Origin of the sequence: Streptomyces sp. NPDC001599, assembly GCF_042893535.1 — a bacterium.
GTDB lineage: Bacteria > Actinomycetota > Actinomycetes > Streptomycetales > Streptomycetaceae > Streptomyces.
This window is the reverse complement of record NZ_JBIAVA010000002.1, coordinates 806913-862666: the sequence shown is the minus strand read 5'-3', so window position 1 is coordinate 862666 and position 55754 is coordinate 806913. Positions and strand designations below refer to the sequence as shown.

Sequence of the window (55754 nt, the reverse complement as noted above, 5' to 3'; positions counted from 1 at the left end):
GACGTGATGAGCGACGAGCAGCGCAAGGAGCTGGCCACCGCCCTGCGCGGCGGCCAGACCGAGCGCGAGGTGCCCTTCGCCAAGCCGGGCAGCCTGACCCGGGTGTACGCGGTGGCGTCCGGCAAGGGCGGCGTCGGCAAGTCCTCGGTGACGGTGAACCTGGCCGCCTCGATGGCGGCCGACGGCCTGAAGGTCGGTGTCGTGGACGCCGACATCTACGGCCACTCCGTGCCGCGCATGCTGGGCGCCGACGGGCGTCCCACCCAGGTCGAGAACATGATCATGCCGCCTTCGGCCCACGGCGTGAAGGTCATCTCGATCGGCATGTTCACCCCGGGCAACGCGCCGGTGGTCTGGCGCGGCCCGATGCTGCACCGTGCGCTCCAGCAGTTCCTGGCGGACGTGTACTGGGGCGACCTGGACGTCCTGCTGCTCGACCTGCCGCCCGGCACCGGTGACATCGCGATCTCGGTGGCGCAGCTGGTGCCGAACGCCGAGATCCTGGTCGTGACGACCCCTCAGCAGGCCGCCGCCGAGGTGGCGGAGCGGGCCGGCGCCATCGCCGTGCAGACCCACCAGAAGATCGTCGGCGTCGTCGAGAACATGTCGGGGCTGCCCTGCCCGCACTGCGGCGAGATGGTCGACGTCTTCGGCACCGGCGGCGGGCAGGCGGTCGCCGACGGCCTGACCCGTACGACGGGTGCTTCGGTGCCGGTCCTCGGGTCCATCCCGATCGACGTCCGGCTGCGGGAGGGCGGCGACGAGGGCAAGCCCGTCGTCCTGTCCGACCCGGACTCCCCGGCGGGCGCGGCGCTGCGCTCGATCGCGGGCAAGCTCGGCGGCCGTCAGCGCGGCCTCGCGGGGCTGTCGCTGGGGATCACGCCGAAGAACAAGTTCTGACGTCCTTTACGGGACGGGGGTAAGGCAAGCAGGGGCGCTGTCCACCGGGACGGCGCCCCTTCGTCGTACGCGCGGCCGGCTAGGCGTAGGCGGCGATGTCCTTGACCACGGCGAAGGCCAGCCCGTACGCGCTCATGCCCCGCCCGTACGCGCCGAGGTGCACGCCCTGCTCGGTCGAACCGGCCAGCACCCAGCCGAACTCGGACTCCCGGTAGTGGAAGGGCGTCGGCACGCCGTCCACCGGCAGGGACAGCGTCGTCCAGTCCTCGCCGTCGAGGTCGTCCGCGAGGACCCACGCGGTCTCCGTCTGCTGTTCCAGCCAGTCGTCGCGCAGCGAGTGGTCCATCTGGCCGGGCCAGGTGAAGGACAGCAGCCCCACACCGGCGAGCCAGGCCGCCGAGGACACCGAGGTGGCCTCCAGCAGGCCGGTGCCGTCGGCGCTGCGCCGGTCGGGGTTGGCCGCGACGGTCACGACGACCGCGAACTTCTCCTTGGCGTCCTGTTCGTCGCCCGCCACGTGCTCGTTGCGCACCGACGGTTCGTCGCCGTGCCCGATCGAGCCGTGCTCCACGGCCCCGTCGGCCGCCGTACCGATCTGCATCAGCCAGCGCCGCCCCGTGAAGGCCTCGTCGAGGCCGTACCACGGGAAGGGCGCACGCAGGTAGCCGTCGACCGTACGCCGGCCGGAGGGGGACTGTGGTCCGCCCTCCGCGGCCGGCGTCTGCGCGACTGCCCGACTCGTCGTCTCCATGTGCCCGGACGCCTCCTCGCTCTCGTCGGACCGGAACGGCCCGCCCCCCTTCGGGCGCACTCGTCCGGTCCGCACAACAACTCGGGCAGCATAGCCACCCCGCTGGCGGCAGCCGGGAAATCGCCCGGCGCGTGAGCCGCGCGGGCGTCGCCTTCGGGGCCTGTGCGCCCCCGTCCGGAGTATGAGACACGTCACGTTCACGGCCCGCGGCCGGGCGCGTGGTGGGCCAGGGTCAGGTGGCGTCCATGTCGAAGGGCGGGCGGTCGTCGGCGGCGGGCTTGTCGGTCTTCCCGGGCTGCTCGGGCTTCTTCGACATGTCGACGCGGCCGCTGCCGGACGACGATCCGGAAGACGACCCCGAGGACGACGGCTCCGGGTCGCGGCCGTGGACCGCGTCGGTGACCTCGGCCATCTCCTTCTTCAGGTCGAAGCCGTTGCGGATCTCCTTGAGCCCCAGCTCGTCGTTGTCCAGCTGCTTGCGGATGAACGTCTTGGGGTTGAGGTCCTCGAACTCGAAGTCCTTGAACTCGGGGCCCAGCTCCTGACGGATGTCCTGCTTGGCGCTGTCCGAGAACTCCCGGATCTTCCGGATGGTGCGCGTCACGTCCTGGATGACCTTGGGGAGCTTGTCCGGACCGAAGACGAGCACGGCGAGGACGACGAGCGTCACCAGCTCTAGTGCGCCTATGTCATTGAACACCTGAAGCTCCTTGGGATGTCCGGGCCGCCACCACGGTACCCGCCGACCCCGTCCGACCGGTACCGTCCCGTGAGCCCCGAGTGGGTGTACGTGAGCGCTTTCCGAATTGTTTGCCTTCCTGGCGCCTTGTCGGGACCCTCCGGCGGTCAGTCGCCGCCGGAGGAGCCGAGCACCAGTGAGACCTTCGTCTCCTTGCCGTCGCGTTCCAGGGTCAGCTCCAGGCGGTCGCCGGGGCGGTGGGCGCGGGTCTTGACGATGAGTTCCTCGCCGGAGTGCACGCGCTGTCCGTCGACCGCGGTGATCACGTCCCCGGGCTTGATGCCCGCCTCGGCGCCGGGGCCGCCGGCGGTGACCGCGGGTCCGCCTTCGCTGCCCTTGGCACTCACGCGGGCGCCGTCACCCGTGTAGTTCATGTCGAGGGTGATGCCGATGACCGGGTGGGCGGCCTTGCCGGTGTTGATCAGTTCCTCGGCGACGCGCTTGCCCTGGTTGATGGGGATGGCGAAGCCGAGGCCTATGGATCCGGCCTGCCCGTCGTCCGACTCGGCGCTGCCGCTGTCGGCGGAGCGGATGGCGGAGTTGATGCCGATGACCCGGCCGCGCGCGTCCAGGAGGGGGCCGCCGGAGTTGCCGGGGTTGATGGGCGCGTCGGTCTGGAGGGCGTCGACGTACGAGATGTCGCTGCCGTCGCCCTCCTCGCCGCCCGCGGTGATGGGCCGCTCCTTGGCGCTGATGATGCCGGAGGTGACCGTGCCGGCCAGGTCGAAGGGGGCGCCGATGGCGACGACGGGGTCGCCGACCCGGGCGTTGTCGGAGTTGCCGAGGGGCAGGGGGGTGAGGCCGCTGACGCCCTTGACCTTCACCACGGCGAGGTCGTACCCGCTGTCCCGGCCGACGACCTCGGCCTCGGCGGTGTCGCCGCTGTTGAAGGTCACGGTGATCTCGCCGCCGGAACCGGCCGGCTCCACGACGTGGTTGTTGGTCAGGATGTGGCCGCGGTCGTCGAGTACGAACCCGGTGCCGGTGCCGGCCGCCTCGCTGCCGCTCACGTGCAGGGTCACCACGCTGGGCAGGGCCCGCGCGGCGATGCCCGCGACGCTGTCCGGGTCCCGCTCGGCCGGCTCGGGTCCGGCCTGGGGCAGCTCGACGGTGCCCACGCCGCCGTTCCGTTCCAGGTACGCGCCCACGCCGCCGCCGATGCCGCCGGAGACCAGGGCGATGAGCAGCGCCCCGCCGACGAGCGCCTTCGTGCGCGGCCCGCGCCGCCGCTTCGGCGCGCGGTCGGCCGCGTCGTGGTGCTGGGCGGAGGCGGCCCAGGGGTCGTAACGCCCCCACGGATCGGCGGCCGCTTCGGCGCCGGGCGGCGGGGCCGCCGGGCCGGCCCAGGGGTCGGGCGCCGTCGTCGGCGACGGGGCGGAGGGCGGGGCGGGCGCGGCCGGGGGCGGGGCCGCGTCGTGGGGCGCCCTGTCGTACGTCGGGGCGGCCGCCGCCGGATGCTGCTCCTGTGCCGTCCGCGGCACCGGAGGCGGGGCGTCCGCGAACGCGGGGTCGGGGACCGCGCCCGGAGGCGGGGACACCGCCGACGCGCTCGGGTGCGGCGCCTGGGCGTGCGGCGCCAGCGCCGTCCCCGTGCCGTGCGCCGGGGTGGCCGTGGGGTGCTGGACCGGCGGGGCGGGGGCCCAGGGGCCGGGCTCACCGTACGGCGGGGTGCTGTACGGGTCGGGTTCGTGCAGCGGCTTGGGCCGCCCGGCGTCGGACGTGCCGTCGGCGGCCGGAGCGGAGCCGGTCCCCACGGGGGAGCGTGACCCCGCGTCCGCCACCGGGGCGGCTTGCCGGTCCTCCTGCGGGGGCACACCGGCATCCGGCGGCTCGGGGACGTCCGTCGGTTCGGGGACGTCCGTCGGCTCGGCGGCATCGGCGCCTTGCTGCCCCGGCGAACCGGCGGCCGCCGACTCGGAGGCGTCGGCGCCCGGCTGCCGGTGTGCGTCCGGAGGCAGGTCCAGCTCGTAGTCGCCCGCTTCGGTCGCGCGGGGGGTCGCCGCCGGGCGGGCCAGCTCGAAGTCGCCCCCGTCGGTCGCCCGGTCGTCGGTGACCGTGCCCGTACCCGTACCCGTCGTGGGGGTCGGGCGGGGGCGTTCCAGTTCGAAGTCGCCGTCGGGTGCGTCCTCGGACGAGCGGGGACGACTCCACCACTTCGCCTTCGTGGGCTTCCCCTCGTTCATGTTCTCCCCTGCAGCTGGCCGCAGATCGTCGGCTCCTAGGTCCTGTCGTCACCTCCCCGTCCGTCAGCCCGAAGGGCGGGCCCGGCGGCGTCAGGTGCGTGCTCCCGGTGCAGCGAGAGTACGTGCACGGCGTCGCCGGGCAGACGGGAACGTGACGACAGGGCCCTGGGGCTCTGGCGCCACCCCGGATTCAATCAGGTTCGCGGACCGGCGCGCAGATCGCGTCAGCGAACCGGAGGGTAGGAGGCGGCCGGGGAAGCCGCCGGGTAGGGGGAGGGAGCGGGGCCGGGGGCGGCGAGCAGGCCGGGCGGCCTGACCTCGGGGGCCGCCGACCAGGAGCTCAGGGAGAGCGGCGGAACGGCTTCCAGCGGACGTATCAGCGGGGACATGGCGGCGGCACCGGCCGTCACCGGAGTGGTCAGCGCCCGGACCGCCTGCTGCCGTGCGTCACCCCCCGCGGGGGACGGCATCCCGGGCAGCAGCGGCGCCGAGGCCGTCGTGGACGCGACGGGGAGATCACCGAGCGCGCGCTGCCCCTGCCCGAGCAGCGGACCGCCCGTGCGGCGGCGCTGGCTCTCGGAACCGGTGGCCGCGGCGGAGCCCGGGGTGCGCAGCGGCGTCACATTGCTGCCGCTGCCCGAGCCGCGCGCCTCGGCGGTGGTGTCCGGTGTGCCGAGGGTGACGCCGCCCAGCGCGATCGCGGCCAGCGACACCGCTCCGGCGGCGGCGAAGGCGAACCGCAGGCCGCGCGAGGCCGAACGGTCGGACTCGTGTCTGCTCACCTCGTGGATGCGGAAGCCGCGCCCCGACGTGGCGGACGGCAGCACCGGGGCGTGCGACCCGGCGGGGACGTAGTCGAACTCGAACCGCTCGCCCCGCCTCGGGCCGAAGACGTCGGAGGCCGCGGACGCGCCGAAGCCTCCGGGAAGCCCGCTGAACGAGCCGCCGCCGTCGGAGTCACCGCCGCCGGGAAGCCCCTGGAGGCGGGCCAGGAAGCTCTCGGACGGGGCCGGCGGGGCCGCTTCCGCGAAGACGTTCTTCAAGCGGCGCTGGGCGTCGACCTCCGCCTTGCACTTCGGGCAGGTCGCCACGTGCGCCAGCACGCGCTCACGCGCGTCATGACCGAGCTCTCCGTCCACCAGGGCGGAGAGTCGGTCTCCCAGGTGCTGCTCTGCGAGGTGTCCCTCGGACTCAGGCCGTGACGCACTCACGCGCTCGTGCCCCCTCCTCCCAGTGCGGGCACACCGGCCGCGAACGAGCGACGGTCGGCCCGCGCCTTCGGGGACCGGTGTGCGAGGGCCTTGCGCAGCTGCGAACGGCCGCGGTGGATGCGGGAGCGCACGGTGCCCAGCTTGACGCCGAGGGTCGCGGCGATCTCCTCGTACGACAGCCCTTCGATGTCGCACAGGACGACGGCGGCGCGGAACTCGGGCGCGAGGGTGTCCAGCGCCTGCTGCACGTCCGCGTCGAAGTGGGCGTCGTGGAAGAGCTGCTGCGGGGTGGGCTCCCTGCTGGGCAGCCGCTCGGCCGCGTCGTCGCCCAGCGCGTCGAACCGGATGCGCTGCTTGCGGCGCACCATGTCCAGGAAGAGATTGGTCGTGATGCGGTGCAGCCAGCCCTCGAAGGTGCCCGGCGTGTAGGTCGACAGGGAGCGGAAGACACGGACGAAGACCTCTTGGGTGAGGTCCTCGGCGTCGTGCTGGTTGCCCGTGAGGCGGTAGGCGAGGCGGTAGACCCGGCCGCTGTGGGTGCTGACGATCTCCTCCCAGGTGGGCGGAGTCCACGCCTGCCCGTCCGCGTCGCTGGAGAAGGTCGCGGTCTGGGCGTGTCCCGCGGTGGGACCGTCGGCGTGGCTGTGGTCAGCAGCGGTGTCGTTCACGGATTTCGGCCTGCCTGCCGATCCGAGGAAGCGCCTCAGCACTCCACCCCGATCCGCGCGTGCGGCCGCACCTCCCCTGTCGGCTCTGGTGGTGTCCAGTGGAGCCTCTACCATAGCCACCTCGCCCGTTAGCTCCGGATAAGCGGTTTTACGAGAATTTGATCTGCGCCGGTACGGCTCGTCCCCGGCCCGCTCGATCGCCTCTTCGGCACCGCCTCTTTGCTTCCCCCTTTAAACGACTGGTCCCATCTGCGGGTTCCCGACGCCAACGGATACAGTCACGCCGAGGCAACGACGGGGACAGGAGAGGGTCATTACCGGCAACCGGCAGACGAGCTGGGCGTTCGCCGACGCCTATGTCGCCGAGGACGACGCGCTGCTCTGGGCACGCGACCGGGCCCGCGAGGCGGGCCTGCGCTCGGTGACCCCGGGCACGGGATCCGCCCTGGGGTTGCTCGCCGCCGCCGTGGACGCCAAGGCCGTCGCGGAGATCGGCACCGGCTGCGGCGTCTCCGGGATCCATCTGCTGTACGGCATGCGGCCGGACGGGGTACTGACCACCGTCGACCCGGAGCCGGAGCACCAGCAGTTCGCCCGCCAGGCCTTCCGGGCCGCGGGCTTCGCCAGCAACCGGGCCCGCTTCATTCCCGGGCGCGCCCTGGACGTGCTGCCCCGGCTCGCGGACGCCGGATACGACCTGGTCTTCTGCGACGGCGACCGTCTGGAGTACCTGGACTACCTCGCCGAATCGTTGCGCCTGCTGCGCCCGGGGGGTCTGGTCGCCTTCGAGGGCGTCTTCGGCGCCGGCCGCACGATCGACTCGGGACCGCAGCCCACCGAGGTGCTGCGGGTGCGGGAACTCCTGCGCGCGGTGCGGGAGAGCCAGGAACTGGTGCCGTCACTGCTCCCGGTGGGCGACGGACTGCTGTGCGCCGTCAAGCGCTGACCTCCGGCCCCGGCCGGAAGGAAAGGCCTCGAAGAGAACAATCACCCCGGCACCGCGAACGGTACCGGGGCGACTGAACGGGTATGGTCGCTCGCGCGTCAGCCGACGACCTTCTTGAGGGCGTCGCCGAGCGCGTCGGCCTCGTCGGGGGTCAGCTCGACGACGAGCCGCCCGCCGCCTTCGAGCGGAACGCGCATGACGATGCCCCGCCCCTCCTTGGTCACCTCGAGCGGGCCATCGCCCGTCCGCGGCTTCATGGCCGCCATGCTCGTTCCCCTTCCTGATACCAGCTCACCGTCACCGCCGACGGCCCGTGAGGGCACGCGCAGTCCGGCATGGACGCGCGACACCGGCATCGAACACATTGCTTCCCAGCCATTATCCCGCATCCCAGGACCCGATGACCAACATCGGTCGGCATCGCTTGGGCAACGCGCGCGATCAAAACCACTCAATTCGGCGATGTGACTGCGATACTGCGCGCCCTCACCCACTTCCACCGAATGGATACGGACCGGATTTCTTTGACGCAGGTCACACCTCATGAGCGATCCGTTCCCGGTGATCTCCGTCATGCTGTCTCCCGGACACATGCCACTGCATGCCACGACGCGGAGGGGATCTCCATGGCCGACACCGTGCTCTACGAAGTGAGCGACGGGCTCGCGACGATCACGCTGAACCGCCCCGAGGCGATGAACGCGCTGAACATCGAGACCAAGGTCGCCCTCCGGGACGCGGTGCGCTCCGCGGCGGCGGACGGCGCCGTACGGGCGGTGCTGCTGACCGCGGCCGGGGACCGGGCGTTCTGTGTCGGCCAGGACCTCAAGGAGCACATCGGGCTGCTGGCCGCCGACCGGGAGACGGGCTCGGGGCAGACGATGAGCACGGTGCGCGAGCACTACAACCCGATCGTCCGGGCACTCGCCGGCGCCGAGAAGCCGGTGGTCGCCGCCGTGAACGGCGTGGCGGCCGGAGCGGGGCTCGGTTTCGCGCTCGCCGCGGACTACCGGATCGTCGCGGACACGGCGGCGTTCAACACTTCCTTCGCGGGCGTGGCGCTCACCGCGGACTCCGGCATCTCCTGGACGCTGCCGCGCGTCGTCGGCCCCGGCCGCGCCGCCGACCTGCTGCTCTTCCCGCGCAGCATCCGCGCGCAGGAGGCGTACGAGCTGGGCATCGCGACCCGGGTCGTCCCCGCCGCCGATCTGCGCGCCGAGGCCGAGAAGACGGCGCGGGCGCTGGCCGAGGGGCCGACGGTGGCGTACGCGGCGCTGAAGGAGGCGATGGCGTACGGGCTGACGCACTCGCTGTCCGAGACGCTGGACAAGGAGGACGAGCTGCAGTCGCGGGCGGGCGCCTCGGAGGACCACGCGATCGCGGTGCGGGCGTTCGTCGAGAAGCAGAAGCCGAAGTACCTGGGCCGGTAGGCGGACGCCGGACGGCAGGCCGGGCCCCGTCGACAGGCCCCCGGTGACGGGCCACGGGCGGAAGGCAGCAGGGCAACAGGCGGCAGGCAGCAGGCGGCGCATGACAGTCGCCGGTGTCGGGCGACGGCCGACAGACACCGGCGACGGGCGGCCGGGCGACGGGCGGCCGGGCGACGGGCGGCCGGGCGACGGACGGCAGGCCGCCGACCACAGGTGACCGGCCGCCGACGACAAGCGGCCCGGCGACGGACAACAGGCGACCGACCACCGGTGGCCTGTCACCGGTGGCAGGCCGCCGTGGCTCATCGTCTGCGGGCCACGCACGCTGCCAGGTGGTCGTCGACCAGTCCGCACGCCTGCATCAGCGCGTACGCCGTCGTCGGGCCGACGAAGCGCAGGCCCCGCTTCTTCAGGGCCTTGGACAGCGCCGTGGACTCCGGGGTCACCGCCGGGACGTCGGTGAGGGTCTTCGGGGCCGGTCGTCCGGCCGGGTCCGGGGCGTGCGACCAGATCAGCTCGTCCAGGTCGCCGGGGGCCCACTCGGCCAGCACGCGCGCGTTGGCGAGGGTCGCGTCGATCTTGGCTCGGTTGCGGATGATGCCGGTGTCGGCGAGCAGGCGCTCGCGGTCGGTGTCGGTGAAGGCCGCGACCTTGGCGATCTCGAAGCCGGCGAAGGCGCTGCGGAAGCCGGTGCGCCGGCGCAGGATCGTGATCCAGGACAGACCGGACTGGAAGGCCTCCAGGCTGAGCCGCTCGTACAGCGCGTCGTCCCCGTGGACCGGGCGGCCCCACTCTTCGTCGTGGTACGTGACGTAGTCCGCGGTGGACAGCGCCCAGGGACAGCGCGGCGCGCCGTCCGGGCCCGCGACGGCCTCCCCGGCGCTCACTGCTGCTCCTCGCGGTCCGGCTTGTCCATGACGACGTGGCGGTGGGCCGCCGCGGCCCGGGCGCCCGCCAGCGCGGACTCCAGGTCGGCGATCCGGGCCTCGCGCTCGGCCAGCTCGGCGCCGAGGCGGCCGAGGGCGTCGTCCACGTCGGCCATGCGGTAGCCGCGGACCACGAGCGGGAAGCGCAGCCGCTCCACGTCCCCGCGGCCCACCGGACGGTCCGGGGGCAGCGCGTCCCTCACCCGCTCGGGTGCGGCGTCGGGCAGCGGCCCACTCTCGCCGCCGCCCACCACGGCGAGCGTCACCGCGGCCACGACGACGGCCAGCGCGATGACGAGGAACAGGAACATGACCATCGCTGGGCCCCCATGGTCGGGTCGGCGTCGGTTGTGCCGGAGTCGGTTGTGTCGGGTCCGATCGTGCCATGCGAGTCTGACAGCCGGGGCCGCGGTGGTCGAAGGGCCGCCCGCCCGGGGTCGAGAGCGGCACGAGAGAACGGTGTGGACGAGGAGATGTCACAGGGGATGCTCAGGCTGGGCAGGCGCGAATTCGCGGCGCACGAGCCGGTGATCATGGCGATCGTGAACCGGACCCCGGACTCCTTCTACGACCGGGGGGCGACCTTCGGCGACGAGCCCGCCCTCGCGCGCGTGGAGCAGGCGGTGGCCGAGGGCGCCGCGATCATCGACGTCGGCGGGGTGAAGGCCGGCCCGGGGGACGAGGTGTCTGCCGCGGAGGAGGCGCGGCGGACGGTGGGGTTCGTCGCGGAGGTCCGGCGGCGGTACCCGGACGTCGTGATCAGCGTGGACACCTGGCGGCACGAGGTCGGCGAGGCCGTGTGCGAGGCCGGGGCGGACCTGCTGAACGACGCGTGGGGCGGCGTCGACCCGAAACTCGCGGAGGTCGCGGCCCGGTACGGGGTGGGGCTCGTGTGCACGCACGCGGGCGGCGCCGAGCCGCGGACGCGGCCGCACCGGGTGACGTACGAGGACGTCATGGCGGACATCCTCCAGGTGACCCTGGGGCTGGCCGAGCGGGCGGTGGGGCTCGGGGTGCCGCGGGAGTCGGTGCTGATCGACCCCGGGCACGACTTCGGGAAGAACACCCGGCACAGCCTGGAGGCGACGCGGCGGCTCGGGGAGATGGCGGAGACGGGGTGGCCGGTGCTGGTGTCCCTGTCCAACAAGGACTTCGTCGGGGAGACGCTGGACCGGCCGGTGAAGGAACGGCTGATCGGCACGCTGGCGACGACCGCGGTCTCGGCGTGGCTGGGGGCCCGGGTCTACCGGGTGCACGAGGTGGCGGAGACGCGGCAGGTACTGGACATGGTGGCGGCGATCGCCGGGCACCGGGAGCCGACGGTGGCACGGAGGGGCCTGGCCTAGGGGTGTCCGGCGGGGGTCCGCCCAGGGCTCGCCCCCGCTCGTGACCGGCGGCGTTACCGGCCCGCCTCCTTGGAGACCAGGGCGACCGCCTCGTCCACGTCGTCGGTGACGTGGAAGAGCATGAGGTCCTTCTCCGCGGCCTTGCCCTGGGCCACCAGGGTGCCGCGGAGCCAGTCCACCAGGCCGCCCCAGTACTCCGAGCCGAACAGGACGATGGGGAAGCGGGTCACCTTCTGGGTCTGCACCAGGGTGAGGGCCTCGAAGAGCTCGTCCAGGGTGCCGAGGCCGCCGGGCAGCACGACGAAGCCCTGCGCGTACTTCACGAACATCATCTTGCGGACGAAGAAGTAGCGGAAGTTCAGGCCGATGTCCACGTAGGGGTTGAGCCCCTGTTCGAAGGGCAGCTCGATGCCCAGGCCGACCGACGTGCCCTTGGCCTCCAGGGCGCCCTTGTTGGCCGCCTCCATGGCGCCGGGCCCGCCGCCGGTGATGACGGCGAAGCCCGCCTCCACCAGGCCGCGGCCCAGCCGCACGCCCGCGTCGTACTCCGGTGAGTCCGTCGGCGTGCGGGCGGAGCCGAAGACGCTGATGGCGGGCGGCAGTTCGGCCAGCGTGCCGAAGCCCTCGATGAACTCCGACTGGATGCGCAGGACACGCCAGGGGTCGGTGTGGACCCAGTCCGTGGGGGCACGCTCGTCCAGCAGGCGCTGGTCCGTGGTGCTCTCCTGCACCTGGTCCCGTCGCCGGAGGACGGGGCCCAGGCGCTGCTCCTCCGGTGGCCGCTTCTTGCCCTCGGGGTTGCCGGTAGCCATGCGCGCTCCCTCCAAATTGCAGGTTCTTCCACCTCAGCGTAGATCTACGCGGGTTACGTACGAGGGACCTCAGCATGTCCGCCACGCAGCGGTACAAACCCGCCGCGTCCGCCGTGGATCACGCCGTCAGCCAGGAACGCAGGCGCTCCTCCCCCGCGAGGATCTTCGCCACCTCGACCCGCTCGTCGCGCTTGTGCGCCAAGTGCGGGTTGCCGGGGCCGTAGTTGACCGCCGGGACGCCGAGCGCCGAGAAACGGGACACGTCCGTCCAGCCGTACTTCGGCTGCGGGGTGCCGCCCACCGCCTCGATGAAGGCCGCCGCGGCCGGGTGGGACAGGCCGGGCAGGGCCGCGCCGCTGTGGTCGTCGACCACGAAGTCCGTCACCCCGCAGCCGTCGAAGACCTCGCGCACGTGGGCGAGGGCCTCCTCGGGACTGCGGTCCGGGGCGTAGCGGAAGTTGACGGTGACCACGCACTCGTCGGGGATGACGTTGCCGGCCACCCCGCCCGTGATGCCGACCGCGTTGAGGCCCTCGCGGTACTCCAGGCCGTCGATGACCGGGTAGCGGGGCTCGTACGCCGCCAGGCGCGCGAGGATCGGGGCGGCGGCGTGGATGGCGTTGGAGCCCATCCAGGAACGCGCCGAGTGCGCCCGCTCCCCCGCGGTCTTCAGCAGTACCCGCAGGGTGCCCTGGCAGCCGCCCTCCACCTGGCCGTCGGACGGTTCGAGGAGCACCGCGAAGTCGCCCTCCAGCCACTCGGGGTGGGCCTCGGCGACGTGCTTCAGGCCGTTCAGCTCGGCGGCGACCTCCTCGTTGTCGTAGAAGACGAAGGTCAGGTCGCGGTTGGGGGCGGGAACGGTGGCCGCGATGCGCAGTTGGACCGCGACGCCCGCCTTCATGTCGCAGGTGCCGCAGCCCCACAGGACGCCGTCCTCATCGAGGCGGGAGGGGACGTTGTCGGCGATCGGCACCGTGTCGATGTGGCCGGCCAGGATCACGCGCTCCGCGCGGCCCAGCTCCGTACGGGCGACGACGTTGTTGCCGTACCGCTCGACCGACAGGTGGGGCAGGGCCCGCAGGGCGCTCTCGATCGCGTCCGCCAACGGCTTCTCGGTGCCGCTCTCGGACGGGAAGTCGACGAGCCGCGCGGTAAGCTCCGCGGCGTCCAGCGTGAGGTCAAGCGGGGTATCGGCCATGGCCCCGACCCTAACGCCCTGCCCTTTCGGGCAAGGTGCGTACCCGGCGGACACCGGACCCTACCCTCCAGTACCTTGTACGCGTGCTCCCGCCGTCCCCACCTCGCAAACGCCGTGGCCGCCTCGCCCGTTCGGGCGCCGCCTCCATGGTCCTGCTCGCGGTCGCCGGTTATCTGGCCGTGCAGTACGTCACCGGAGGCGCGGGCGCTCCGGGCTGCGAGGTGGCCTCCGGCAAGGACGGCCGGACCACCTACGAGTTCACCCCGGAGCAGGCGGTGAACGCGGCCACGATCACCGCCGTGGGCACCGCGCGCAAGCTGCCCGAGCGGGCCGTGACGATCGCGCTGGCGACCGCGCTCCAGGAGTCGGCGCTGCGCAACCTGGACCACGGCGACAAGGACTCGCTCGGACTGTTCCAGCAGCGGCCCTCGCAGGGCTGGGGCAAGCCCGAGGAGATCATGGACCCGGCGTACTCGGCCGGCCTGTTCTACGACCACCTGGTCGAGGTGCCCGGCTACCTCGACCTTCCGCTGACCGACGCCGCCCAGCGGGTGCAGCGCAGCGCCTTCCCGTACGCCTACGCCAAGCACGAACCGGATGCCGCGTTGCTCGCCGCCGCGCTCACCGGGCGGTCGGCGGCCACGCTGACCTGCGACGGGCGCCCCGGTGCGACACCGGAGAAGGGGCCGGACGCGGTCCGCGCGGCGCTGGTGCGGGACTTCGGGCACGACGTGCTGCGACCGGCCGGCGCGGAGGTGGGCGGCGACGCCGCGTCCCCGCGGCCCGCGACCGGTTCCGACGAGCGGACCGTGACACTGCCGGTGACCGGCGGCTCCGGCTCCGGCTCGGCCCGGGAGCACGGGCGGCGCGGCTGGCAGTTGGCGCACTGGGCGGTGGCCAACGCCTCCTCGCTGCACATCCAACGGGTCACCTACGCGGGCCGGGAGTGGACCGCGGGCAACACCGACAGCAAGTGGTACCCGACGGGCGCCGAGGGTGCCAAGGGCGCGGAGCGGGCGTCGGGAGCCGTGCGGATCACGTCCGCCCGGTAGCGCGCCCGTACGAAGCGTCATCTCTGCGAGTGACCCGCGTCGGCGTGAAGTCGACGCGGAGCACGGGTTTTCGCACCCTCACCCCCGAACGCGTCAGAACCCGGGAAAATCAAGGGCCGTAAGGATTCAGCAGACTTTCCGACCGGCGCCCTTTTGCCCGTTTTTCTGTGCACCTGATAATGCGACGCATTACCAACTCTTTACGTTGGGTCGCCGCAACCTTCGTCGCCTTCGAGCGGTAGTCAGTGCGTCCGAGCCCGGTCGATCGCTCTCCCGGTCACTCACCGGTCGTCCTCCGGGCCCGGTCGGATTTCCCGTCGTTGTTGTCGACTTACGCCCAAGGAGCATCATGTCCCTCCCCCTGACCCGCCGGATCGCCCGTGCCGCGCTGCTCGTCGCTGCGGGAGCGGCTGCCGGGGTCGGTGCGGCCGGCTCCGCCAGCGCGGCTCCCGAACTGCCGGCCACCCCGAACCTCGGGGGACTGACCGCCCTGGACGGGGCGAACGTCGGCAACACCGCCGCCTCCGCGGCCGAGACTGTCACCGAGACCGCGGGCGACACCGGCGGCAAGGCCGTCAAGAAGGCCGTGCCGACGGCCGGCAAGACCGGTGGTTCGGTCGTCAAGAAGGCCACGCCGGCCGCGCAGAACGCGGCCGGGGACGCGGCGGGCTCCGCCGGGGACATCGTGGGTGACACGGCGGCGACCGCCACGAAGGGCGGGCTGCCGACGGACGCGCTGGGTAAGGGCGGGCTGCCGGTGCAGGGGCTTCCGCTCGGCTGACGGCGGCTGCGCCGGGCTTGTACGGCGCCGGGTCCTGGGGTTCCCAGGGCCCGGCGTTTTGCTTGCCTACGTGAGTGTCGTGGGCGTGGGTTGAGCCGTGCCCGGCGTTGGGGGCTGTGCCCACCCGTTCCGCCCTGCGGAACGACTGCCCACAGCCGCCCCTACAAGCGCTTGGCCGCTGCCTGGACGCGTTCGTCTGTTGCTGTCAGGGCTACGCGGACGAAGTTTTCGCCTGCGGGACCGTAGAAGTCGCCGGGGGCGACCAGGATGCCGCGTTCGGCCAGGTGGGCGACCGTGGCCCAGCAGGACTCGTCGCGGGTGGCCCACAGGTACAGGCTGGCCTCGCTGTGCTCGATGCGGAAGCCGGCGCCCAGCAGGGCCTCGCGCAGCACGGTGCGGCGGGCGGCGTAGCGCTCGCGCTGGACGCGGACGTGTTCGTCGTCGCCGAGGGCCGCCACCACGGCCGCCTGGGTCGGCGCCGAGGTCATCATGCCGCCGTGCTTGCGGATCTCCAGGAGCGGGCCCAGGACGGCCGGGTCACCGGCCAGGAAGGCCGCGCGGTAGCCCGCGAGGTTGGAGCGCTTGGAGAGGGAGTGGACGGCGACCAGGCCGTCGTACGAGCCGCCGTTGACGTCCGGGTGCAGGACCGAGACCGGGTCGGCCTCCCAGCCCAGCTCCAGGTAGCACTCGTCGGAGACGACGAGGACGCCGTGCTCGCGGGCCCAGGCGACGATCCGGGTCAGTTCGGCCTTGGACAGAACCTTCCCGGTCGGGTTCGACGGGGAGTTGAGCCACAGGAGCTTCAGGCCCGCCGGGTCCAGCTCGGTCGGGTCCTCGTACGCCTCGTACTCCGCGCGGGCCAGGCGGGCGCCGACCTCGTACGTCGGGTAGGCCAGGCGCGGGAAGGCCACCTTGTCGCCGGAGCCGAGGCCCAGCTGGGTCGGGAGCCAGGCGACGAGTTCCTTGGAGCCGACGACGGGAAGCACGTGGCGGTGGGTGACGTCGCGGGCGCCGAGGCGGCGCTCCACCCAGCCGGTGAGGGCGTCCCGCAGCGCCGGGGTGCCCCAGACGGTCGGGTAGCCCGGGGAGTCCGCCGCGTCGACCAGCGCCTTCTGGATCAGCTCGGGGACCGGGTCGACCGGGGTGCCGACCGAGAGGTCGACGATGCCGCCGGGGTGGGCCGCGGCCGTCTTCTTGTACGGCTCCAGCTTGTCCCAGGGGAAGTCGGGAAGGCGGTCGCGAAGCGACTCGTTGGAAGGGCGGTGGTGGGCGACGGGTGGGCGGTCGGAGACTGATGACACGGTGGGTGGCTCCCTTTCCTCGTCGGCGCCGGTACGGCAAACGCCTCGGTCCCGTGCGGCGCCGATCGGGGTGATCAGGCCGTACGGGACCGAGGCGGCGCGTGTGCGGGCCGCTCTTACTGGTTCTGCGGCGGCAGCGCGGCGACGAAGGGGTGGTCGCGCTCGATCAGCCCCAGCTTGCTGGCGCCGCCGGGCGAGCCGAGCTCGTCGAAGAACTCGACGTTCGCCTTGTAGTAGTCCTTCCACTCCTCGGGAGTGTCGTCTTCGTAGAAGATCGCCTCGACCGGGCAGACCGGCTCACAGGCACCACAGTCGACGCATTCGTCCGGGTGGATGTACAAGGACCGCTGGCCCTCGTAGATGCAGTCGACCGGGCACTCCTCGATGCACGCCTTGTCCTTCACGTCGACACAAGGCTGCGCGATGACGTAGGTCACGCTGTCGTTCCTCCTCGATAGGGCGCTGGCGGGCCTCCGTAGGCTCCGCCGCCTGGCGCGCGGGAGCGCGGCGTCGTCGATGCCCACCCCTAGTATCTCCGTTCTTGGGCATGATCCGAACAGGAGGGGTGGACAGACCCGTGGAATTCTCTGCCGCCGGGCGTCTTGAGGTCCGTATCACCACTGCTGACGTGGGCAAACGAGTCTCCGTACGGCGCTTGAGCGAAGCTGGTGTCGCAGGTGAGAAGTTCACCGACACGGTCGGTGTTCTCACATCATGGACCGACGGTGTGCTGCTGATCACACGAAAGAGTGGCGAGTCCGTCCGTGTCGCGGAATCCGCATTGGTCGCCGGGAAGGTCGTGCCGGCCGCCCCCGCCCGCCGTCGCGGCCCCGCCGCTTCCTACGAGGAGCTGGCGCGCGTCGCCGCGCGGTCCTGGCGTCCGGTGGAGAGCGAGCGGCTCGGCGAGTGGGAACTGCGGGCGGCCGGGGGCTTCACCCGGCGGGCCAACTCCGTACTGCCGCTCGGCGATCCGGGGCTGCCGCTCGACGAGGCGCTGACGGCCGTACGCCGCTGGTACGGCGAGCGCGGGCTGCCCGCGTACGTCCAGACCGCCACCGGCGCCGCCGGCACGCAGGAGTCGCTGTGCGCGGAGCTGGAGCGGCGGGGCTGGGTCCGGGAGGTGACGGCCGAGGTGTGGACCGGGCCATTGGCGCCGGTCGCCGACCTGGCCGAGGGCGCCGGTGTGGTCCTGTCCCGGAAGGCGGACGAGACCTGGCTGGCCCGGTACCGGCGCAAGGGGGTGAGCGAAGTGGCGCTGCGGGTCCTGGAGTCGGGGCCGTCGGTGTGGTTCGCCACGGTGCCCGGCGCGGGCGGGGCGGGGGACGTGGCGGCGATCGGACGGTGTGTCGTGGACGGGCGCTGGGCCTCCTTCGCGGCCGTCGAGGTCGATCCCGCGCAGCGGCGCCGGGGGCTCGCGACCGCCGTGATGGCCGCGCTGGCCCGGCGGGCGCTGGACGAGGGGGCGTCGGCGGCGTGGCTCCAGGTGGAGACCGACAACGCCGGGGCCCGGGCGCTGTACGCCGGGATGGGTTTCGCGCCGCACCACGCCTACCACCACTACCGGGAGCCCGCGGCCGCCGGGGCCGACCGGTAGACCGCCGCCGAGCCATCACTCCGAAAGGGCACGGGCCTGCCATGCGTCCTCCTCGTCCTCCCCATCCCCCGTCGCCGGAACGGTCGGCCGAACTGCGGCGGCGGTTCGCGCAAGAGGCGCGGTCCGAGCGCCCCGACCTGGCCACGCTGTGCCTGCTGGTGGGCGCGGAGGCGGACGGCGCGCTGGACGAGGCGGGGCTGGACGCCGCGCAGGTGGAACTGGACCGGCTGGCCGGGGAGCTGCCGTTCCGGCCGGGTACGCCGCGGGCCTGGGCGGTGGCGCTGCGGGACCTGCTCGGCGAGCGGTACGGGTTCCACGGGGTCGCCGCGGACTACCAGCGGCTGGAGTCGTCGTTGCTGCACGAGGTGGTGTGGCGGCGGCGCGGGCTGCCGATCCTGCTGTCCGTGGTGTGGCTGGAGGTGGCCCGGCGGGCGGGGGCTCCGGTGTACGGGGTCGCGTTGCCGGGGCACTTCGTGGTCGGGTTCGGGGCGGAGTCGGGAGCGGCGTCCGGCCCCGGGTCCGCGGCGCTGGGGGAGCGGGTGCTCGTCGATCCGTACGACGGGGGGCGGCTGCTGAGCGGTACGGACGCGGAGGTGCTGGTCGCCGGGGCGACGGGGGCGGAGCTGCGGGCGTCGATGCTGGAGCCTGCGGCGCCGTTGGACGTGGTGGCACGGGTGCTGAACAACATCCGGGCGTGGGCGGCGGCGCGGCCGGAGCAGTCGGCGGTGGGGCTGTGGGCGATCGAGCTGGCGCTGCTGTTGCCGGCGCATGCGGCGCGGTTGCGGTACGAGCGGGCGGTGTTGCTGGTGCAGCGGGGGGAGTTCGCGGCGGGGGCCGGGGAGTTGGAGGCGTATGCGGAGGTGGTGGGGGCGGTGGACGAGGCGGTCGCGGAGGAGGTGCGGGGGGAGGCTCGGACGGCTCGGGCGATGTTGAACTGAGCGTCGGTGGGTGCGGGCCGGGGGTGGGGTCGCTTGCCCGCGCTGACGGGGTGCCGCCTGCGCCCACCCGTGCCGCCCCAGCGGCACGACTGCCCGCAGTTGCGGGGGGGTGCGGCGGCGGGGGTGGCTTCCGCTACAGCCAGCCCTTGTTCCTGGCCACCTGGACCGCCTCCGCGCGGTTTCTCACGGCCAGTTTCTGGATGGCCGTGGAGAGGTAGTTGCGGACCGTGCCCTGGGAGAGGTGGAGGGTGGTGGCGAGTTCGGCGTTGGTGGAGCCGTCGGCGGCGGCGCGGAGGATCTCGCGTTCGCGGTCGGTGAGGGGGTTGGCGCCCTCGGCGAGGGCCGCAGCCGCCAGGGTCGGGTCGATGACCCGCTCCCCTGCCAGCACCTTGCGGACCGCTTCGGCGAGTTGGGCGGCCGGGGCATCCTTGACCAGGAAGGCGTCGGCACCGGACTCCATGGCGCTGCGCAGGTAGCCGGGGCGGCCGAAGGTGGTGAGGACGACCAGCTTCACGGCCGGCAGTTCCCGGTGGACCAGGGCCGCCGCCTCGATGCCGGTCGCGCCGGGCATCTCGATGTCCAGGAGGGCCACGTCCACGCCGTGGGTGCGGACGGCGTCCAGCACCTCGTCGCCGCGGGCCACCTGGGCGACGACCTCGATGTCCTCCTCCAGGCCGAGCAGGGCGGCCAGTGCCTCGCGGACCATCGCCTGGTCCTCGGCCAGCAGGACCTTGATCGTGCGGCTCATGCCCCGGATCCTACGTCGGTGGCCGCGCCCGCCGGGACGCGGGCGACCAGCCGGAATCCCCGGCGGGACCCGCTCGCCTCCAGTGTGCCGCCCGCCTTCTCCAGACGTTCGGCGAGGCCGGTGAGGCCGTTGCCCGGGGCGTTCGCGGGAGCCGGGCCGCCCGAGCCGTTGTCCTCCACCGACAGTTCCAGCACCGCTCCGTCCAGTGTCTGGCGTTCCAGCAGCTCCACCACGCAGCGCCGGGCGCCGCTGTGCCGTACGACGTTGGTGACGGCCTCGCGCAGCGCCCAGGCGAGGGCCGCCTCGGACTCCTCGGACAGACCGGTGGCGCCGGGTTCGACGGGGAGTTCGGCGTCCACCCCGGCCGCCGTCAACGCGACCTTCGCGCCCGCGAGTTCGGCGGCCAGGCGGGCCCGGCGGTAGCCGGTGACGGCCTCGCGGACGTCGACGAGGGCCTGGCGGCTGACCTGTTCGATGTCGGCGACCTGCTGGGCGGCCTTGTCGGGGTGGGCGGGGAGCATGCGGCCCGCCAGCTCGCTCTTCAGGGTGATCAGGGAGAGCGAGTGGCCGAGCAGGTCGTGCAGGTCTCGGGCGAGGCGCAGTCGTTCCTCGTTGGCGGCGAGCTGGGCGACGGTGGCGCGGGCCTCGCGCAGCGCGATGGTGGTCCGGACCAGTTCGCGCACGCCGGTCATGGCGAAGCCGCCCAGCAGTGCCGGGAGCAGCAGCCCGGCGATGAAGGAGGTCCCGCCGGGCACCGCGAGGGCGATCACCGTCAGCAGCGCCGAGGCGCCCGGGACGGTCCAGCGGGCCAGGCGCAGCGGCAGGGCGGCACCGGAGGCGATCGCGACGTAGACGAAGAGGACCAGCCACTCGCGGCCCAGGGTGAGGGCGAGGAGCGTGGACTGGGCCGCGAGGACGGCGAGGGAGCCGAGGACCAGCCGGGTCCGCTCGCCGCGGCCGGTGCGGAAGAGCAGCAGCATGTACCAGACCACGAAGGCGACGAGGCCGATCCAGCCGAGGACCTGGACGCCGACGGCGTGACCGCCGTGCAGCAGGTCGCTGACGGGGGCGCCCAGGTAGGCCAGCCAGATGGCCGTCCACATGACCTTGACGGTCTTCTGCCTGCGGTTCTCCGGGCGTTGCCCGATGCCGACGCCGCTCACGCCTTCAGCGTGTCCTTCCGGTACAGCCAGGCCGCGCCGCCCGTGAAGAGCACGAAGTAGACGGCGAGGACGGCGAGGTCCTGTGCGTGCGGGGCGTGACTCTGTTCGATCGCCTGCCCGAGGGCAGCGTACGCGTGCGTGGGAAGCCACTCGGCGATGTCCCGCAGCCACTGCGGGAACGTGGTGGTGGGCATCCACAGGCCGCCGAGCATGGAGAGCCCGAAGTACACGATCATGGTGATCGGGCGGACCGCGTCCCCGGTGGCCAGGTACCCGATGGCGACGCCGAGCGCGGCGAAGACCAGGCTGCCGGCCCAGATCACGCCGGTGAGCGCGAGCCACTGCCAGGCATCCAGGCGTACGTCCTTCACGGCCGCGGCGACGACGAAGACGACGACGATGGAGGGCAGGCTGACGACGGCGGCGCTCGCGGTCTTGGCGAGGACGTAGCCGCGGCCCGGGAGGGTGGTCAGCCGCAGCTGCCGGACCCAGCCGCTCTCGCGCTCCTTGGCGATGCGTTCGCTGTTGCCCATGAGTACGGCGGTCAGGGCGCCGAAGGAGGCCATGGAGACCATGAAGAAGGTGGGCAGGGTCAGTCCGGTGCCGTCGACCTCGCTGGTGGCGTCGGCGCTGCCCGCGATCAGCAGGAACAGGGCCGAGGGGTAGATCACCGAGAAGAACAGGAATTTGCGGTTGCGCAGCGCACGGGTCAGTTCGAGCTTGATCAGGCTGTTCACGGCTGCTTGGCCTCCTCGGCGGCGGTGAGGGCGACGAAGGCCTGCTCGAGCCCGAGACCGGCGACTTCGAGGTTGCGGGGGTACAGGCCGAGGCCGTACAGGGCGGACACGGTGGCGTCGGCGTCGGCGGACTGGATGCGCACGGTCCGGCCGGACACGTCGAGGGAGGTCAGGTGGGGCAGCGCGCGCAGGGTCGCCTCGTCGATCGTGCCGTTCCGGCCGCCGTCCGGGCCGCCGTCCGGGCCGCCGTCCGGGCCGCCGTCCGGGCCGCCGTCCAGGTCGAAGGAGATCCGGCGGGTTCCGGCCCTGGCCTTGATCTCGGCGGCCGTGCCGTCGGCCAGCAGCCGGCCCCGGTGCAGGACGAGCACCCGGTCGGCGATGGCGTCGGCCTCCTCCAGGTAGTGCGTGGCGAACAGCACGGTGCGGCCCTGGTCGGCCTGTTCGCGCATGGTGGCCCAGAAGGCCTGCCGGGCGGTGACGTCCATGCCGGTGGTGGGCTCGTCCAGGACGATCAGGTCACTGTCGCCGGCGGTCGCGAGTGCGAAGCGAACCCTCTGGGCCTGGCCGCCGGAGAGCTTGTCGACCCTGCGGTCGGCGATCTTCGCGAGTCCGGCGCGGGCCAGCACGTCGGCGGCCGGGTAGGCCCTGGGGTGCAGCGCGCAGGCCAGCCGGACGAGTTCGGCGACCGTGACCTCGTCCATCAGGCCGCCGCTCTGCAGCATGGCACCCACCCGCCCGGCGACGACGGCCTCGCGCGGTTCACCGCCGAAGACGTGGACGGTGCCGGCGTCGGGGCGCCTGAGGCCGAGCAGCAGGTCCAGCGTGGTCGACTTGCCCGCCCCGTTCGGGCCCAGCAGGGCCACGGTCTCGCCGGGGTGCAGGGCGAGCGTCAGCCCGTCGACGGCCCGGACGTCGCCGTACCCCTTGGTCACCCGGTCGAAGGCGACCGCCGTTGTCCTCGTCATGCCCCCATCGTGGCCGCGGAGAGAGGGCGCCCGGCAGTGTCGGCGGTCCCGGGTACCGGATGACAGATGTCATACGGGGCGCGGCGCCCGGTGCGACGAGAGGGGCGCCCGGCGAGTGCCGGGCGCCCCTCTCGTCCGTGCCTGCGTCAGCTGGGATTGGTGTCGATGACGGCCACCCGGTCGGTCTTGCTCTTCAGGGCCTGGCGCATGGCGCCGTAGACGTCCTGGGGGGTGACGGCCGTCTTCTCACCGTTGGCGCGGGTGATGAGCACACCGTCGAACGTCTGGCCGTAGAGCTCCTTGAGGGCGTTCAGGTCGGGCTTGTCGACGAGCTTGCCGTCGACGGCCGTGACCCTGAGGAACTTCCAGAGCGACTTCTCGGGACTCAGCGGGATGGAGTGGGCCGGGTCCGTCTGCACGGTCACGCGGTCCGACATCGCCGGCTCCGCGAACTCCTTCAGCATCCGGTCGACCTCGGCCTTGGAGACCGTGGGCTGCTTGGTGGTCGTCGGCACGTTCACCGCGGTGGCGGTGCCGGACTCCACCTGGGCGCGGTACGCGGCCTGCACGGCCTCGGTCGACTTGGCGACGTCTATGCCCTGGCCGGTCTTGCCGTACACGGGGACGGCCTTGCCGGACTCGAACTTGATCGTGCCCTCGGTCGCCGACCCGGCCCCGCCCGCGGCGTCCTCCAGGGCGGCGTGCAGCTTCTCCTCGTCGACGGGCATGACCGGTTCGACGACCCGCTTCTGGCCGAAGAGCGAGCCGATCACGGACATCGGGTTGTAGTCGCTGGTCGCCGCGGAGCTGGCCGTGGCCTGGGTGTCGAGCTGGAGGCCCGCCTGGTCCGGCTTGAGGGAGACGGTCTCGCCGCCCACCGTGAGCTTGAGCGGTTTGGCCGCGCGGGCGCCGAGGGCCTTGTCCAGCTTCTCGACGGCGTCGTCGCGGGTGCCGCCGCCGATGTCGACGCCGAGCACGGTGGTGCCCTTGGGCACGTCGGAGCGGTTCATGAGCAGGCCGGCGCCGTAGGTGACACCGGCGACGACGACCAGGCCGCCGACGAGCAGCGGGAGCTTCTTGCGCCCCTTCTTCTTGGCGGGCTTGGCGGAGCTCGCCGGCGGGGCGGAGACCGGCTCGGGCAGCTTGGGCGGCGTGTGCGGCAGCGGCCCGTCGCCGGACCCGGCCGGGAACGGCGCGGTGCGCTCGCCCGGTACGACGGGGATGCCGCTGGTGACGGTGTTGCCGGAGACGTTGTCCGGGTTGCCCGCGCCCGGCGGGGCCGGCCGCTGCGGGGTGAGGATCGCGGTGTCGTCGCTGAGCCCGCCGCCGGGGCCGAGGCGGGCGGCGTCCGGACCCGCGCCGGGACCGGAGCCGGCCGGCCTGCCGGGGCCACCGGGGCCGCCCGGGCCGGCGAGGCTCCCCGGGCCGCGCAGGCCGTTCGGTGCGGGTTCGCGCTGCGTACCGGGCGCCGCGGGGCCGCCGGACATGCCGAGGTCGCCGAGGTCGCCGGCCGGGGGCGGCGTCAGCCGGCTGTCGCCGGTGGCCGGGCCGCTCGTCGGTCCCGCGGGGCCCTGGGGCCCGTTGCCGTACGGGGACTGCCCGTTCAGGCCGTTCTGCTGCCCGCCGGGGGCCCGGTCGGTCCGGCCCTCGCCCGCGAAGTACGGCAGGTCGTCACGGCGCGGCTCGCCACCGGCGTCGGCGCCCGGCCGGGGGCCGTTGCCGTTGCCGCCCAGCGGACCGGCCGCCAGCGCCTCGGTCACGTCGAAGGAGCCGGTGCCGCCACCGTGGCCGGGCGCCACGGGCCCGCCGGTCGCACCGGAGCGGGCGGCGCCGCCCGCGGAGCCGGACCGGGTGCCGCCGGGTGCGTTCATGGAGCCGACGACGCCACCGGGACGGCCACTCCCGCCGCCCGGACGCGCACCGGCACCCGAAGCACCCGCCGGGCCCGCGGGACCCGCGCCACGCGCCCCCGCCGCACCCGGGGTTCCGGCGTCGGGCGCGGAACCTGCGGGCAGACCGGCACCGTTGGTGGAGCCGCCGCCCTGAGTGCCTTTGCCCGGGCCCGACTTGCGTGGCGCGAACCAGTCGCTCGTCGGCTTCTCCTCGGCGGGCTGGGCGGGCCGGGCGGGCTCGGCGGGAGCCTCGGGAGCGGCGGCCCCGGGCGCGGCGGCGCTCGGCGCCGGCGCGGGCCGCTCGCCCGTCGTCTCCGTGCCGTCGGCGGCGTCCTCGCCGTCCGCGACGGGCTTGCGCACGACGACCGGCGGAATGGGCCGCGACCCGGGGATGTTGATCCGGATCCGGGTCGTCAGCGTCGTCTCGGTCTTGCGCTCCTCCGGTCGCGTGGCCGAACGGCCCGCGTCCGCACCGGCGTCGGAAGCCGTGGGTGTCCCGTAGGGCGGGGTGCCCGACGGGTATGCGGCTCCGCCGCGCCCGTGGGGCCCGGAGGACGAACTGTCATTTTCACGACTCAAGGCAGGTTCTCCCGGTTGGCTCCGCCGCCCGTCACGCCATCAGCGGGCGGCTCGGCGGCGCGCACCACCATACTGGCCACTTCTCGCGCGTATCCCGTGACCGCCGTGGAAACCCACACGGGACTCGCACGCCCACGGCACGGCGAAGCGGTACGTCACTTGCGAAGTCGGGCGGGGCCGCCGTCCGGTTGCCGCACCGGCGCGAGGGTGGCGCAGATCACAGCAACGGCGATCCCGCCGAGCAGAAAGACATAGGAGCCGGCACCGGCGGCGAAGAGGAAGTCGCCCTCCGGACGGCTGGTGGTGAGCAGCACCACGGCGAGCGCCCAGCCGAGGGCGGGCGCGACCGCCCCTCCCCGGCGCCCGACGGCACGGCCCGCCCCGAGGCACAGCCCCGCCTCGGCGGCCAGCGCGAGCAGCAGCCCGCCCGGGAACCAGGCCGGCTGGAGCAGCGCGCCCGCCACCCCGAGGACGGCGCCGAGCACGAAGAGTCCGGCGTACAGGGCGGCCCGTCCGAGCGAGGGCGGGCGCAGCGGCTGGGCGAGTGCGCTGCTCGGCGGTTCGTTGCGGCTGTTCACGAGGTCGCCTCCCCGGTGCCGGAGGTCGGGGCGATGCCCGCGAACAGGTCGCTCTCGCGTCCGTCGTCGCCGCCCCGCTCGCCGCGCACCAGCTCGTAGTACTCGGTGGTGAGGATCGGCTGGGCCAGGTCGTTGGAGAGGACGAAATACGGTTCGGCGACCGTGATCTGCGTGGCGTGGGCACGCATCGCGGCGGCCTTGGCGGCGGCGTACGCGGTGCCCTCGCCGCGGATCTCGGTGGTGATCCGCTCGTCGTCGACGACACCCGGCACGTCCTCGACGCCGGCCGCCTTCTCGAACGGCAGACCGGGCAGCTCGTCCCGGAGCCGGGCGAAGGCGTCCTCCACCCGGGAGCGCGGCACGCGGTTCCAGTAGACCTTGGCGACGGGGCACCCGGCCTCGGCCGCCAGCTCCACCGCCCGCATGGCGATGCGGTGGGCCTGGATGTGGTCGGGGTGGCCGTAGCCGCCGTTCGGGTCGTAGGTGACGAGCACCTGGGGGCGCACCTCGCGGATCACGTCGACGAGCATCCCGGCGGCCCGGTCGACGTCGGCCTGCCACAGGCAGCCCGGGTCGTCGTTGTCGGCCAGCCCCATCATCCCGGAGTCGGCGAACCGCCCCGGGCCACCGAGCAGCCGGAAGTCCTCGACGCCGAGTGCGCGCATCGCGTCCGCCAGCTCGCCCCTGCGGTGCCCGCCGAGAGCGGCTCCGGACAGATGGGCGAGGCCGGGCGGGATGACCTCGCCCCGCTCGCCGAGGGTGCAGGTCACCAGCGTCACGTGGGCGCCCTCGGCCGCGTAGCGGGCCATGGTGACGCCGTTGTTGATCGACTCGTCGTCCGGGTGCGCGTGCACCAGCAGCAGACGCCGGGCGGGGAGTTCCTTCATGGGGTCCACCCTATGAGTACCGGGGACGGCACGGACCGCCTCCCCTCCGCAAGGGGCCGGTTGCGGAGACGTGAACACTTCCGGACGAAGCGACCACGCCTCCCGCTCCGGGCCGCCGTCGGACCCGGCCGCGCGGCGGCCGGCCACCCTGTCCGGATCGCCTCGGCCGACGAGGTCAGCCAGGCGGCCACGCCCGTCAGCGCGCAACGCGGCCACGGGCTCGCCCGCCCACGCCGCCGCTCCGTCCCTCGTCCCGGCCCGAGTCCTCCCGTGACTTCGGCCCCGCCGAGCTAGGTCTCTTCTGGATAATCCGCCTCGGATCGAGCTGCTCTACGCTGACGGACATGACCGCCATGACGCCCGCGCGCACCGAACCGGACCTGTCGTTCCTCCTCGACCACACCAGTCACGTCCTGCGGAGCAAGATGTCCGCCGCTCTCGCCGAGATCGGCCTGACCGCCCGCATGCACTGTGTTCTCGTGCACGCCTTGGAGGAGGAGCGCACCCAGATCCAGCTCGCCGAGATCGGCGACATGGACAAGACCACGATGGTGGTGACGGTGGACGCCCTGGAGAAGGCAGGCCTGGCCGAGCGCCGCCCCTCCAGTACGGACCGCCGGGCCCGGGTCGTCGCCGTCACCGACGAGGGCGCCCGCGTCGCCGGGCGGAGCCAGAAGATCGTCGACCGCGTGCATCGCGAGGCCCTGGCCGCACTTCCGGAGACGGACAGGCAGGCCCTCCTGCGCACACTCAACCACCTGGTCGGCGACGGCCTGGCGACTCCGGTGGAGGCTCCGCGCTCCGCCCGCCGGGCGCGTCAGCCCAAGTAGCCCCGGAAGCAGGGCCGCAGCAGGGCGGGCCACAGGGAGCAGGCCACGGAAAGCAGGACCGAAAGCAAGACCGAAAGAAATAGTCTGCAACGAAATCATCTGTTACGGTCTCTCCTGTCGTCCCAACTGACAGGAGAGACCGCATGCTTGCCGCATCCGACTCCGCGCCGCCGCCCGCTCCTCCCACCACTGCGCGCTCACGCCGGCTCGCTCTCGGAGTCGTCGCCACCGGGACGCTGATGATCATCCTCGACGGCTCCATCGTGACCGTGGCGATGCCGGCCATCCAGAACGACCTGGGCTTCACCCCCGCCGGCCTCAGCTGGGTCGTCAACGCCTACCTCGTCGCGTTCGGCAGCCTGCTCCTGCTGGCCGGCCGGCTCGGTGACCTGCTCGGCCGCAGGCGCATGTTCCTGGCCGGCACCGTCGTCTTCACCGCCGCCTCGCTGCTGGCCGGCGCGGCCACCTCGCCCGCCCTGCTGATCGCCGCCCGCTTCCTCCAGGGCATCGGCAGCGCGATGGCCTCCGCCGTCAGCCTGGGCATCCTCGTGACGCTGTTCACCGAACCCCGGGAGCGCGCCAAGGCCATCGCCGTCTTCAGCTTCACCGGCGCGGCGGGTGCGTCGATCGGCCAGGTCCTCGGCGGGGTACTCACCGACGCGCTCAACTGGCACTGGATCTTCTTCATCAACCTGCCGATCGGCGTCGCCGTCCTCGCGGTCGCCCTACGCGTCCTGCCCGGTGACCGCGGACTCGGCGTCGGGGCGGGTGCGGACGTCCTGGGCGCGGTGCTGGTCACCTCCGGTCTGATGCTCGGCATCTACACCGTCGTCAAGGTCGAGGAGTCCGGTTGGACTTCGGTGCGCACCCTCGGCCTCGGCGCTCTCGCCGCCGTACTGCTCGCCGCGTTCCTCGTCCGTCAGGCCACCGCGAGGAACCCTCTGATGCCGCTGAGGATCTTCCGCTCGCGCAGCGTCTCCGGCGCCAACCTGGTCCAGGTCCTGATGGTCGCCGCGCTCTTCTCCTTCCAGGTGCTCGTCGCCCTCTACCTCCAGAAGGTGCTCGGGTACGGTGCCGCCGAGACCGGCCTCGCGATGCTCCCGGCAGCCGCCGTCATCGGTGCGGCCTCCCTGGGAGTCTCGGCCCGCCTCAACGCCCGCTTCGGTGAGCGCAACGTCCTGCTGGCGGGCATCGTGCTCCTCATCGGCGTCCTCGCCCTCCTCGCCCGCGTCCCCGTCCGGGCCGGTTACGCCGCCGACCTGCTGCCGGTCATGCTGCTCGCCGCGGGCTTCGGCCTCGCGCTGCCCGCGCTGACCACGCTCGGCATGTCCGGCGCGAGCGAGGAGGACGCCGGCCTCGCCTCCGGCCTGTTCAACACCACCCAGCAGATCGGCATGGCCCTGGGCGTCGCCGTCCTGTCCACCCTGGCCGCCTCCCGCACCGAGAGTCTCGCGGCGGACGGCCGGACGGCGGCCGAGGCGCTGACCGGCGGCTACCGGCTCGCCTTCGCGACGGGCGCGGGGCTTCTGGTCACCGCCTTCGTCGTCGCCTCGGCGATGCTGCGCCGCCCCGAGCGGCGAGCCGCCCAGGCGCCGGCCGACGACACGCCGGTTCCCGCCCGGACCACGGCCGTCTGACCCGTCTCCCGCCCCGACCGGCCCCGACGCGTCCCGAGCCCCCCAGCCCGACCCGACCCGCGACCCGACCCGACCCGACCCGAGCCGACCGCCGAAAGGCTGACCCATGAGCGAGAAGACCGTCACCGAGACGCCCACCGGCACCACCGAGAACGACGGCCCCGCCCCCCGGGTGCTCACGGACCAGGAGCTCTCCCAGCTGTTGCAGCGCCAGCAGTTCGGCGTACTCGCGAGCGTCAGGAGCACCGGTCACCCCCACCTGTCGACCGTCGTCTACGACTGGAACGCCGAGGAACGCGTCCTGCGCGTCTCCTCCACCGCAGACCGCCTCAAGGTCCGCCAACTGCGCCGCGACCCGCACACATCACTGCACGTCAGCGGCCCGGACGTCTGGTCGTTCGCCGTGGCGGAGGGCGAGGCGGAGATAGTGGACCCGGCCGACGGGGCGGCCCCCGGCGAGCAGTCGCCGCCGGACCGGCGTGTGGTGATCCTGATCCGGGTCTCCCGGATGTACGGGACCGCCCTGGACTTCCCGGCCCAGGACTGAACGGGAGTCGGACGGCCAGGTCCCCGCCCGCAGCCGTCGGCGTCGTCCGGCTGACCTCCAGCGGTCAGCCGGTCACCGGGACGACCGGACGACCGCCGCACGTGTGCCGACGTCATCCTTTGTCGTCGCGCAGGTGAGCGATGGCCAGGGCGATGCGCTCGAGCGCTCCCTGGAAGAAGTGCTGAGGACTGAACAAGGTTGCGCATGGCCCGGTAGAGGTGGGAGGCGCCCTGCTGCGTGTCGTCCGATGCGGTGCTCATGGCGCTCGCTCCTCGTCGTCGATGCCCACGGGCTCGGGCAAGGATCGTCGAGTTCAAGCCAAGCGTCCTCCAGGTGATCGGTTCGGCAGTCGCGGCAGCGGCCGAGACGGGCGCGCGGATTCCGCGGTCGCAGCCGTCGCAGTTCCGCATCGGGGTGTACCACCACCTCGGAGTCGACGGCCTCCGTGCCTGCCACGTCCTGGCCGTCGTTTCCTGCTCCGTGGCATGCGAGGGCACAGCGACAGGCGTGTGAGAGTGCATCCTCCCGGGATTGACTTTGGGGCGTGCTACTCCTGTGCAATCCTCGGACGCATGAGTGCCGAGGACCTGCGATACACACGCGATCTCCAGACGTCGGCGCTGACGGCCGTCGCCCAACAGCAGGAGGTGGTCCGACAGCTCGAGCGGGACGTGCGCCGGCAGCGGGAAAGGCTCGCCGAACTCGTATGCGCGGCCACCTCCAGCACCCCCGACCATCCGATTCCGTACGGCCGCATCGAGCACGTCGCGCGGCTCCTCGGCGTCAAGCGTGACCGTGTGGCCAAGATCCGCGCCGCGACCGCCGCTCGCCGGACCCGGGCCGGACGACCGTCACAGCCGACCACGCCGGAAGCAGCCGAGCGGTCCGTGCTCCGCACCGCCGCCTGACCGGCGAGCCGAAGGAAGAGATCGCTCCTCATGACCACTGCATCCCTGAACAGCGGATCGTCCGTCCCCCCGATGCCCGAGAGAACCCCGAAGGCCCTACGGGCCGCCATCGCGCAGCACGCGCCGCAGCTCCTCGTCGACTTCGACCGGCACTGGCGCCGCGACATCGCCGACGCCTACGACCTGGCCCCGGTTCCCGCCTTCATGGCCCGCTGGTGGGGCGAGTACGCCCTCTGCCGCGATTCCGCGCTGGAGGCGCATGTCCACCGCCTGGAGGACGATGCGGCACAGGAACCCGACTACACCCGCGCGAAGGCGATGATCGAGGAAGCCGGCCGTATCCGCCGCGCCGCCGCCAAGGCGGAGCCCGGCCAGTGACCAACGACTTCATGGGCCCGCCCTGGCAGGCCGACTGGACCCAGGAAGCCGAAACCAACCGCAACGCCCTGCCCGACGAGGGCCGTGATCTGGTGGACGCCGCCCGCGCCGAACTCGTCACCGCGCACGACCCGTACTTCCGGGGCATCGACACGGACCGGGACCTGCCACCGGGCATGAGCGTAGAGCCCGTCCAGTCGACCCGTCCCGGCGGTGAACACGTCCTCTACTTCGGCCACGGCCGCGGCTGGCTGCGCTACCACTTCACACCGCGCGCCACGGACCCGCAGATCATCATCGACGAGTGCTTCTGGCGGTGACGTCAACGGGCGGCAAGCGGTGAAGCGCACGCCATCCGTTGCTGGACAGACCCCCGCGGCGGGCGGGAGGGCCGAGTTCGGTTGGAGCGCTTCCCCGGAATTCCTTGGTCGTCAGTCACCGTCGCCACCGGAGCGCGAGGATTCGGGTTCTGGTGGCGAAAAGCCCAGCTCGGCCCAGACGGTTTTGCGCGGGAACCGTTCCTCGGCCACGCCCCAGCGGTCCGCCAGGGCCTCGACGAGCAGCAGGCCCCTGCCCGACTCCGCGTCCTCGTCCGGATCCTGCGGTGCGCATGCGCTCACCGCGTGTGTCCGTGACCTCGACGTGGACCGTCGCACCGATCACGTAGAGCGTGAGCCGGAAGCTGCGGCCCGGAAGCCGGCCGTGAATCGCCGCGTTGGCGGCCAGTTCCGCGACGACATGACTCGCCCGCTCGTGGGGCAGCCCCCAACTCCGGAGCGTGTCCACGGCGAGCAGGCGGGCGAGACGGGCACCGCGCGGGGTGGACGACAGCAGCACGCTGAAGCTCCGGACGGGACCTGGTGGTTCGGGTCGTGACCTGTGCTCGGCAGTTCCCTGAGTTCGCTGATTCACGTCACCGAACGTGGCCGACGGGACATACTGAATCGGGTCATTGATCCGTTACGTAGAGCTACGATCCAAGGTTTGTCGGGCTCTGTCCAAGCTGTCGAAGGGGCACTCATGTCGGTGAGCGATCAGGCCGTGCGAGCCGAGACGGAGACCGACCAGGTGGACGAGCCGGGGTGGGAGGTGGACCCGGACGACCACTGGGCCCTCGCCGTGATCGCCACGGTCGGACGACAGCTCCGGCTGCGTCGCGAGGCGGCGGGGATGCGAGCTCCCGACTTCGCGGTGGCGATCGGATACGGGGAGGATCTCGTCTACAAGATCGAGAGCGGCAAGCGGATCCCGAGGCCCGAGTACCTGGACAGGGCGGACGCGGTGCTGGACGCGGGCGGGCTCGTCTCGGCGATGAAGGAGGACGTGAGGAAGGTCCGGTACCCGAAGAAGGTGCGGGATCTTGCTCAGATGGAGGCGCGGGCGGTGGAGATGCAGTTGTACGACCCCGTGAACATCCACGGCCTCTTGCAAACGCCGGAGCACACTCAGGCCCTGTTCCGGATGCGGCGGCCCGGGTACTCCGAGGAGGAGATCGAACGGGGGGTGGCCGCGCGCATGGCACGTAAGGCCGTCTTCGAACGGGACATCGCGCCAGAACTCAGCTTCGTACAGGACGAATGGACGCTTCGGCGCCGTCTCGGAGGAGTTGCCGTGGTGCGTCGGCAACTCGAGCACCTGCTGGAAGTGGCGCAGTTGCGGCACGTCGAGATCCAGGTGATGCCGCTGGATCGTGAGGAGCACGCCGGGGTCGACGGTGGGATCGAGGTCCTGAAGTTTGGAGACGGTTCGGCGGTGGGCCGCTCCCCAGGTGTCGCGAGCGGTCGTCCGGTTACGGATGCGAGGTGTCTCCGTATCCTTGAACTGCGATATGGCATCATCCGGGCGCAGGCCCTCACGCCGCGTGAGTCGACGGCCTTCATCGAGCAACTGCTGGGGGAGACATGATCCACCCGTCCTCGTCCACAGACCTGGCGTGGTTCAAGAGCAGCTACAGCAGCGGCGGGGAAACGGACTCCTGCCTGGAGATCGCCACTGAACCCGGCACCGTCCACGTCCGTGACTCCAAGCACGCCGTCACCGGCCCCCGGCTCGCGCTCACCCCGGAGGCCTGGGCCTCCTTCGTGTCCGGTACCCGGCTCTGAGGGCTCAGCCCGTCACGGTGATCGCCGCGCCGATGCCCAGGAAGACCAGGGCCACGGCGAGCACGAACAGCACCGGGCCGGTCATGTGGCGCCGGGTGAACACACGGGCCGTCTGCGGGTCGTGGGGGAGGTAGACCACGGTGACCTCGCGGCCGGTCGCGAGCCCCATGCCGGATCCGCGCATGCGTGGTGTGAACTCCACGCGGTAGCCGTGCTGGTCGGCGAAGGCGATGATCGGCGCCCACACGGGGCCGCTGTTGTTGTCGTGCACCCGGACGTTGTCGACCACCATGCCGGTGGTGCGGACCCCGTGGTGGCGCAGTCGGCGCACCCGTGCGGCGTCGTGCAGACCGGCCCACAGGAGGAGTGTGCCGACCAGGCCGCACAACAGGGCACCCATCACGTTCGACATGCCTCGGCGCCTCCGTCTCCCCGGGGTTCTTCGGGCTCCGGGTACAGGGACGCCGTCGGCGTGCCGGTCGGTTGCGGCGTCAGAAGTTGATGCTTCCGATCATCCCCGCGATGTTCGTCGTCAGCTCACTGATCGTGGGAGCCATGGTCGACGAGGCCAGATAGAAACCGAGGAGCATGCACACCACCGCATGCCCCGCCTTCAATCCTGACTTCCTGACCAGCAGGAAGACGATGATCGCCAGCAGCACAACCGCCGAAATCGAGAGTGCCACGGCGGCTCACCTCCAATGGGCCCAGGGACATGGGGGGGTCGGTCGCAGTCGGAGCTCGGGGCAGATAAATCCACGCAGCGGGCACCTGGTTGATACCCACTATGCGCTAGTGATCATAACTATCCGTGCGCGCGCATCTCTCGGCGCACGGCCGCACAAGGGGGCGCATGGCCAATATGGTCAAGGCATGACGACCGAGTCCGACTCCTTCCCCAAACGGCACGCCCGCACCCAGCGGTTCACGCTCGGCGCGCCGCGTTCGTTCACCGTGGCACCCGATGGTTCACGGGTCGCCTTCCTGCGCTCCGGTACCGGTACGGACCGGGCCAATTCGCTCTGGGTGCTCGATACCGAGAAGGGCGGGGAGCGCGTCGCCGCCGACCCCCGCGCCCTTCTCGGCGGCGCCCAGGAGCGTCTGTCGCCCGAGGAACGGGCCCGGCGCGAGCGCAGCCGCGAGGGCGGCGCCGGGATCGTCGGCTACGCCACCGACTCGGCGGTCGAGCTGGCCTCTTTCGCCTTGTCAGGGCGGCTCTTCGTGGCCGAACTGCGGGTCGGCACCGCGCGCGAACTGCCCACCCCCGGCCCGGTGATCGACCCGCGCCCCTCCCCCGACGGCCGGCACGTCGCCTACGTCGCCCAGGGCGCCCTGCGCGTCGTGGGCGCCGAGGGGGACGGGGACAGGGCCCTGGCCGAGGCGGACGGCGAGGGCGCCACCTACGGGCTCGCCGAGTTCGTGGCGGCCGAGGAGATGTCGCGCAGCCGTGGCTTCTGGTGGAGCCCGGAGTCGGACCGCCTGCTGGTGGCCCGGGTGGACGACACGCCGGTCCAGCGCTGGTGGATCTCCGACCCGGCCCGTCCCGAGCGTGATCCACAACACGTGCCGTACCCGGCGGCGGGCACTCCCAACGCGGACGTACGGCTGTTCGTGGTCGGTCTCGAAGGGGGGCGCACGGAGGTCCTCTGGGACCGGGCGCGGTATCCGTATCTGGCGCGAGTGCACTGGTCAGCCGCGGGTGCGCCGCTGCTTCTCGTACAGGCGCGCGACCAGCGCAGCCAGTTGTTCCTGGCGGTGGACACCGAGTCGGGGACGACCCGGATGGTGCACGCCGACGAAGATCCAATTTGGCTGGAACTCTTCCCCGGGGTGCCCTGCTGGAGCCCTTCCGGTCAGCTCGTACGGATCGCCGACGAGGGTGGCGCGCGGGTGCTCGCGGTGGGTGAACGGCTGCTCACCGGCGCCCAGTTGCACCTGAGGGCGGTGCTGGACGTCGGGCCCGACGACGTCCTGGTCTCCGCCTCGGCGGGCGAGGAGGCGGCCGAGGCGGAGATCGGCGAGGTGCACGTCTACCGGGTGAACGAACTGGGCGTCGAACGCCTGTCCCAGGAGCCCGGTGTGCACTCGGCGGTACGCGCGGGCGGCGTGACGGTACTCGTCTCCGCGACCCTCGACCGGCCGGGAGCCCGAGTACAGGTACTGCGGGACGGGAAGCCCGCGGCGACCATCGCCTCGTACGCGGAAGACCCCGGTTTGTCCCCGCGCGTGACCCTCACCCAAGGGGGCGCACGACGCGTCCCGTGCGCCGTGCTTATGCCAACGGACTACCACGGTGACACCCCCCTCCCCGTCCTCCTGGACCCCTACGGTGGTCCGCACGGTCAGCGCGTCGTCGCCGCGCACAACGCCCACCTCACCTCGCAGTGGTTCGCGGACCAGGGGTTCGCGGTGGTCGTCGCCGACGGGCGGGGTACTCCGGGGCGCTCCCCCGCCTGGGAGAAGGCCGTCAAGGACGACGTGGCCGCCGTGGTGCTCCAGGACCAGGTGGACGCGCTGCACGCCCTCGCCGCCGACTTCCCGCTGGACCTGAACCGCGTCGCCGTCCGGGGGTGGTCCTTCGGCGGCTATCTCGCCGCCCTCGCGGCGCTGCGCCGGCCGGACGTCTTCCACGCCGCCGTCGTGGGCGCCCCGGTCACCGACCTCAGGCTCTACGACACCCACTACCAGGAGCGGTACCTCGGCGACCCCGGGGAGCAGCCGGACGTCTACCGCCGCAACTCGGTGATCGACGACGCCGGACTGGTCGACGCCGCCGAGCCGCACCGGCCCATGATGGTCATCCACGGCCTGGCGGACGACAACGTGGTGGTCGCCCACTCGCTGCGCCTTTCCTCGGCCCTGCTCGCGGCCGGCCGCCCCCACGAGGTGCTGCCCCTGTCCGGCGTCACACACATGACCCCGCAGGAGTCGGTCGCCGAGAACCTGCTGCTGCTCCAGGTGGACTTCCTCAAGCGGTCGCTGCCCGCCCCGGCGTGACGCGACGACGGCGCCCGGGCCCGTCACCCGCAAGGGTGTGAAAGCTCGGCCGGTCCGGAATCCTCCGGACCTCCCCCGGGCGCCGCCGCCGACCGTTGACTGCCGCTTCGACCGGCACGCAGGGCCGGCGGGTCAGAGAGAGACGATGCGGACCTGGTTGCCGCAGAGCTTGGCCAAGTCGTCGCTGTCGGATGTCAGCAGGACAACGGGTTTCGGCTGGCGGAGCGCCAACTCGGCGACCGTGGCGTCGATGGCGTACTTGTGTCCGTGCAGCCCGGCGCCTTTGAGGAGCTCTGCTGCCGCTTTCGCCGCCTGCTCGGTGACCGGCTCCACCTTGAGGCGGGACAGGACCCAGTTCAGGCGTGGGATGTTGGTACGGGAGTGGCTGACTTCCACGATGGTGTTCGCTCCGATCACGAGGTCGGCTCCCGTGTCGTGGAAGACCTGCAACATCGCGAGAAACTTGCGGTCCTGGGCGATCCAGGCGGAAAGCCCTTCCGAGTCCAGGACAACGGTCTCGATGCGCTCGCTCACGCGCCGTCCGCGCCCTTGGTGGAACCGACGGCGCCAAAAATCTTCGATTGGGCCTCGGCGAGCTCCTCGCCGCTGAAGCCTCCGTGCTCTTCTTCGTAACGACGAAGGTCGTCGCCAATGAGCTGGTGCCGGATCTGGCGAGCCACGGCTTCCGCCACGTAGCCGGAAACGTTGTCCGTGAGCTTGCGGATCTCCGCCACCTGATCGCTGGGGAGTGTGACGGTGATGCGAGTCGTTGAGGACATACCTCAAGCATACTGCAGTATGCGCACAAGGAGGGTGTGGCCCATGCTCACTCGGCCACCCGATAACCTCTCGGCAGCGCTCAGTATCGAGGAGGGGGCGGACCGTGACCGAGCAAGCATTCGGGATCGACAAGATCCAACTGGTCAAACTGCTGCGGCGGGTGGCTGAGGGCGAAGCACAGCTACCGGAGTTTCAGCGCGGCTGGGTGTGGCCGGACCACAACATCATCGGCCTGCTCGCCTCGATCTCTCGCGGATACCCGGTCGGCACCCTCATGCTGTTGCAGACCGGCGGAGACGTGCGTTTCAAGTGTCGCCCGGTCGAGGGCGCGACCCCTCCCCCGGGAACCGAACCTGACACTCTGATTCTCGACGGCCAGCAGCGGATGACCTCGCTCTTCCAGTCACTCATGCTCGGCAAGCCGGTCGAGACACAGAACCAGCGTAAGCAGCGGGTATCCGGCTGGTTCTACGTCGACATGGTCAAGGCCCTCGACCCTCAGGTAGACCGTGAGGACGCCATCCGCCTTCTGCCAGCGGACCGGGTGGTCCGCAGCTTCCGGGGCGAATCCATCGAAGACTGTTCGACCCCGGAGAAGGAATACGCGGCCCGGCTCTTCCCGCTCTCCCAGCTCTTCGACAACCGCGAATGGAGTTACGGCTACGAGGACTACTGGAAGGCGAAGGGCGAGGACGGCCGCAAGTGGTGGCGGGACTTCGAAGAGGCGTTCGTCCGCCCCTTCGAGCTCTACCAGGTGCCGGTGATCGAACTGGGGAAGCAGACCGAGAGGCAGGCTGTCTGCCAGGTCTTCGAGAAGGTCAACACCGGCGGCGTCACCCTTACGGTCTTCGAGCTGCTCACCGCCACATATGCCGCCGAAGAGTTCGACCTGCGCGACCACTGGGACAACGTGGTCCGGGCCGCGTGGACTGCGCCGGAGTACCGTGTCCTCAAAGAGGTTGCCAACACCGACTTCCTGCAAGCCGTCACCCTGATGGCAACGGCTGCCCGGCGCGCCGATGCCGCTACCGTCGGAATTGACGAAGAGCGTCGGCCGCGAATCGGCTGCAAGCGCAAGGACATGTTGGAACTGGGGCTAGACGAGTACCGCCGTTACGCTCCGCTGCTCGTCCGGGGCTTCAAGGATGCCGCCAAGTTCCTGCGTCAGCAGTACCTCTTCGACACCAAGTTCCTCCCGTACGGCACCCAGCTGATCCCTCTCGCCGCGATCCTCAGCATGCTGGGCGAACATGCCGAACCGGCCGGTGCACAGCAGAAGCTGGCCCGTTGGTACTGGTGCGGTGTGTTCGGCGAGTTGTATGGCGGCTCGACGGAGACCAGGTTCAGCCACGACCTCCCCGAAACCGTGAGCTGGGTACGAGGAGTGGGGGCGGAACCTCGCACCATCCGCGACGCCCGGTTCAGTGAGAGCCGCCTCCTGACATTGCGTACCCGCAACAGCGCCGCCTACAAGGGGATCTACGCCCTTCTGATGAAGGAGGGCGCCGTCGACTGGCGGACCGGTGAGAAAACCGAGACCACCGAGTATTTCGCGGAGGCCGTGGACATTCACCACATCTTCCCGCAGGCGTGGTGCGAACGGGAGAACATCGCGCGGGGCAGTTACAACTCAATTGTCAACAAGACCCCGCTGACCGGGCGCACCAACCGCATCATCGGCGGGACAGCACCCTCTGTCTACCTCCCCAGGCTCGCGAAGAACGCCGAGGTGGACGGGGACACCATGGCCAACCACATTCGTACCCATCTAATTGATCCCGAGCTGCTCGCCAAGGACGACTTTGCGGGCTTTTTCGAAGCCCGGCAGCGGGCCCTGGTCGAGGCGATCGAGACGGCCACTGGGAAGGTGGTCGTCGCTGAAGACGGATATCCCGCAACCGGTGTGGTGGACGAGAGCGACGAAGACTGAATGTCCGCGGCGCGCCCCGCCGCGTCATCCGCCTTCGCTGTCCTCCCGGTGCGAGCCGTGCGAACCGTGCGGTCCGTCCGCTCCACGCGATCCGCCGGCTCCGTGCGGCCCGGACGGTCCCGCCGACCCGGGCGCCCCCGGCTCGTCCGGCGGCACCACCTGCTTCTCCTCCGCGAAGTGGCACGCCGAGTCGTGTGCAGCGGGCCCGGAGACCGAGCGGAACTCGGCGGGGACGGCGAGGGCCGGTACCTCCAGCGCGCAGCGCTCCCGCGCCTTCCAGCAGCGGGTGCGGAAGCGGCACCCCGAGGGGATGTTGGTCGGGGACGGGACGTCGCCGGACAGGATGATCCGCTCGCGGTGTTCGCGGGCCTCCGGGTCGGGCACCGGTACGGCGGACAGCAGCGCCTGGGTGTAGGGGTGCGTGGGGTGGTCGTAGATCTCCTCGTCCCGGCCGGTCTCGACGATGCGGCCCAGGTACATCACGCCGACCCGGTCCGAGATGTGCCGGACGATCGACAGGTCGTGGGCGATGAAGATGTACGAGAGGTCGAACTCGTCCTGGAGCCGGGCCATCAGGTTGATCACCTGGGCCTGGACCGACACGTCGAGGGCCGAGACCGGCTCGTCGGCGACGATGATCTCCGGGCGCAGCGCCAGGCCCCGCGCGATGCCGATGCGCTGGCGCTGGCCGCCGGAGAACTGGTGGGGGTAGCGGTTGATGTACTCCGGGTTCAGGCCGACCACGTCCAGCAGGTCCTGGACCCGTCGCCGCCGGTCGCCCTTCGGGGCCACCTCGGGGTGGATGTCGTAGGCCTCCCCGATGATGTCGCCGACGGTCATGCGGGGGTTGAGGGAGGTGTAGGGGTCCTGGAAGACCATCTGGATGTTCCGGCGTACGGACTTCAGGGCCCGGCCCGACAGGCGGGTGATGTCCTCGCCCTTGTAGCGGATCTCCCCCGCCGTCGGCCGCTCCAGGTTGACCAGCATCTTGGCGACCGTGGACTTGCCGCAGCCGGACTCGCCGACGATGCCGAGCGTCTCGCCGCGGGCCAGCCGGAAGTCCACGCCGTCGACGGCCTTGACCGCGCCGACCTGCTTCTTGAAGAGGATGCCGGAGGTCAGCGGGTAGTGCTTGACCAGGCCGCGGACTTCGAGGATCGGCTCCGTGGTCTCAGCCATGCAGGCACTCCCTCCAGAAGTGGCAGGCGCTGCCCCGCTCGGCGTCGGACTCGGTGACGTCGTAGAGGGGAGGTACGTCGGTGCGGCAGACGTCCTGGGCCATCGGGCAGCGGGGGTGGAAGGCGCAGCCGGGCGGGATCCGGGTCAGGTTGGGCGGCAGGCCCTTGATGGCGTAGAGCTCCCGGCCCTTCTGGTCCAGGCGCGGGATCGACTCCAGCAGGCCGCGGGTGTACGGGTGGGCCGGGGCCTTGTAGATGTCGTGGACGGGGGCCGTCTCCACGATCCGGCCGGCGTACATGACGGCGATCTTGTCGGCGACGTCGGCGACCACGCCGAGGTCGTGGGTGATGAGGATCAGGCCCATGTGCAGTTCGCGCTGGAGTTCCGCGAGCAGGTCCATGACCTGGGCCTGGACCGTGACGTCGAGGGCGGTGGTCGGCTCGTCGGCGATGATCAGCTTGGGCTCCAGGGCCATCGCCATCGCGATCATGATGCGCTGGCGCATACCGCCGGAGAACTGGTGCGGGTACTGCCGGACCCGCTCCCTGGCGGCCGGGATGCGGACCCGGTCCATCAGCTCGATCGCCTTGGCGTGGGCGTCCTTGCGGGACATGCCGCGGTGCACGGTGAACATCTCGGCGAGCTGGGCGCCGACGGTCAGGACCGGGTTCAGCGAGGACAGCGCGTCCTGGAAGATCATCGCCATCTCGGCGCCGCGGACCTTGCGGCGTTCCTCCTCCTTCAGCTTCAGCAGGTCCCGGCCCTCGAAGACGATCTCCCCCGCGGTGACCCTGCCCGGCGGGATGTCGAGGATGCCCATGATCGTCTGGGCGGTGACGGACTTCCCGGAGCCGGACTCGCCGAGCACCGCGAGGGTCTCGCCCGCTTCCACCCCGTAGTTGACGCCGTTGACGGCCTTGGCGACCCCGTCCCGGGTGTGGAACTCCACGTGCAGGTCGCGCACTTCGAGCAGCATGCGGTCGCTCACCTCAGCTTCGGGTCGAGGGCGTCGCGCACCGCGTCGCCGAGCATGATGAACGCCAGGACGGTGATGGCGAGGGCTCCGGAGGGCCACAGCAGCGCGTGCGGGGCGTTGCGCACGTAGGGGGCGGCGGAGGAGATGTCGATGCCCCAGGAGACGCTGGGCGGCTTCAGGCCGACGCCGAGGAAGGACAGGGTCGCCTCCAGGGAGATGTAGGTGCCGAGCGCGATGGTCGCCACGACGATGACGGGCGCGATCGCGTTGGGTGCGATGTGGCGGAGCAGGAGGCGGGAGTTGGAGGCGCCCAGCGCCCGCGCCGCCTGCACGTAGTCGTTCTGCTTGGCGGTGATGACGGAGCCGCGGGCGATGCGGGAGATCTGCGGCCAGCCGAGCAGCACGATGAAGCCGATGACCGGCCAGATGGTGTTGCTGGTGATGACGGAGAGCAGGACGAGGCCGCCCAGGACGACCGGGATGGCGAAGAAGATGTCGGTGATCCGGGACAGGACCGCGTCCCCGCCGCCGCCGAAGAACCCGGCGAGGCCGCCGAGGACGCTGCCGAGGAGCGCGACGCCGAGCGTGGCCAGGATGCCGACCGCGACCGAGGTGCGGGCGCCGTAGACGGTCCGGGTGTAGACGTCGCAGCCCTGGCCGTTGAAGCCGAAGGGATGGCCGGACTGGGAGCCCTCCTGGGCCTTGGACAGGTCGCACTTGAGGGGGCTGCCGGAGGCGATCAGGGACGGCCACAGGGAGATGACGATCAGGAAGAGGATCACCAGGGCGGAGATGATGAAGACGGGGTTGCGGCGCAGGTCGTGCCAGGCGTCGGACCACAGGCTGCGCGGCTTTTCCCGGGGGTCGGCCCCGTCCGGGCCCGGCGGCTGCTCCAGCGTGACCGCCTCGCTCGCGCCGAGGTCCATCGTGCCGCCCATGCCGGTGCCGGCGATGGCGCGTTCGGGCTCGTAGGGCTCCTGTTCAGGCATAGCGGATCCTCGGGTCGAGTACGGCGTACAGGAGGTCGACGACGAGGTTGGCGACGAGGAAGACGAGGACCAGGACGGTGACGAAGCCGACGACGGTCTGCGTGTTCTGGCGCAGGATGCCCTGGTAGAGCTGGTAGCCGACGCCGTGGATGTTGAAGATCCGCTCGGTGACGATGGCGCCGCCCATCAGCGCGCCGATGTCGGTGCCGATGAAGGTGACGACCGGGATGAGGGAGTTGCGCAGCAGGTGCCGGGTGATGACCCGGTGGCGGGGCAGGCCCTTGGCGATGGCGGTGCGGACGTAGTCGGAGCGCCGGTTCTCCGCGATGGAGGTGCGGGTCAGCCGGGTGACGTAGGCCAGCGACACCGAGGCGAGGACCAGGCCGGGGACGATCAGCTCGCCGAAGGCCGCCTCGGAGGAGACGGCCGGGTCGATCCAGCCCCACTTGACGCCGAGCAGCAGCTGGAGCAGCAGGCCGGTGACGAAGGTGGGGACGGAGATGACGACGAGGGTCAGGAGCAGCACCCCGGTGTCGACGGGGCGGCCGCGGCGCAGACCGGTGACGACGCCGAGGATGATCCCCACGATGATCTCGAAGAGGATCGCGACGATGGTGAGCCGGATGGTGACCGGGAACGCCGTGCCCATCAGCTCGGTGACCGGCTGGCCGTTGAAGGCGGTGCCGAAGTCGCCGGTGAAGACGTTGCCCATGTAGGTGGCGTACTGCTGCCACACGGGCTGGTCGAGGCCGAACTCGTGCCGCAGCTGCGCGGCCGTCGCCGGATCGCACTCGCGGTCCCCGCACAGGCCCGCGATGGGGTCGCCCATCACGTTGACCATCAGGAAGATCAGCAGCGTGGCCCCGATGAAGACCGGGATCATCTGGAGCAGCCGCCGGACGACATAGCGTCCCATGGCGCCCCCTCAGCCGACCTTGATCTCGTTGTAGACCGGGACGCTGAACGGGTTGAGCTTCACGTTGGAGAGCCGGTCGGTGTAGCCGGCGCTGCCGTTCTGGTACCAGAGCGGGATGGCCCCCATGTCGTCCCTGAGGACCTCCTCGGCCTGCTGGAAGAGGCCGACGGCCTTGGCGGTGTCCGTCTCGGCGTTGGCCTGGTCGACGAGGTCGTCGAACTTCGGGTTGGACCACTTGCCGTCGTTGGATGAGGCGTTGGTGTAGTAGAGCGGCTGGAGGAAGTTCTGGATGAGCGGGTAGTCCATCTGCCAGCCGGCGCGGAAGGGGCCGCTCATCTTCTGGTCGGTGATCTGGTTGCGGAAGTCGGCGAAGGTGCCGACCGGGTTGCCGGCGCAGGCGCGGTCGTTGTCCAGGGCGTTGTTGATGGAGTTGCAGACCGCGTCGACCCACTGCTTGTGGGAGCCGGTGTCGGCGTTGTACGTGATCTTGACCTGGCCGCCGGGCAGTCCGCCGCCCTCCTTGACCAGCTTCTTGGCCTCGTCGGCGTTGTACTCGCAGGCGTCGCCGCACAGGCCCGGCTTGTAGCCGCCGTCCTTGCCGAGGACCGGTGAGGTCCAGTCGGTGGCCGGGGTGCGGGTGTTCTGGAAGATCGTGTCGGTGATCTGCTTGCGGTCGATCGCCATGGACAGGCCCTTGCGGACCTTCTCCGAGCCGGGCTTGTTCCAGTCGTTGTCGTAGAACGGGAAGGCGAGGGTCTGGATGATACCCGCCGGGGTGTTGATGTACCGGTCGCCGAGGTCGTTCTTGACGTTCTTGAGCTGGGAGGCCGGGACGTCGTCCACGAGGTCGAGGTTGCCCGCGATCAGGTCGGTGTAGGCGGTGTTGTTGTCGGTGTAGACCTTGAGGTCCACGCCGCCGTTCTGCGCCTTGTCCGGGCCGGGGTAGTCGTCCCACTTGCGCAGGGACATCTGGGAGCCGCGGGTGTAGTTGTCGACCTGGTAGGGACCGTTGCCGACGGGCTTCTTCAGCCAGGCGTCGTGGTCGTCGAAGAACGCCTTGGGCAGCGGCGCGAAGGCCGGGTAGCCGAGGGTGTCGGGGAACGTGGAGAACTTCTGGCTGAGCCTGATCGTGAAGGTGCGGGGGCCGGTCACCTTCAGCCCCGAGAGTGTGTCGGCGCTCTGTGAGCCGCTTTCGGGGTGCACCTTGTCGTAACCGTCGATGTAGGCGAAGAAGTACGCGTTGCGCTGGTTGTTCTTGAGGCTCGCGCCGTAGTTCCAGGCGTCCACGAAGGACTGGGCGGTGACCTTCTCGCCGTTGCTGAAGGTCCAGCCGTCCTTGACGGTGACGGTGAAGTTCTGCGAGTCGGAGGTGTCGATCTTCTCGGCGAGCATGTTCTGCGCCTCGCCGGTCTCGGGGTCGTACTTCTTCAGCCCCCGGAAGATCATGTCGAGGACCTTGCCGCCCTGCACCTCGTTGGTGTTGGCCGGCTCCAGCGGGTTCTGGGGGTCGCCCCAGGAGGAGCTGAGCACGCCGCCACTGCCCCCGCCGCTGCCCCCGTCCCCGCCCCCGCCACCGCAGGCCGTCGCCGCGAGGACTACCGCCGCCGCGCAAGCGGCCCATTTGGCGTGCGTGGCTCCGCGCATGGAGTGCCTCCTCGTGCCCTGACTCGTCCGCTGGTCCGTTCCGGTCCAGCTTCGAGGGGCGTACTCGGGGGCGCACACCCGTCCGGTCCGTACGGGTTGCCGGTGTCCTCCGGACGGGTGCAGGAGGTCGGGCGGCATGCGGAAGGGCGGCGGCGGGAGTCCTGCTCCCGCCGCCGCCCTTTCCCGGCTGCCCTCGTGTGCCGGTCAGCCCTTGGAGACGGTCGCGCCGCCGTCGGCGCCGTCCTCCATCGCCTTCAGGCCCGGGTCCATGACGATGTCCTCGGCCCTGGCCTCCGTCGTGCCCTCCTCCGGGAAGTGGCAGGCCGTCAGGTGGCCCTCCCGGTTCCCGGAGAGCTGCACCAGCGGCGGCTCCTCGGTGGCGCACTTGTCCTGCGCCTTCCAGCACCGGGTGCGGAACCGGCAGCCGGAGGGCGGCGAGATCGGCGAGGGCACGTCGCCCTCGAGCCGGATCCGCTCCCGCTTGTCGGCGTCGAGGTCCGCCTCGGGCACGGCCGACAGCAGGGCGTGCGTGTACGGGTGACGGGGGCGGTTGTAGAGCGAGTCGCGGTCCGCGATCTCCACGATCTTGCCCAGGTACATCACCGCGACGCGCTGCGAGAAGTGCCGCACGATCGCCAGGTCGTGGGCGATGAAGACGAACGCGATGCCCATCTCCCGCTGCACTTCCTGCAGCAGGTTCACCACCTGGGCCTGGATCGACACGTCGAGGGCCGAGACCGGCTCGTCGGCGACGATGAGCTTCGGCTGGAGCGCGACGGCACGCGCCACACCGATGCGCTGCCGCTGGCCGCCGGAGAACTCGTGCGGGAAGCGGTTGTAGTGCTCCGGGTTGAGACCGACGATCTCCAGGAGCTCGCGGACGCGCTTCTCCCGGCCGCCGGGCGGGTTGATCCCGTTGATCTCCATCGGGCCCGAGATGATCGTGCCGACGGTCTGCCGCGGGTTCAGGGACGCGTACGGGTCCTGGAAGATCATCTGGATCTCGGACCGGATCGGCGCCAGTTCCCGCCGGTTGGCCCGGGTGATGTCCTTGCCCCGGTACTCGATCGTGCCCTGCGTCGGCTCGTACAGCCGGGTCAGCAGCCGGCCGGTGGTCGACTTGCCGCAGCCGGACTCGCCGACGAGGCCGAGGCTCTCGCCCGGGTGGACCTCGAAGTCGACGCCGTCGACGGCCTTGACGTGGCCGACGGTGCGCTTGATCGGGAAGCCGCCCTTGATCGGGAAGTACTTCGAGAGGCCGCTGACCTTGAGGAGCGGCGCGGTGTCGCCGTCCCGCTGCTGCGGGAAGTCGTCGGCCACCGCTGTGGTCGTCTTGCTGTTGTCGCTCATGGTGATGCCCCAGTCGCCGGTTTCCGCTCAGCCCAGCCGGGGCTGAATCTTCTCGATGAACACCTGCTGCCGCTGGTCGCCCGTCAGGTGGCAGGCGGCGGCTCGGCCGTTCGGGAGCGTCGGACGCTCACCCGAGCAGCGCTCGCCGGAGACCAGGTCGGTGAAGCCGCACCGCGGGTGGAACGCGCACCCGGAGGGCGGGTTCATCAGCGAGGGCGGCGACCCCGGGATCGGCATCAGCGGCTCGTCGACGTCGGAGGTGAGGTTCGGCATCGAGCTCAGCAGACCCCAGGTGTAGGGGTGCTGCGGGGACTTGAGCACCTCGCGCACACTGCCGCGCTCGACGGCCCGGCCCGCGTACATGACCATGATGTCGTCGGCCATGTTGCCGACCACGCCCAGGTCGTGGGTGATCATGATGATCGCGGAGCCGAACTCCTGCTGGAGGTCCTTGAGCAGGTCGAGGATCTGCGCCTGGACGGTCACGTCGAGCGCCGTGGTGGGCTCGTCCGCGATGAGCAGGTCCGGGTTGCAGGACAGGGCCATGGCGATCATGGCGCGCTGGCGCATACCGCCGGAGAACTGGTGCGGGTAGTCGTCGACCCGCTTGTGCGGGTGCGGGATGCCGACCTTCTGCAACAGGTCGATGGCGCGCACCCGGGCGTCCTTCTTGGACGCGCCGTTGTGCTTCATGAACGGCTCCGCGATCTGCCGGCCGACCGTGTAGTACGGCGACAGCGCGGTCAGCGCGTCCTGGAAGATCATCGCCATCTTCTTGCCGCGCAGCTTCTCCAGCTGCTTCTCACTGGCGTCGGTCAGTTCCTGGCCGTCCAGGGTGATCGAGCCGTCGACCGCGGTCTTGCGGCGGTCGTGCAGGCCGAGGACGGCCAGGTTGGTCACCGACTTGCCGGAGCCGGACTCGCCGACGATGCCGAGGGTCTTGCCCCGCTCCAGGTCGAAGGAGAGACCGTCCACCGCCTTGACGACGCCGCCCTCGGTGGAGAAGTGGACCTTGAGGTCGCGCACCGAGAGAAACGCGTCCCCCGCGGCGGCGGCCGGGGCCGCTTCGGGCTTGGTCTGAGTGGTCACGGTGGTTCTCCTAGGACAGGCGCACGCGCGGGTCGATGACTGCGTACATGGCGTCCACGATCAGGTTGAAGAAGATGATGAGCGCGGCGCTGACCAGCATGACGCCCATCAGCATCGGCAGGTCCTTGTTGGTCACGGAGTCCAGCGCGAGCCGGCCGATCCCGGCCAGGCCGAACGTCAGCTCGGTCACCATGCCGCCGCCCATGAGCGAGGACAGGTCGATGCCGAGGATGGTGACGATGGGGACGAGGGAGCCGCGCCAGGCGTAGCGGAAGAAGGTGTAGTTGCCCGACATGCCCTTGGCGCGGGCCGCCTTCACGTGTTCTTCCTGGAGTTGCTCGATCATCGACGAGCGGCCCATACGGGTGTATTGGGCGGTGAAGATGGTCGCCATGACCAGCCATGGGATCAGCAGACCCATGAACCAGCCGCCCAGGTCGTCGGAGAACGGCACGTACTTCGGCTTCTCGAGCCAGCCCGTGTTGTACACGAGCAGGAGCAGCACCAGCGGGCCGAGGAAGTAGATCTGCAGGGAGCTGATGACCAGCGAACCCGAGGTGAAGACCTTGTCGATCCAGGAGCCGCGGTACTTGGCGGCCAGCAGGCCGGCGCCGAGGCCGACGACGAGGAAGACGATCAGGCTTCCGACGGTCAGCGAGACGGTCACCGGGAAACGGTCGAGGATGGTGTCCCAGACGTTCTGGTTGTTGGCGAAGGAGACGCCGAAGCAGGGGGCGTCGCAGTGGCCGACCGCGAAGTCGCGCCCGGTGAAGATGCCGGCCAGGAAGTGCCAGTACTGGACGGTGACGGGTTGGTCGAGGCCCAGGTTCTTGTGGATGATCTCCAGCGCGTCCGGAGTGCAGTTCTTGCCACAGGCCAGCAAGGCCGGGTCCTGCGGGATCGCGAAGAACATGAAGAAGGTGAATGCGCTGATCAACACCAGGATCAGCACCGCGCCGAAGGACCGGCGAATGAGGAATTGAAGCATGGCAGACAGCTGCTCTCAGGACTGCGGCAGTCGGATGGGAGGTGTGGACCGGATCCGGGCCCGGTGGGGGCGCTCCGCCGCGCGCCCACCACCGGATTCCCGACCGTGCGGGTTACTTCTTGAGGAAGACCCGGGTCACGTCCACGTAGCTCGAGTCCGAGCTGTAGCGGATGCCGCCGATGTTCGAACCGAAGATCTGGAAGACCTTGGTGTAGTAGATCGGGGCGGCCGGGTTGACCTCCTTGGAGATGTACTCGTTCAGCTCGGCCCAGGCCTTGGTGGCCTCGGCCGTGTCGGTGATCTGCTGGATGCGCTGGATCTCCGAGTTGACGTGGTCGTCGTTGATGTGCGAGTAGTTCGACGCGCCGTCCTGGATCTGCTTGCCGTCGTACACCGGCGGGATGACCGTGGAGGCGGACGGCCAGTCCTGGCCCCAGCCGGTCATGTACAGGTCGTAGCCGTTCTTGACCTTGCCGACCTGCTCGTACCAGGTGGCGGCGTCGATCTCCTTCTTCTGGATGTCGAGACCGATCTTCTCCAGCGCGGTGGCGATCAGGACGGCCTGCTTCTGGCGGGTCGGCGTGTTGCCGTAGGCGTAGACGAGGCTCTTGCCCTCGAAGCCGCCCTCCTTGATGAGCTTCTTCGCGGCCTCGATGTCACCGTTCGGCTTCTTCAGGCGGTTGTACGGGTCGAAGCTCTCGTCGTAGCCCGGGGTCGTGGGCGACATCAGCGAGTTGGCGACCTCACCGCCGTAGGCACCGCCGTCGGCCTTGAAGACCGAGTCGGAGGGCAGGGCCAGGGTGATCGCGTCACGGAGCTTCTTGTCCTTGACGCGGTCCAGGTTGAAGTTGAGCTGCCACACGTAGGGCGCGTAGCCCTGGATCGTGCGGTTCTTCATCGCGTCCTTGTCGCCGACGACCTTCTGGAGCTGCGTCGTGGCGACCTGACCCGTGAACATCATCGCGTTCTTGGCCTCGCCCTGGTCGGCGAGGAGGGTCTTGGTCTGGTCCTCGTCGTCGTGGTTCATGGAGATGTTGAACCCGTCGACGTACTGGTGGCGCACCGAGTCGGACTTGGGGTCCCACTGGGTGTTCTTGACCAGCTTCATGGACTTGCCCGGCTTGAAGTCGGCGATCTTGTACGGACCGACGGCGACGGGGGCGGAGTCGTACTTCTCCTTGGTGTCCGTCTCCTCCGGGACGACGCTGTAACCGGGCATGGTCAGCATCTGCGGGAGGTCGGGCCGCGCGGTCTTGAAGTGGAAGACGATCGTCTTGTCGTCCGGCGTCTCCAGGACGTTGTCGGGCAGGTGCTTGCCCTTGTCCGGACCCGCGTAGGCGTCGCGGTAGGTGGTGCCCTCGCCGGACAGCCACTGCTGCAGGTACGTGGGACCGTCGGTGATGTAGTTCGAGTACAGGCGCTCGACCGTGTTGCGGATGTCCGCCGAGTTGATCGGGTTCCCGTTCGCGTCCTTCAGGTTGTCCTTCAGGGTGTACGTCCAGGTCTTGCCGCCGTCGGACTGCTTGCCCGCGTCGGTGGCGAGGTCGCCCACGACGGTCAGGTTGCCGTTCTCGTCCTCGTCGTACTGGGTCAGACCGCGGAAGATGAGGCGGCTGAGCAGCTTGCCGTCGGAGACGTAGATCTGGCCCGGGTCCAGGTGGGAGAAGTCGTCCTCCTGGTAGACGATCGCGGTGCCGCCGGGCTTGGCGCCCGGGACCTCGGGGGCCGGGCCGGTGGACGCCTGCGCGTCGCCGATCTGCACCGGCTTCGACTGCGACTTGGCGTCTTCCTTCTTCTTGCTGTTGTCCTTGGCGGAGCTGTCGCTGTCGCCACCACCGCAGGCGGTGAGGGTCAGGGCGCCGGCTGCGACCGCGACTATGGCGGCCGTGGCGGTGCGGTTACGGAGAATGCTCATGAGGACGAATCCACCTGCCTGTGAGTAGTGAGCACTGCTGGTACGTGGCCGGGGCCGGGCTGAGCGGCACCGAACCGGCCGGGCGAGGATGTGGGGGGTCCCCCTTGGCCTCAGCGGTTTCCCTTGGGATCGAAGGCGTCCCGCACCGAGTCACCGAGGAGGTTGAAGGCCACAATGAAGATCACCATGGCCACTCCGGGGAAGAGCATGTAGTACGGATCCTGCTCGACGATGTTGGCGCCGATGGAGAACATCCGTCCCCAGTCCGGGGTGGGCTCGACGTACCCCACGCCCACGAAGGACAGGAACGCGATGTTGAGGATGGTGCTCGGCAGCGTGAGCGTCGCCTGTACCAGCGTCGGGGTGACGATGTTGGGCAGCAGTTCCTTGCGGATGATGCGCCAGGGCGAGGCCCCGGAGATGCGCGCCGCCTCGATGAACTCCCGGTCGCGCAGGGACATCGTGGCGCCCCGGACGATGCGGGACATGCTCATCCAGCCCAGGAAGGCCAGCACGATGATGATCGCGCAGGCGCGCACGTAGGTGGGCGTCTCCTTGTCGGGGGCGACGAACACCGTGGTGATGACGGGCATCGCGGCGACGAAGAACAGCTGGCTGGGCAGGGCCATGAAGAAGTCGGTGATCCGGCCGAGCCAGTAGTCGATCTTGCCGCCGAAGTAGCCGCCGGCGAGGCCGATCAGGACGCCCAGCACGGTCATGATGATGGTCGCCGCCAGCGCGGTGGCCATCGAGTTGCGCATGCCGTACAGCAGCTGGGTGAACACGTCGCGGCCCAGACCCGGTTCGATGCCGAACCAGAAGTCGCCGTCGATGCCGCCGAACGGCGCGGCGGGCATCGTGAACATGTCCAGGAGGTCCGGGTTGTCCTGCCCGTACAGCGTGTACGGGTCCTTGCCGTAGACCTTCGAGATCAGCGGCGCCGCGGCCGCGACCACGAAGAAGAACAGGACGACGCAGGCAGAGATCACACCGGCCCGGTCGCGCTTGAAGCGCGCCCACATCAACTGGCCGGGCTTGCGCCCTTCCGGCTCCTTGGGCTTCGGGGCGTCGCCCTGCGGCGCGCTCTCTTTGTCCAAGACGGAAGAGGCTTCAGCACCCTCAATCTCGATTGGACTCGTCATGATTCGTCCATTTCACAGGTAGGAGGTCGTCGGGAGTGCACGGGGCCGACGGCCTTCGCACGGCGTACGTCTTCCGCAGCGCGCGAGGGGAACAACGACGGAGGGGCGACACCGCCCCAGGGAGAACCCTGGCTCGCGGTCGGCGGCTACCGACCGACGGCACACGACGTCAAGGAAGTTCGCGACGCCGGGCCGCTGCCGCATCAACCGTGACGGCACTGAACGCACCCGCGGGGCCTACACCTGCCATCGGGGACGACGCGACCCATATGGCGCTTGTGGCACCTCGCATGGGTTCCTCCTCATGAATCCGCTGGTTCACCGCAAAGAGGAGCACACGACACATTCCGGCCATCGACCGGTGATGAGATCGCCGTGCACCCTCACGCTCGCGAGCCTGCGCCCCGTCAGCGCGTGACCCGTTTATCCGAGCTCTACGCGCCTAACTATCTGCCATCCTCCGGGGAACGAACCACAGGTTCGAGGTCTCGGTTCGATCACAGATAGGGGCCAGATCTTTCAAAATCCGGACAAAGGGTTTGGTACGAGATCGCTGCGAAACGGACTTGTTACACATCTAACGGTGGTGACCGTCCGTATAACGGACGTCCGCGCGACAGAAATTGATTGCGCGTAACGTGCACGGGGTGCAAGCTGACCCGCAGGTATGTCCCGCGCCCGGCCCGTCCGTCGGCGCCGGCCGCCCGACCGCCGGACGGGGCTGCCCGCCGGCACTCCGGGCGGAGTGCTTCCGCGCAGGTTAGTGCGGCTCTGCCCGCCCTGCGCCGCCCCACCGTGAAATCGAGGGTTTTCCCTACACCCGCGTTGCCCCCGCGTCGGCATCACGCCAAACGGCACCGGACCCCACGTGAGCCGTGGTGTCCGGTGCCGTCGGTCGTGCGGTGGGGTCAGCCGTGCTTGGCCCGGCTGGCGGCGCGGGCGCGCTCACGGGCGTCCAGGTTCACCTTGCGGATCCGGACGGCCTCCGGGGTCACCTCGACGCACTCGTCGTCGCGGCAGAACTCCAGGGACTGCTCCAGGGAGAGCTTGCGCGGCGGCACGATCGCCTCGAACGAGTCGGCCGAGGACGACCGCATGTTGGTGAGCTTCTTCTCCTTGGTGATGTTCACGTCCATGTCGTCGGCGCGGGAGTTCTCGCCGACGATCATGCCCTCGTACACCTCGGTGCCGGGGTCGGTGAAGAGCACGCCGCGCTCCTGGAGGTTGGTCATCGCGAACGCGGTGACGGCACCCGAGCGGTCGGCGACCAGCGAGCCGTTGTTACGGGTCGTCAGGGTGCCGAACCAGGGCTCGTGGCCCTCGTGGATGGAGTGCGCGATGCCGGTGCCGCGGGTCTGGGTGAGGAACTCCGTCCGGAATCCGATCAGGCCGCGGGAGGGGACCACGAACTCCATGCGGACCCAGCCCGAGCCGTGGTTGGACATGTTGTCCATCCGGCCCTTGCGCACGCCCATCAGCTGCGTGACCGCGCCCATGTGCTCCTCGGGCACGTCGATCGTCATGCGCTCGACGGGCTCGTACGTCTTGCCCTCGACGTCCTTGGTGACGACCTGCGGCTTGCCGATGGTCAGCTCGAAGCCCTCCCGGCGCATCTGCTCGACCAGGATGGCCAGCGCCAGCTCACCGCGGCCCTGCACCTCCCAGGCGTCCGGGCGCTCGGTGTCCAGGACGCGGAGCGAGACGTTGCCGATCAGCTCGCGGTCCAGGCGGTCCTTGACCTGGCGGGCGGTGACCTTGCGGTCCTTGACGACCGCCTTGTTGTCGGCGCCCTTGCCGGTGGCGCCGCGGCCGACCAGCGGGGAGGTGTTGGTGCCGATGGTCATGGAGATCGCGGGCTCGTCCACCGTGATCAGCGGCAGCGGTACCGGGTTCTCCACGTCGGCCAGGGTCTCGCCGATCATGATGTCCGGGATGCCGGCGACCGCGCAGATGTCACCGGGGCCGGCCTTCTCGGCGGGCTTGCGGGTGAGCGCCTCGGTCATCATCAGCTCGGAGATCCGCACGCTCTGCACGGACCCGTCGCGCTTCATCCAGGCGACCGTCTGGCCCTTCTTCAGCTCGCCCTGGTGGACGCGCAGCAGCGCGATGCGGCCGAGGAAGTTGTCGGCGTCCAGGTTGGTGACGTGGGCCTGGAGCGGGGCGTCCTCGTCGTAGGTCGGCGCCGGGATGTAGTCCAGGATCGTCGAGAAGAACGGCTCCAGGCTGGTGGAGTCGGAGGGGACCGTGCCGTCCTCGGGCTTGGTGAGGGAGGCGACGCCGTCCCGGCCGCAGGCGTAGACGATCGGGAACTCGATCTGCTCCTCGTCGGCGTCCAGGTCGAGGAAGAGGTCGTAGGTCTCGTTGACCACCTCGTCGATGCGGGCGTCCGGACGGTCCGTCTTGTTGATGCACAGGATGATCGGCAGCCGCTGGCTGAGCGCCTTGCGCAGCACGAACCGGGTCTGCGGCAGCGGGCCCTCGGAGGCGTCCACGAGCAGCACCACACCGTCGACCATCGACAGACCGCGCTCGACCTCGCCGCCGAAGTCGGCGTGGCCGGGGGTGTCGATGATGTTGATGGTGATGACGTCGCCGCCATCCTTGGGGTGGTACTTCACCGCCGTGTTCTTGGCGAGGATCGTGATGCCCTTCTCACGCTCCAGGTCGTTCGAGTCCATCATGCGGTCGTCGACGCCTTCGAGCTGGTGCGCGGCGAAGGCACCGGCCTGCTTGAGCATTCCGTCGACGATCGTGGTCTTGCCGTGGTCGACATGGGCAACGATGGCGACGTTGCGGATGTCGTGACGCGTTGTAGACGCGGTCATGTGAGGCGTACTCCCGGAGCGTGTGAGGACGGCCCTCGCGGACGTCCGTGTCACGCGGGCCTGCCGGGCGGTACATGCCACGGCCTCACCCAATGGTACGGGGCTCCGGAGACTGCGGCTTGCCGGGAGGGTTCAGGACGAGGGAGAGGAGGAGGGGGCGGAGGTGGCCGGGGCGGTGGGCCGGGAGCCCTGGGCGCCCTTCTTGAGGAAGCCCATGTCCTCGTAGACCGGCGTCCCGAAACCGAAGGCGCCCGCGTTGGCGAGGTTCTTGCGGGCCGCCAGCAGCTGGGGGCGCTGGTAGAGGGGGACGGAGCCGGCCGCCGCCCAGATCCGCGAGTCGGCCTTGCGCAGCAGGTCCCGGGCCTCCTTCTGGTCCAGGGTGGCCAGGGCCCGGTCGAAGAGCTGGTCGACCTGGTCGGTGCCGACCCGCGTGTAGTTCTGGGCGACGTTCAGGGAACCGTCGGCGGCGGGGACGGGCTTGGCGTAGATGGGGCGGGCGTCGGTGGCGGGGAACGCGGAGGCGGGCCAGGAGTAGAGCGCCAGGTCGTACTCGCCGGCGGCGATGTGGTCCTTGAAGTAGCTCTCGTCCGGCACCTTGGTGATCTTGGTGCCGATGCCGATCTCCTTCAGCATGTCCGTGATCCGGTCGGCCACGGTGCGCAGGGTCCCGGAGCCGGGACCCGAGGGGAGCACGAAGCGGAGGGTGAGCGCCTTGCCGTCCTTGGCGAGCGGTGCCGCCGCCGCGCCGGCCGGGGCCGCGGTGCCCTTGGGGGCGTAGGCGCCGGGTGCACCGCCCTGCGCGGTGTTCTTGCCGCTGCTGTGCTTCTCGCCGCTCTCCCGGTCGGCGCCGTCCTTTGCGTCGTCGCCGTCGTCGTTCTTGTTGTCCTCGCCGACGATGTACGTGCCGTCGTCGTCGCCCTCGGACTTCTTCTCGTCCTTCTTGTCCTCGTTCTTGTCCTTGTCCTTCTCGGCGCCGGCCGCCTCCTCGCCGTCCTTCTTCTTCACCGGGCCCCCGGGGACCCATCCGGCGTCCGCGAGCAGGGCCCGTGCCTCCTTGGCGTTCTGCTCGCCGAGGGCGCCGCTGCCGTCGGCGTAGGCGGGCTGGCCGGAGAGCGCGAGGTGACTGCCCACGGGCTCGGCGGGCAGGCCGAGCGGCTTGAGCACCGCCTCGGCCAGTTCCTCACGGTCCAGGGCGCGGGCCACGGCCCTGCGGACGCGCTCGTCGGCGAGGGGGCCGCCGGCGCCGTTGAGGGCGAGCTGGGTGTAGGCGGGCTCCAGGGACTTGCGCAGCTCGAAGCCGCTCAGGGCCTGCTGCCTGCGCCGGGCCTTCGCCTCGGCCTCGCCGCGCTCCTCGCGGGCGAGGACCTCCTCCTCGGCGGCCTCCTCGTCGGAGCCGTTGGCGATGGCCCAGGAGCGCAGCGCCTCGGCGGCGGACCTGCCCTGCGGGCCTGCCGCCGGGGTGCCCCCGGGGCCCATGAGCGGGGTGCCGGTGGCGGGGTCCCGGGGACCGGCGGCCAGGGTGACCTCGTCGGCGGTCTCCGGGTCGATCTCGGCGAGGTCGAGCTTGCCGGCGACCAGTTCGGAGACCCGCTCGTCGCGGGGGACGGCGCGCAGCACGATCTCGTCCAGCTTCGCCGGCTCGCCCCACCAGCGCGGATTGCCGGTGAGGACCACCTGGTCGCCCTTGGTGTCGACCTTCTTGACGGCGAAGGGCCCGGCGCTGACCTTGAGGGCCCGCCGCGCGCCGTCGTTGAAGGCGTCCGGGGTGCCCGTGACGTCCTTCGGGTACAGGGGCGTGAACAGGGCCTTCCAGTCGGCGTAGGGCCGGCTGAAGGTGACCCTGACCTCCAGGTCGTTCGCACCGCGCTCGACCTTCTCGATGCGGTCGTACCCCGCGTTGCGGGCGGTCCAGTAGGCGCTGTCCTTGCCGGACAGGGCGCGCCACTGGGCGGCGAAGTCCGCGGCGCCGATCTCCCGGCCGTCGCTCCAGACGGCCTGCTGGTTCAGCTTGTAGACGACGACCTGCTTGGGCTCGGTGTCGACGACCTCGGCCGACTCCAGGTAGTCGGGGTTGCGCACCGGGCTGCCGGTCTCGTCCATCCGGTACAGGGAGGGCAGCACGGCCTGCGCGACGCGGGTCGTCGTGGCGTCGGCGTCCGACTGGAAGGCGTTCAGCGTGTCCGGCACGGAGTCCACGGCCCACCGCAGGGTGCCGCCGTCGGAGATCCTGGCGCGGGCCGCGGCGGCGACGTCCTGTGCGGCGAGCGGCTTGCCCGCCGGGTCCTCGGAGGTGCAGCCGGCCAGCGC

The 55754-nt window shown here is 71.0% G+C and carries 53 protein-coding genes and 1 pseudogene (2 of these 54 cut by a window edge); 18 read left to right on the top strand and 36 right to left on the bottom strand.

Features of this window, described 5'->3' with window-relative positions:
• Window positions 1–900, top strand: partial view of an Mrp/NBP35 family ATP-binding protein gene (locus ACFYZ3_RS08670; protein ID WP_388514821.1) — the 3' portion only. The gene continues 234 nt to the left of window position 1, outside the view; only the last 900 of its 1134 coding nucleotides appear in the window; its start codon lies off the left edge, out of view; its stop codon occupies window positions 898–900.
• Window positions 901–979: 79 nt separating this feature from the next.
• Here ACFYZ3_RS08670 and ACFYZ3_RS08665 read toward each other — a convergent pair whose 3' ends face one another.
• From ACFYZ3_RS08665 to sigE, 5 genes are all read right to left on the bottom strand, one after another.
• Entirely contained in the window at window positions 980–1651 is a 672-nt protein-coding gene (locus ACFYZ3_RS08665; RefSeq protein WP_361003981.1) for a hypothetical protein, read from the bottom strand.
• Between the two features lie 232 nt (window positions 1652–1883).
• Window positions 1884–2351, bottom strand: coding sequence for a sec-independent translocase (locus ACFYZ3_RS08660; protein WP_388514820.1), 468 nt, complete (start codon window positions 2349–2351; stop codon window positions 1884–1886).
• Between the two features lie 146 nt (window positions 2352–2497).
• Window positions 2498–4573, bottom strand: a complete 2076-nt coding sequence (locus ACFYZ3_RS08655) for a trypsin-like peptidase domain-containing protein (RefSeq protein ID WP_388514819.1) — start codon at window positions 4571–4573, stop codon at window positions 2498–2500.
• 224 nt (window positions 4574–4797) lie between these two features.
• Window positions 4798–5784 (bottom strand): zf-HC2 domain-containing protein, encoded by a 987-nt coding sequence (locus tag ACFYZ3_RS08650; protein ID WP_388514818.1) that lies wholly within the window; start codon window positions 5782–5784, stop codon window positions 4798–4800.
• On the bottom strand, window positions 5781–6452 hold the full coding sequence (gene sigE, locus ACFYZ3_RS08645) for an RNA polymerase sigma factor SigE (RefSeq protein ID WP_388514816.1): 672 nt from the start codon (window positions 6450–6452) through the stop codon (window positions 5781–5783). Before sigE ends, ACFYZ3_RS08650 begins: the two co-directional genes overlap by 4 nt.
• Before the next feature lie 247 nt (window positions 6453–6699).
• On the opposite strand from sigE, the gene ACFYZ3_RS08640 reads away from it, so the two are divergent.
• Window positions 6700–7398 carry an O-methyltransferase gene (locus ACFYZ3_RS08640; RefSeq protein WP_388514871.1) on the top strand — a complete coding sequence of 233 codons (699 nt, stop codon included), beginning with the start codon at window positions 6700–6702 and terminating at the stop codon, window positions 7396–7398.
• A 98-nt stretch (window positions 7399–7496) separates the two neighbouring features.
• Here the strand turns inward: ACFYZ3_RS08640 and ACFYZ3_RS08635 are convergent, their stop codons facing one another.
• On the bottom strand, window positions 7497–7664 hold the full coding sequence (locus tag ACFYZ3_RS08635; protein ID WP_003966491.1) for a DUF3117 domain-containing protein: 168 nt from the start codon (window positions 7662–7664) through the stop codon (window positions 7497–7499).
• Between the two features lie 360 nt (window positions 7665–8024).
• Between ACFYZ3_RS08635 and ACFYZ3_RS08630 the strand changes: the two genes are divergently transcribed.
• Window positions 8025–8828 (top strand): enoyl-CoA hydratase/isomerase family protein, encoded by an 804-nt coding sequence (locus tag ACFYZ3_RS08630; protein WP_388514815.1) that lies wholly within the window; start codon window positions 8025–8027, stop codon window positions 8826–8828.
• Between the two features lie 302 nt (window positions 8829–9130).
• Here the strand turns inward: ACFYZ3_RS08630 and ACFYZ3_RS08625 are convergent, their stop codons facing one another.
• Window positions 9131–9715, bottom strand: a complete 585-nt coding sequence (locus tag ACFYZ3_RS08625) for a DNA-3-methyladenine glycosylase I (protein WP_388514813.1) — start codon at window positions 9713–9715, stop codon at window positions 9131–9133.
• Window positions 9712–10071, bottom strand: coding sequence for a DivIVA domain-containing protein (locus tag ACFYZ3_RS08620; RefSeq protein WP_003973835.1), 360 nt, complete (start codon window positions 10069–10071; stop codon window positions 9712–9714). The genes ACFYZ3_RS08625 and ACFYZ3_RS08620 overlap by 4 nt, the downstream gene beginning before the upstream one ends.
• A gap of 168 nt (window positions 10072–10239) precedes the next feature.
• On the opposite strand from ACFYZ3_RS08620, the gene folP reads away from it, so the two are divergent.
• Entirely contained in the window at window positions 10240–11100 is an 861-nt protein-coding gene (gene folP / locus ACFYZ3_RS08615; protein WP_388514812.1) for a dihydropteroate synthase, read from the top strand.
• Between the two features lie 53 nt (window positions 11101–11153).
• Here the strand turns inward: folP and ACFYZ3_RS08610 are convergent, their stop codons facing one another.
• Both ACFYZ3_RS08610 and dapE read right to left on the bottom strand, forming a co-directional pair.
• Complete coding sequence (locus ACFYZ3_RS08610; protein WP_109033283.1) at window positions 11154–11912, bottom strand: TIGR00730 family Rossman fold protein; 759 nt, start codon at window positions 11910–11912, stop codon at window positions 11154–11156.
• Between the two features lie 118 nt (window positions 11913–12030).
• On the bottom strand, window positions 12031–13110 hold the full coding sequence (dapE, locus tag ACFYZ3_RS08605; protein ID WP_361003957.1) for a succinyl-diaminopimelate desuccinylase: 1080 nt from the start codon (window positions 13108–13110) through the stop codon (window positions 12031–12033).
• A gap of 146 nt (window positions 13111–13256) precedes the next feature.
• On the opposite strand from dapE, the gene ACFYZ3_RS08600 reads away from it, so the two are divergent.
• Window positions 13257–14162, top strand: coding sequence for a heavy metal transporter (locus ACFYZ3_RS08600; RefSeq protein WP_388514870.1), 906 nt, complete (start codon window positions 13257–13259; stop codon window positions 14160–14162).
• 349 nt (window positions 14163–14511) lie between these two features.
• Entirely contained in the window at window positions 14512–14943 is a 432-nt protein-coding gene (locus tag ACFYZ3_RS08595; protein WP_388514811.1) for an ATP-binding protein, read from the top strand.
• A gap of 161 nt (window positions 14944–15104) precedes the next feature.
• Here the strand turns inward: ACFYZ3_RS08595 and ACFYZ3_RS08590 are convergent, their stop codons facing one another.
• Window positions 15105–16244, bottom strand: coding sequence for a bifunctional succinyldiaminopimelate transaminase/glutamate-prephenate aminotransferase (locus ACFYZ3_RS08590; protein ID WP_388514810.1), 1140 nt, complete (start codon window positions 16242–16244; stop codon window positions 15105–15107).
• 116 nt (window positions 16245–16360) lie between these two features.
• Window positions 16361–16681: a ferredoxin gene (gene fdxA, locus ACFYZ3_RS08585; RefSeq protein WP_003973842.1), complete on the bottom strand. Its 321-nt coding sequence runs from the start codon at window positions 16679–16681 to the stop codon at window positions 16361–16363.
• Between the two features lie 140 nt (window positions 16682–16821).
• Between fdxA and ACFYZ3_RS08580 the strand changes: the two genes are divergently transcribed.
• Both ACFYZ3_RS08580 and ACFYZ3_RS08575 read left to right on the top strand, forming a co-directional pair.
• Window positions 16822–17838 (top strand): GNAT family N-acetyltransferase, encoded by a 1017-nt coding sequence (locus tag ACFYZ3_RS08580; protein WP_388514808.1) that lies wholly within the window; start codon window positions 16822–16824, stop codon window positions 17836–17838.
• Window positions 17839–17879: 41 nt separating this feature from the next.
• Entirely contained in the window at window positions 17880–18776 is an 897-nt protein-coding gene (locus tag ACFYZ3_RS08575; RefSeq protein WP_388514807.1) for a transglutaminase-like domain-containing protein, read from the top strand.
• 133 nt (window positions 18777–18909) lie between these two features.
• Here ACFYZ3_RS08575 and ACFYZ3_RS08570 read toward each other — a convergent pair whose 3' ends face one another.
• From ACFYZ3_RS08570 to mshB, 7 genes are all read right to left on the bottom strand, one after another.
• On the bottom strand, window positions 18910–19524 hold the full coding sequence (locus ACFYZ3_RS08570; protein ID WP_388514805.1) for a response regulator transcription factor: 615 nt from the start codon (window positions 19522–19524) through the stop codon (window positions 18910–18912).
• On the bottom strand, window positions 19521–20687 hold the full coding sequence (locus ACFYZ3_RS08565; protein WP_388514804.1) for a sensor histidine kinase: 1167 nt from the start codon (window positions 20685–20687) through the stop codon (window positions 19521–19523). The genes ACFYZ3_RS08570 and ACFYZ3_RS08565 overlap by 4 nt, the downstream gene beginning before the upstream one ends.
• A complete protein-coding gene (locus ACFYZ3_RS08560) occupies window positions 20684–21424 on the bottom strand; it encodes an ABC transporter permease (RefSeq protein WP_388514803.1) in 741 nt (246 codons plus the stop codon). The genes ACFYZ3_RS08565 and ACFYZ3_RS08560 overlap by 4 nt, the downstream gene beginning before the upstream one ends.
• Complete coding sequence (locus tag ACFYZ3_RS08555) at window positions 21421–22389, bottom strand: ABC transporter ATP-binding protein (RefSeq protein WP_388514802.1); 969 nt, start codon at window positions 22387–22389, stop codon at window positions 21421–21423. Before ACFYZ3_RS08555 ends, ACFYZ3_RS08560 begins: the two co-directional genes overlap by 4 nt.
• A 146-nt stretch (window positions 22390–22535) precedes the next feature.
• Entirely contained in the window at window positions 22536–24860 is a 2325-nt protein-coding gene (locus ACFYZ3_RS08550; RefSeq protein WP_388514801.1) for a hypothetical protein, read from the bottom strand.
• Window positions 24861–25015: 155 nt separating this feature from the next.
• A complete protein-coding gene (locus ACFYZ3_RS08545) occupies window positions 25016–25438 on the bottom strand; it encodes a DUF6113 family protein (RefSeq protein WP_388514800.1) in 423 nt (140 codons plus the stop codon).
• Window positions 25435–26325 carry an N-acetyl-1-D-myo-inositol-2-amino-2-deoxy-alpha-D-glucopyranoside deacetylase gene (gene mshB / locus ACFYZ3_RS08540; protein WP_388514799.1) on the bottom strand — a complete coding sequence of 297 codons (891 nt, stop codon included), beginning with the start codon at window positions 26323–26325 and terminating at the stop codon, window positions 25435–25437. The genes ACFYZ3_RS08545 and mshB overlap by 4 nt, the downstream gene beginning before the upstream one ends.
• Before the next feature lie 344 nt (window positions 26326–26669).
• Here mshB and ACFYZ3_RS08535 point away from each other — a divergent pair, with 344 nt between their 5' ends.
• From ACFYZ3_RS08535 to ACFYZ3_RS08510, 6 genes are all read left to right on the top strand, one after another.
• Window positions 26670–27155, top strand: coding sequence for a MarR family winged helix-turn-helix transcriptional regulator (locus tag ACFYZ3_RS08535; RefSeq protein WP_388514798.1), 486 nt, complete (start codon window positions 26670–26672; stop codon window positions 27153–27155).
• 143 nt (window positions 27156–27298) lie between these two features.
• A complete protein-coding gene (locus ACFYZ3_RS08530; protein ID WP_388514797.1) occupies window positions 27299–28792 on the top strand; it encodes an MFS transporter in 1494 nt (497 codons plus the stop codon).
• Between the two features lie 106 nt (window positions 28793–28898).
• The gene (locus ACFYZ3_RS08525) at window positions 28899–29339 is read left to right on the top strand and encodes a pyridoxamine 5'-phosphate oxidase family protein (protein WP_388514795.1); all 441 of its coding nucleotides are present in this window, start codon (window positions 28899–28901) and stop codon (window positions 29337–29339) included.
• 572 nt (window positions 29340–29911) lie between these two features.
• Window positions 29912–30247, top strand: coding sequence for a hypothetical protein (locus ACFYZ3_RS08520; protein ID WP_388514793.1), 336 nt, complete (start codon window positions 29912–29914; stop codon window positions 30245–30247).
• Window positions 30248–30277: 30 nt separating this feature from the next.
• Entirely contained in the window at window positions 30278–30625 is a 348-nt protein-coding gene (locus ACFYZ3_RS08515) for a hypothetical protein (RefSeq protein ID WP_037760336.1), read from the top strand.
• A complete protein-coding gene (locus ACFYZ3_RS08510) occupies window positions 30622–30945 on the top strand; it encodes a hypothetical protein (protein WP_388514792.1) in 324 nt (107 codons plus the stop codon). Before ACFYZ3_RS08515 ends, ACFYZ3_RS08510 begins: the two co-directional genes overlap by 4 nt.
• A gap of 111 nt (window positions 30946–31056) precedes the next feature.
• Here ACFYZ3_RS08510 and ACFYZ3_RS08505 read toward each other — a convergent pair.
• Window positions 31057–31462: pseudogene (locus ACFYZ3_RS08505) on the bottom strand (ATP-binding protein).
• 183 nt (window positions 31463–31645) lie between these two features.
• On the opposite strand from ACFYZ3_RS08505, the gene ACFYZ3_RS08500 reads away from it, so the two are divergent.
• Window positions 31646–32530 (top strand): helix-turn-helix domain-containing protein, encoded by an 885-nt coding sequence (locus ACFYZ3_RS08500; protein ID WP_388514791.1) that lies wholly within the window; start codon window positions 31646–31648, stop codon window positions 32528–32530.
• Window positions 32527–32727 (top strand): DUF397 domain-containing protein, encoded by a 201-nt coding sequence (locus ACFYZ3_RS08495; protein ID WP_388514790.1) that lies wholly within the window; start codon window positions 32527–32529, stop codon window positions 32725–32727. Before ACFYZ3_RS08500 ends, ACFYZ3_RS08495 begins: the two co-directional genes overlap by 4 nt.
• Window positions 32728–32731: 4 nt before the next feature.
• Here the strand turns inward: ACFYZ3_RS08495 and ACFYZ3_RS08490 are convergent, their stop codons facing one another.
• Together ACFYZ3_RS08490 and ACFYZ3_RS08485 are read right to left on the bottom strand one after the other, a co-directional pair.
• A complete protein-coding gene (locus ACFYZ3_RS08490; protein ID WP_388514788.1) occupies window positions 32732–33139 on the bottom strand; it encodes a DUF3592 domain-containing protein in 408 nt (135 codons plus the stop codon).
• Between the two features lie 79 nt (window positions 33140–33218).
• Entirely contained in the window at window positions 33219–33413 is a 195-nt protein-coding gene (locus ACFYZ3_RS08485) for a hypothetical protein (RefSeq protein WP_387068397.1), read from the bottom strand.
• Window positions 33414–33600: 187 nt separating this feature from the next.
• Between ACFYZ3_RS08485 and ACFYZ3_RS08480 the strand changes: the two genes are divergently transcribed.
• Complete coding sequence (locus ACFYZ3_RS08480) at window positions 33601–35724, top strand: prolyl oligopeptidase family serine peptidase (protein ID WP_388514786.1); 2124 nt, start codon at window positions 33601–33603, stop codon at window positions 35722–35724.
• Window positions 35725–35856: 132 nt separating this feature from the next.
• On the opposite strand, the gene ACFYZ3_RS08475 is transcribed toward ACFYZ3_RS08480, so the two are convergent.
• Together ACFYZ3_RS08475 and ACFYZ3_RS08470 are read right to left on the bottom strand one after the other, a co-directional pair.
• The gene (locus ACFYZ3_RS08475; protein ID WP_387918671.1) at window positions 35857–36258 is read right to left on the bottom strand and encodes a PIN domain-containing protein; all 402 of its coding nucleotides are present in this window, start codon (window positions 36256–36258) and stop codon (window positions 35857–35859) included.
• A complete protein-coding gene (locus ACFYZ3_RS08470) occupies window positions 36255–36503 on the bottom strand; it encodes a hypothetical protein (RefSeq protein ID WP_388514784.1) in 249 nt (82 codons plus the stop codon). The genes ACFYZ3_RS08475 and ACFYZ3_RS08470 overlap by 4 nt, the downstream gene beginning before the upstream one ends.
• 104 nt (window positions 36504–36607) lie before the next feature.
• Between ACFYZ3_RS08470 and ACFYZ3_RS08465 the strand changes: the two genes are divergently transcribed.
• Window positions 36608–38434, top strand: a complete 1827-nt coding sequence (locus ACFYZ3_RS08465; RefSeq protein WP_388514782.1) for a DUF262 domain-containing protein — start codon at window positions 36608–36610, stop codon at window positions 38432–38434.
• Between the two features lie 24 nt (window positions 38435–38458).
• On the opposite strand, the gene ACFYZ3_RS08460 is transcribed toward ACFYZ3_RS08465, so the two are convergent.
• From ACFYZ3_RS08460 to ACFYZ3_RS08405, 12 genes are all read right to left on the bottom strand, one after another.
• A complete protein-coding gene (locus tag ACFYZ3_RS08460) occupies window positions 38459–39613 on the bottom strand; it encodes a dipeptide ABC transporter ATP-binding protein (protein ID WP_388514781.1) in 1155 nt (384 codons plus the stop codon).
• Window positions 39606–40589, bottom strand: coding sequence for an ABC transporter ATP-binding protein (locus ACFYZ3_RS08455; protein ID WP_388514779.1), 984 nt, complete (start codon window positions 40587–40589; stop codon window positions 39606–39608). The genes ACFYZ3_RS08460 and ACFYZ3_RS08455 overlap by 8 nt, the downstream gene beginning before the upstream one ends.
• Before the next feature lie 8 nt (window positions 40590–40597).
• On the bottom strand, window positions 40598–41578 hold the full coding sequence (locus ACFYZ3_RS08450; RefSeq protein ID WP_388514778.1) for an ABC transporter permease: 981 nt from the start codon (window positions 41576–41578) through the stop codon (window positions 40598–40600).
• The gene (locus tag ACFYZ3_RS08445; protein ID WP_385357102.1) at window positions 41571–42494 is read right to left on the bottom strand and encodes an ABC transporter permease; all 924 of its coding nucleotides are present in this window, start codon (window positions 42492–42494) and stop codon (window positions 41571–41573) included. Before ACFYZ3_RS08445 ends, ACFYZ3_RS08450 begins: the two co-directional genes overlap by 8 nt.
• Window positions 42495–42503: 9 nt before the next feature.
• The gene (locus ACFYZ3_RS08440; RefSeq protein WP_388514776.1) at window positions 42504–44138 is read right to left on the bottom strand and encodes an ABC transporter substrate-binding protein; all 1635 of its coding nucleotides are present in this window, start codon (window positions 44136–44138) and stop codon (window positions 42504–42506) included.
• A gap of 204 nt (window positions 44139–44342) precedes the next feature.
• Window positions 44343–45488 (bottom strand): ABC transporter ATP-binding protein, encoded by a 1146-nt coding sequence (locus tag ACFYZ3_RS08435; protein WP_388514774.1) that lies wholly within the window; start codon window positions 45486–45488, stop codon window positions 44343–44345.
• Window positions 45489–45515: 27 nt separating this feature from the next.
• Window positions 45516–46577 carry an ABC transporter ATP-binding protein gene (locus tag ACFYZ3_RS08430; protein ID WP_388514772.1) on the bottom strand — a complete coding sequence of 354 codons (1062 nt, stop codon included), beginning with the start codon at window positions 46575–46577 and terminating at the stop codon, window positions 45516–45518.
• A 10-nt stretch (window positions 46578–46587) separates the two neighbouring features.
• Window positions 46588–47565, bottom strand: a complete 978-nt coding sequence (locus tag ACFYZ3_RS08425; RefSeq protein WP_388514770.1) for an ABC transporter permease — start codon at window positions 47563–47565, stop codon at window positions 46588–46590.
• A gap of 112 nt (window positions 47566–47677) precedes the next feature.
• Window positions 47678–49480, bottom strand: a complete 1803-nt coding sequence (locus tag ACFYZ3_RS08420) for an ABC transporter substrate-binding protein (RefSeq protein ID WP_388514768.1) — start codon at window positions 49478–49480, stop codon at window positions 47678–47680.
• Window positions 49481–49590: 110 nt separating this feature from the next.
• Entirely contained in the window at window positions 49591–50622 is a 1032-nt protein-coding gene (locus ACFYZ3_RS08415; protein WP_388514767.1) for an ABC transporter permease, read from the bottom strand.
• 908 nt (window positions 50623–51530) lie between these two features.
• Window positions 51531–53447 (bottom strand): translational GTPase TypA, encoded by a 1917-nt coding sequence (gene typA, locus ACFYZ3_RS08410; RefSeq protein WP_388514766.1) that lies wholly within the window; start codon window positions 53445–53447, stop codon window positions 51531–51533.
• Between the two features lie 132 nt (window positions 53448–53579).
• Window positions 53580–55754: the 3' portion of an ABC transporter family substrate-binding protein gene (locus ACFYZ3_RS08405; protein ID WP_388514765.1), read on the bottom strand. Its footprint extends 78 nt past the window's final position; the window shows 2175 of its 2253 coding nt (coding positions 79–2253); the start codon falls outside the window, past its right edge; the stop codon is at window positions 53580–53582.

What these genes read in the sequence shown, in the direction of transcription:
- ACFYZ3_RS08665 (WP_361003981.1), bottom strand. Translation starts at nt 1,651, where the DNA reads ATGGAGACGACGAGTCGGGCAGTCGCGCAGACGCCGGCCGCGGAGGGC.
- ACFYZ3_RS08655 (WP_388514819.1), bottom strand. Translation starts at nt 4,573, where the DNA reads ATGAACGAGGGGAAGCCCACGAAGGCGAAGTGGTGGAGTCGTCCCCGC.
- ACFYZ3_RS08635 (WP_003966491.1), bottom strand. Translation starts at nt 7,664, where the DNA reads ATGGCGGCCATGAAGCCGCGGACGGGCGATGGCCCGCTCGAGGTGACC.
- ACFYZ3_RS08630 (WP_388514815.1), top strand. Translation starts at nt 8,025, where the DNA reads ATGGCCGACACCGTGCTCTACGAAGTGAGCGACGGGCTCGCGACGATC.
- ACFYZ3_RS08620 (WP_003973835.1), bottom strand. Translation starts at nt 10,071, where the DNA reads ATGGTCATGTTCCTGTTCCTCGTCATCGCGCTGGCCGTCGTCGTGGCC.
- folP (WP_388514812.1), top strand. Translation starts at nt 10,240, where the DNA reads ATGCTCAGGCTGGGCAGGCGCGAATTCGCGGCGCACGAGCCGGTGATC.
- ACFYZ3_RS08610 (WP_109033283.1), bottom strand. Translation starts at nt 11,912, where the DNA reads ATGGCTACCGGCAACCCCGAGGGCAAGAAGCGGCCACCGGAGGAGCAG.
- dapE (WP_361003957.1), bottom strand. Translation starts at nt 13,110, where the DNA reads ATGGCCGATACCCCGCTTGACCTCACGCTGGACGCCGCGGAGCTTACC.
- ACFYZ3_RS08600 (WP_388514870.1), top strand. Translation starts at nt 13,257, where the DNA reads ATGGTCCTGCTCGCGGTCGCCGGTTATCTGGCCGTGCAGTACGTCACC.
- ACFYZ3_RS08595 (WP_388514811.1), top strand. Translation starts at nt 14,512, where the DNA reads ATGTCCCTCCCCCTGACCCGCCGGATCGCCCGTGCCGCGCTGCTCGTC.
- ACFYZ3_RS08575 (WP_388514807.1), top strand. Translation starts at nt 17,880, where the DNA reads ATGCGTCCTCCTCGTCCTCCCCATCCCCCGTCGCCGGAACGGTCGGCC.
- ACFYZ3_RS08570 (WP_388514805.1), bottom strand. Translation starts at nt 19,524, where the DNA reads ATGAGCCGCACGATCAAGGTCCTGCTGGCCGAGGACCAGGCGATGGTC.
- ACFYZ3_RS08555 (WP_388514802.1), bottom strand. Translation starts at nt 22,389, where the DNA reads ATGACGAGGACAACGGCGGTCGCCTTCGACCGGGTGACCAAGGGGTAC.
- mshB (WP_388514799.1), bottom strand. Translation starts at nt 26,325, where the DNA reads ATGAAGGAACTCCCCGCCCGGCGTCTGCTGCTGGTGCACGCGCACCCG.
- ACFYZ3_RS08535 (WP_388514798.1), top strand. Translation starts at nt 26,670, where the DNA reads ATGACCGCCATGACGCCCGCGCGCACCGAACCGGACCTGTCGTTCCTC.
- ACFYZ3_RS08530 (WP_388514797.1), top strand. Translation starts at nt 27,299, where the DNA reads ATGCTTGCCGCATCCGACTCCGCGCCGCCGCCCGCTCCTCCCACCACT.
- ACFYZ3_RS08525 (WP_388514795.1), top strand. Translation starts at nt 28,899, where the DNA reads ATGAGCGAGAAGACCGTCACCGAGACGCCCACCGGCACCACCGAGAAC.
- ACFYZ3_RS08520 (WP_388514793.1), top strand. Translation starts at nt 29,912, where the DNA reads ATGAGTGCCGAGGACCTGCGATACACACGCGATCTCCAGACGTCGGCG.
- ACFYZ3_RS08515 (WP_037760336.1), top strand. Translation starts at nt 30,278, where the DNA reads ATGACCACTGCATCCCTGAACAGCGGATCGTCCGTCCCCCCGATGCCC.
- ACFYZ3_RS08500 (WP_388514791.1), top strand. Translation starts at nt 31,646, where the DNA reads ATGTCGGTGAGCGATCAGGCCGTGCGAGCCGAGACGGAGACCGACCAG.
- ACFYZ3_RS08495 (WP_388514790.1), top strand. Translation starts at nt 32,527, where the DNA reads ATGATCCACCCGTCCTCGTCCACAGACCTGGCGTGGTTCAAGAGCAGC.
- ACFYZ3_RS08490 (WP_388514788.1), bottom strand. Translation starts at nt 33,139, where the DNA reads ATGTCGAACGTGATGGGTGCCCTGTTGTGCGGCCTGGTCGGCACACTC.
- ACFYZ3_RS08480 (WP_388514786.1), top strand. Translation starts at nt 33,601, where the DNA reads ATGACGACCGAGTCCGACTCCTTCCCCAAACGGCACGCCCGCACCCAG.
- ACFYZ3_RS08470 (WP_388514784.1), bottom strand. Translation starts at nt 36,503, where the DNA reads ATGTCCTCAACGACTCGCATCACCGTCACACTCCCCAGCGATCAGGTG.
- ACFYZ3_RS08460 (WP_388514781.1), bottom strand. Translation starts at nt 39,613, where the DNA reads ATGGCTGAGACCACGGAGCCGATCCTCGAAGTCCGCGGCCTGGTCAAG.
- ACFYZ3_RS08455 (WP_388514779.1), bottom strand. Translation starts at nt 40,589, where the DNA reads ATGCTGCTCGAAGTGCGCGACCTGCACGTGGAGTTCCACACCCGGGAC.
- ACFYZ3_RS08450 (WP_388514778.1), bottom strand. Translation starts at nt 41,578, where the DNA reads ATGCCTGAACAGGAGCCCTACGAGCCCGAACGCGCCATCGCCGGCACC.
- ACFYZ3_RS08445 (WP_385357102.1), bottom strand. Translation starts at nt 42,494, where the DNA reads ATGGGACGCTATGTCGTCCGGCGGCTGCTCCAGATGATCCCGGTCTTC.
- ACFYZ3_RS08440 (WP_388514776.1), bottom strand. Translation starts at nt 44,138, where the DNA reads ATGCGCGGAGCCACGCACGCCAAATGGGCCGCTTGCGCGGCGGCGGTA.
- ACFYZ3_RS08435 (WP_388514774.1), bottom strand. Translation starts at nt 45,488, where the DNA reads ATGAGCGACAACAGCAAGACGACCACAGCGGTGGCCGACGACTTCCCG.
- ACFYZ3_RS08425 (WP_388514770.1), bottom strand. Translation starts at nt 47,565, where the DNA reads ATGCTTCAATTCCTCATTCGCCGGTCCTTCGGCGCGGTGCTGATCCTG.
- ACFYZ3_RS08420 (WP_388514768.1), bottom strand. Translation starts at nt 49,480, where the DNA reads ATGAGCATTCTCCGTAACCGCACCGCCACGGCCGCCATAGTCGCGGTC.
- ACFYZ3_RS08415 (WP_388514767.1), bottom strand. Translation starts at nt 50,622, where the DNA reads ATGACGAGTCCAATCGAGATTGAGGGTGCTGAAGCCTCTTCCGTCTTG.
- typA (WP_388514766.1), bottom strand. Translation starts at nt 53,447, where the DNA reads ATGACCGCGTCTACAACGCGTCACGACATCCGCAACGTCGCCATCGTT.